This is a genomic window from Pseudomonas sp. RW409, from assembly GCF_003184125.1.
Classification (GTDB): Bacteria; Pseudomonadota; Gammaproteobacteria; order Pseudomonadales; family Pseudomonadaceae; genus Aquipseudomonas; species Aquipseudomonas chlororaphis_I.
The window spans coordinates 1-56846 of the sequence record NZ_QHHP01000033.1; the positions used below are offsets into that span (position 1 = coordinate 1).

Sequence of the window (56846 nt, forward strand, 5' to 3'; positions counted from 1 at the left end):
TATGGCATCAGCTGCAATGGCTGCGGCTTCATCAACACCCCGAAAGCCACCCTGACCACTGGCAAGCCGGTGATCGAAAACGGCCAGCTCAGCCGTTATCAGGTCGATCAGGGGCAGGTGACCATCGAGGGCGCGACGCTCAACGCCAGCAACGTCGACCGCTTCGAAATCATCACCCGCAGCGCCAAGATCAACGCCGAGATCCAGGCGAAAAACCTGAGCATCGTCACAGGGCGCAACGACGTCAACGCCCAGACACTGAACGCCACCGCCCGCGCCGACGACGGCAGCGCCAGGCCGGAACTGGCGATCGACTCTTCGGCCCTGGGCGGGATGTATGCCGGGGCGATCAAGCTGGTGGGAACTGAAGCGGGCGTGGGGGTAAAACTCGACGGCAAGCTGATCGCCAGTGGCGGCGATATCCAGCTCGATGCCAACGGTCACCTGAGCATGGTCCAGGCCTCGGCCAATACGGCGATCAAGGTCAAGGCGGCCAGTCTGGAGGCCCAAGGTCCGGTCCATGCCGGTAGCACGCTCGATGTGCGGACCCAGGGCGACCTGAATAACCGACAAAACCTGACTGCGCGCGACAGCATCAGCCTGAGCGCCGGCGGCCGCCTGAGCAACAGCGGCATCATCGAGGCCGGGGTCAATGCCGATAACAGTCGCAATGCCGGCGGTGATCTCACCGTCAATGCGCAGACCCTCAATAACAATGGCAACAGCCTGGTCGCCAGCCGCAATCTGACGGTGACCACGACGCAAGCCCTGAACAATCAGGGCGGCACCCTGAGTGCGAAACAAAGCGCGAACATCCGCGCGGGCACCCTGGATAACCAGAACAAGGGCCGAGTGCTGAGCAGCGGTAGCCTGAATCTCAATGCCAACCAGTTGCTCAATAGCCAGGGCGGGCTGGTGAGCAGCAATGGTGAACTGGTCGCCAACCTGGCCGGGCTGGGTAACGCGGGCGCTGAGATTTCCAGCCTCGCCGGGGTGACCTTGAATGTTGCCTCCCTGGATAACGTGGCCGGTCTGATCGCGGCCGGTAGCGCTCTGAATATCAATGCCAGCGGTGTCTTCAACAACCAGGGCGGTCGCTTGAGCGCTCAACAGGACCTGCAACTGGTAGCCGCCTCCCTGAACAACAGCCAACAAGGCTCGATCATCAGTCAGGGCGCCTTGGGCCTGACAACCCAGGGGGCACTGGACAATCATCAAGCGGGCAGGATCCAGAGCACCGGCAATGCGCTGATCAGCAGCGCCAGCCTGAACAACCAGGGCGGCAAACTGGCCGCTCGTGACATCAGCCTTCAAGTGGCGGACCTGGACAACCGCCAGGGGCAGGTGATCGGCGATGGGAGCCTGACGCTGAACAGTCAGGGCGCGATCAACAATGCCACCGGCTCGATGACTTCCAGCCAGTTGCTGAACGTGCAAGGCGCCAGCCTCGACAACACCCAGGGGACGCTGCTGAGCAGTGCCGGCCTGACGGCGAAGATTGCCGGGCAGTTGCTGAACCAGGCCGGTCTGTTGTCAGCGAATGCTTTGCTGACCCTCGACAGCGCCAGTCTCGACAACCAGCTCAAGGGACGGATCGTCAGCAAGGCCGACGCCAACCTGAATACGCTGGGTGTCCTGGATAACCGCGGCGGCAGTGTCAGCGCCGGCGGCGCCCTGGCGCTCAATGCCAACCGAGTGGATAACCGTCAGGGTGGTTCGCTGAGCGCTGCCCAGGGGGTGAGCCTGGGGATCGACAACCTCGACAACCAGGGCGGCAACGTCTCCAGCCAGGGTTACTTGAAGCTGACGGGGACGACGCTGAATAACAGCCATGACGGCAAACTGCTCGCCAATGGCGACATCGATCTGACCCTCGGCCAACTCGACAATCAACTCAACGGCCAGTTGTCCGGGCAGGCGGGTGTACAGGTCAAGGCTGCGCAGCTGAACAACGGCCAAGGTGGCAATCTCTACGCCAAAGGCAAGCTGGAGCTTGATCTGAGCGGGCAGTTGCTCAACGCCCAAGGCACGCTCAAGGGCGATGGCGCCATGCTGCTCAAGGCCGGCAGCCTGAACAACGACGCTGGCCAGCTCTCCAGCGTCAAGGGCTTGCAGCTCACCAGCCTGGGCACCCTGAGCAACCTGGGTGGCAGCCTGACCAGCGGCGACACCCTGGACCTGGTCAGCGGCCAACTGAACAACGGCGCCGCAGGCAGTATCTCCAGTGCCAAGGCCCTGACGGCAAGTGTCAGCGGCCTTGATCAACAAGGTGGCAAACTGTTTAGCAGCACCGGTCTGAGCCTCGACCTGAATAACGGTCAGCTCAATAACCAGGACGGTCTGATCAATGCCACTGGCCTGTTACTGCTGAAAAATCTCAAAGGGGTCAGCAACCAGGACGGTGAGATTTCCAGCGACCAGGGCTTCACGCTGGCCGCGCAAACGCTCGACAACACCGATGGCACGATTGGCAGCGAGCAGGCGCTGGTCTTGCGTGTCGAGCGCACCCTGAACAACCTCAGGGGGCTGGTGTCGGCCAATGGGCTCAAGGTTCATGCCGCCAGCATCGACAACACCGAAGGCACGATGGGCAGCGATTCGGACCTGAGCCTGAGCGTCGAGGAGGCGCTTACCAACCTCAACGGCACCTTGTCCAGCGCCGGCCTGTCGAGCCTTAAAGCGGCCAGTCTGAACAATACCGAAGGCCAGCTGACAGGGGATCTCGGGCTGAGCATCGATCTGAGCGGAGCACTGAATAACCAGGGCGGGATGCTCGGTTCCGGCAAGGCACTGACGCTGAATGCTGGCAGTCTCGACAACCGCGCTGAGGGCGTGTTGCTGGCGGTCGATGGTTCCCTGACGGGCACGGTCGTTGGCGCTTTCGATAACCGTGAACTGGGAAAAGTCAGAGCCGCCGGTGGCATCGAGTTGACCACCGGTAGCCTGGATAACCGTGGCGGTAGCCTGTCTGGCAAGGATCGGCTGACCCTGCGCAGCGACCTGGCGGATAACCGGGGAGGGCTGATCCAGGCCGATAAAGACCTGAAATTACTGGTCGGACAGCTGGATAACCGCGATAAGGGCGTGTTGAGCGGCAAGGCTGCCATTGACTATGAAGGCTCGCGGCTGGACAACAGTGGTGGCCTGCTCAGTGCGGTTGGTCCGGTGACGCTCAAGGCCCAGGACGTCACCAATACCAAAGGTCGGATTGCCAGTCAGGTCGACCTGACCGCTACTGTCGATACCCTGAACCAGCAGGGTGGTTCGTTGGTCGCAAAAGGCAGTCTGTTGCTGACGGGCAAGGCGCTTGATAACCGTAACGGCGGTCTGGTGGGCAGTACTAACGCACTGACCCTGAATGTCGATCAGGTCGATAACCGCGCCGGGGAAATCTCCAGTACCGAAAACAGCCTGAGCTACACCGGTCTGCGCCTGGACAACAGCGATGGCGGCAAGCTGCTGTCCGCAACCGACCTGCAGCTGACGGTCGCGCAGTTGATCAACCAGAGCAAGGGCCGACTGTTCGCCAAGGGCAGCGCAGGCCTGACGGGTACCCGGCTCGATAACAGCAGTGGCAGTTTTTCCGGCCTCAAGGGGCTGGACATTCGTCTCGATGGGGCTCTGCTCAATAACGCCGGGGTGCTCAGCAGCGAAGCGGGGTTGACCCTCAAGGTCGCCACTCTGGATAACACCCAAGGCAAGGTCGGCAGTGCCGGCGCCCTGTCGGTCACCAGCCTGGGTGCGTTGCTCAACCAGGGCGGCTCGGTCCTCGCCGACCAGGGGTTGACCCTGGCCAGTTCCAGTCTCGATAACAGTCAGAGCGGTGTGATCAACGGCAAGGGCGCGACCCATGTCACCACCGGCCTCTTGAACAACAGCCAGGGTGGCCACCTCACCAGCGACGATACGCTGGACCTCAGTGCAACCCAGGTCGACAACGGCGCCAGCGGCCGCATTGCCAGTGAAAAGGCCCTGACGGCCAACGTCACCGGCCTCGATCAACAAGGCGGCGAACTCTTCAGCAAAACCCAACTGAACCTGGACCTGAACCACGGTCGGCTCGACAACCGCAAGGGTCTGATCAATGGTCCCGTCCTGGTGCTCAACAACCTCAAGGACGTCGCCAACCAGAACGGCGAAATCTCCAGCGCCCAAGCCTTCATGCTCGCCGCGCAAGACCTCGACAACAGCGCTGGCAAGCTGCTGAGCAAGCAGGGCCTGACCTTGCGTATCGCTCAGGCCTTGAACAACCAGAACGGGTTGATTTCCGCGACATCCCTCAACAGCCGAAGCGCCAGCCTGGACAACAGCCATGGCCTGATCAGCAGCCGTGGCGAGGTCGACCTGGGCGTGACTCAAGCCTTCACCAATCAGAGCGGCACCCTGATCGGCGACGGGGCCGTGCTGCTGGCCGTCAACAGTCTCGACAACCGCGACGGTTCGGTCGCTGGCAAGGCCGACGTTACGGCCACCATCAACACCCTCGACAACCAGAACGGGCAATTCATCGCCAGCGGCGCCCTGGGCCTGACCGGCGCCGTACTCGACAACCGCCAGAGCGGCCTGGTCGGCGCTACAAAAGCGCTGAAACTCGAGGTGGGCAGTATCGACAACCGGGGTGGCGAGCTTTCCAGCAGCGCCGACATTGGCCTGACCGGCAAGCGCCTGGACAACAGCGACAGTGGCCAGATCATTGCGGCCATGGGCTTGACCATGACCCTGGATCAAGTGTTGAACCGCAATCAGGGCCTGATCAATGGCAAGGGCGGCCTGACCCTGGATGGCCAGACCCTGGACAACACGGCGGGTCAATTGCGCAGTGGGCAGGATGTGCGCTTGGGCCTGGGCGGCGACCTGACCAACAATCAGGGATTGATCAGCAGCGAAGGCCAACTCGACGTCACCAGCGCCAACCTGAGCAACACCGCTGGCAGCCTGTCGAGTGCCGGCGCGTTGAAGGTCAAGGCCAGCGCGGCGCTAGGCAACCAGGGTGGACAGCTGGTCAGTGACAGTAGCATCGAGCTGAGCAGCGCCAGTCTCGACAACCGTCAACAAGGCGTGATCAGCAGCAAAGGCTCGATGGGGGTGACCACCGGTGCTTTTGACAACAGCCAGAACGGTCGCCTGAACAGTGGCGACAGCCTGACCCTGACAGCGGGTCAGGTCACCAACCGCGACGGTGGCGTCATCGGCAGCACCAAGGCATTGACAGCCAACGTCACCGGCCTCGACCAGATGGGCGGCAAACTGTTCAGCAACACGAGCCTCACCCTGGACCTGAACCAAGGTCAGCTGAACAACCAGACGGGCCTGATCAATGCCCCGTCGCTGGAGCTGCGTAACCTCAAGGGCATTGACAACCAGGGCGGTGAAATCTCCAGTGCCCAGGCTTTCAGCCTCACCGCTGACAGCCTCGACAACAGCAACGGCAAACTTCTCAGCAACCAGGCCCTGACCCTGCGAGTCAACCAGGCCCTGACCAACCTCAAGGGCCAGATCGCCGCGGCTGCCCTCGATGTGCGGGCTGACAGCCTGGATAACGCTGAGGGTAGCGTTAGCAGCCGTAGCGATTTGACGCTGACTGTCGCGGGGCTGCTGAACAACCAGAATAAAGGCCTGATCAACGCGACACAGAACCTCACGCTCAGCAGTGCTGACCTGAATAACCAGGGCGGTACCCTGCTCGGTGGCGGTGCCGTGACCCTGAATGCGATGGCGCTGAACAACAGCGCCAACGGTCTGATCAACAGCCAGGGCAGTCTGGCCCTGACCGCCAGCAGCCTGAACTCCAGCAACGGCGGTGAGGTCTCGGCTAAAGGCGATATCACGCTGAACCTGGGGGCGCTGACCCAGAACGGCGGGCGCCTGCTGGGCGACAGTGGCGTGCGCCTCGACCTGGCCAACACGGACCTCGACAATCGCAATGGCCTGTTGATCGCCAAAGGTCCGCTGAGCATCAGTCGCCTGCGTGACCTGAACAATCAGAATGGGGAGATTTCCAGCAGCCAGAGCACTAACCTGGTTGGTCGCCTGCTGAACAATACCGGCGGCAAGCTGATCAGCAACAATCAACTGGGGCTGACCGGCGAGACCTTGCTCAACCAGGGCGGCCTGATCTCTGGCTGGCAGGGCCTGACAGTGAGTGGGGGCAGCCTCGACAACCGCAACAACGGCACGCTGTCCAGCCGCAGTGGCGACCTGAATGCAAACATCAGCGGTGCGTTGCTCAACAGCAGCGCCGGTGCACTGGTCAGCCAGAAAACGCTGAACGTCAATGCGGCCAGCCTGGATAACAGCGCCGGCATTCTGTCCAGCGGCGCCGGCCAGCAACTGACCGTTGGCGGCCTGCTGAACAATACCCAGGGTGGATCGATCGACAGCGGCGCCGCCCTGACGATGCAAGCCATGACCTTGAACAACGCCGGGACGATCAGCGCACAACAGGCCCTGGGTTTTACCGGCACGACCCTGGATAACACCGGCGGCAGCCTGGTCAGCAACGGCGCGGTGAATCTCGACCTGCTCGGCAGCCTGAGTAACACCAACGGCAAGCTCGCCAGTGGCGGGCCGCTGGTGATCAGCCGCAGCAGCCAGATCAACAACCAGGGCGGCCAACTGGTCAGCCAGGGGTTGATGAGCGTGCTCACTGGTGGCCTCGACAACCGCAATCGCGGCACCGTGGCGGCCAACGGCAATCTGCTCACCCAGGTATCGGGCGCCGTGCAAAACAATGGCGACGGCCTGATATACAGCCAGAACGGCACCTTGCAACTGAGCGCCGCAAGCCTGGGCAATGCCAAGGGCACCCTGCAAAGCCAGGGCGCGATGGACCTGGCCGTGACGGGGGATATCGACAACCAGAGCGGTCGTCTCCTGGCCCAGAACGGTGACCTCAAGGTCAGCGCCACCAACCTCGATAACCGCGGCGGTACCCTCGCCAGCCTCAAGGGCGCGCTGGAAGCCCGTATCGTCGGCGTGTTGAAAAACGGTTACGACCTGAACAATAACCGCCAGGGCGGCATCGCTCAGGCCCAGCGCCTGAACCTCAGCGTATTGGGCGGTATCGATAACTACGGCGGACGTATTTCCGCCCAGAACGGCGATGCACTGATCACCACCGCCAACTTCGACAACCGTAACGGCGGCCTGTATGCCAAAGGGCTGGTCAAAGTCAGCGGCAATAATTTCGATAACAGCGGTGACAACGACGGTCAGATCGCCGGTAACCGGATCGACCTCAGCCTCAATGGTCACTTGAACAACCGTATGGGCATCATCGAGAGCGACAGCACCCTCAGCGTGCGTGCCGCCAGTCTCGATAACCAGACCGGCCAGCTTCGGGCCCTGGGGGCCGGTGGCAAGACCGACTTCCAGATCGGCGGCTTGTTCGACAACCGCAACGGCAAACTGGAAAGCGCCAACAGTGACCTGACCGTGAATGCCGCGAGCTTCCAGAACCAGGGCGGCAGCTTGTTGCATGTGGGCAACGGCACCTTCGATATCTCCACGGCCAACGTCACCAATGCCGGTGGCAGCCTCGTCACCCGTGGCGGGCTGACGCTCGCTGCCGACAGCTGGACCAACAGCAGCGTGATCCAGGCCGGGCGCCTGACCGTCAACGTCAACAACCTGATCCAGACCGGCAGCGGGCAATTGCTGGCCACCACCAGCCTGGTGGGCAACGGCGGTAACTGGACCAACGATGGCCTGATTGCCAGCGACGGCACGGCCAGCCTGACGCTGGGCGGCAGTTATAGCGGTAATGGGCGCTACAGCAGCTTGGGCAGCCTGGGGCTGACGGCGGCTTCGATGAATCTGGGCAGTGCGGGTAGTGTGGCCGGTGGTGGGGACTCGACGATCCGAATCGGCGGACAACTGAGCAACGCCGGGCGGCTGACCTCCAATGCTGGTCTGACTGTCGAGGCCGGCAGCCTTGTTAACTCCGGGACCCTGGGGGCTGCGCAGAACCTCGATCTGAAAACCCCGTCGCTGCTCAATGATCACGGCCTGATTTTCAGCGGCGCGGATATGACGTTGGGCGTCGGCAATTTCACCAATCAGAACGGCGATCTGTACGGCCTCGGTAACGTGGCGATCGGTGGTTACGGAGGCGCCGCCCGGGCTGCGGGGATCTACAACGTCTCCGGTTCAATGGAGAGCGGGGGGGCATTCGCGCTTAACGCCGATGTGTTGCAGAACCGTACCGATGGCGCGGTGGCGTCGGGCAGTCGCAAGCTGGTATCGGGGTTTATCGCCAATATGTGCAATGACTGCAAAGGGAAGGTTTACACCTTCACGCTGGCGGCCCGTGAGGTCTACGAAAGTGTCGACACTGACACCAGTGCCTCGGCGCTACTGACAGCGGGCAGGGATTTCACTTTCCAGGGCGGTAGCTTTCTCAATAGCAAGAGCACGGTGAGCGCGGGCGGCAATATCAACATCACGGCCGGCAGCCTGCAGAACATCGGCGCGCAGAACGGGACCATCGAGCGCACGCGCCTGTACAAGGTCTACGACATGGGCTCGGGCGCTACCGGGCAGCTGTTCTCCGATGTCCTGACGCCTTACAACCAGCGCAACAACCCTGATTTCCCTTATGTGTATTACCTGGATCTGGACGACAACATCCACAAGGCCATACCCAAATCGGGTTATTACAGAGAGCCGGGGCGAGACGGTCAATCGTACAAGGTGGTGTCTCTCAAAGACGCCGATACGGGGGCAACCGTCGATACACGCAGCGCCTATAACATTGTATTTCCTGGCCTGAAATACGGCTTTGAGAACACGACGTTATCCCAGTACGACCCGAACAACCTGCTTGAACTGCCGAGCCAGTTCTCTCAGTTCACCAAGCTCAGCGACGTTGAAATCGCCAAAGACAGTAGTGGTGCCGTCAGTACCAGTGGCAGCCGCAATGCGGTGATCCAGGCCGGTGGCAATGTTTCGATCACCGCCACCCAGGATCTGCAGAACAGCGTCATCCACCAGGACTACAGCGCCGCCGGTGGTACGAACAAAGTCGCCGATACCAGGGCAAGCGGTACCGGCACCACTGTTGTCAGGCTCAACAGCCAGCTACCTCCGGACTTGGCACAGCAACAAGTCAACCCGCTGAGCCTGCCCGGCTTCACCTTGCCGACAGGGCAGAACGGCATGTTCCGCTTGAGTGGCCAAGGCGGCTCGGCCCAACAGGCGACCCAGGCCAACAGCGGGCCGCAAAGCTGGACCCTGGGCAGCGCCTCGGTCAGCAGCGCCCAGCGCCAACAGAACCTGCCGGATATCCAGGCGCGCAGTTTCCAGATCGATGATGTCGCCCAAGTGGCTTCCAGCGATCGGCAACTGACCCGGGTCACCCGTCAAGCCACCGACAGTAATCTGAGCGCCAGCGCGATCGATGTCAGCGCCCCTGCCGACAATAGCGGCACCCTGGTGTTGTCAGGTCATGAAGGCAATGCTGGCGCTATCACCCAGGTGGGAGCCGTGCATGTCGAGGGGGCCAGCCATAGCGCGGTCGCCACAGGGCCGGACCTGAGCGTGCCAACACTGCCGCTCAACCCGCGTGATCCGTTGACCAGCGTGACCTCGCCTGGTGTCGGGAACGTATCGACCGGCGCTGTCCCCGCGGTGGCCAATCCAGCAGTCGCCACTCCAGTGGCCAGCCAGGCCGTGGCCCGTGTCCAAGGCGTGCCGGACAGCTCGTTCAAGCCTAATCCGCAGAAGTACCTGATCGAAACCAACCCGGTACTCACCGACCTCAAGCAGTTCATGAGTTCGGATTACCTGCTGGCCGGCCTCGGTTACGACCCGGACATCAGCGCCAAGCGCCTGGGTGATGGCTTTTACGAACAGCGTCTGGTGCAACAAGCCATCACTGCGCGTACCGGCCAGGCATTTCTCGCTGGGCAGAACTCCAACGAGGCTCAGTTCAAGTACCTGATGAACAATGCCATCGCCAGCAAGGATCAACTCAACCTGTCGGTAGGCGTGACCCTCACGTCGCAACAGGTCGCGGCACTGACCCACGATATCGTCTGGCTCGAAGAGCACGAAGTGAACGGCGAGAAAGTGCTGGTGCCGGTGCTGTACATGGCCCAGGCCAACGATCGACTCGGCCCGACCGGTGCGCTGATTGCCGGTAATGACGTGAGCCTGATCGCTGGCCAGAACCTCGACAACGTCGGTACCTTGCGGGCCACCAACAACTTGTCGGCCACGGCAGGCAAGGACCTGGTCAACAGCGGGTTGATCCAGGCCGGCAATCGCCTGGACTTGCTGGCGGGCAACAACATCACCAACAAGGCGGGTGGCATCATCGCCGGTCGTGACGTGACGATGAACGCGATCAGCGGTGATGTGCTCAACGAGCGCAGTGTCACCTCGGTGGACAGCGTGGTACGGGGTTATTCGCACAAGGATTACGCAAACAGCGCCGCGCGTATCGAAGCCGCCAACGACATGGTCATTTCCGCCGGTCGTGACATCACCAATCCCGGCAGCGTTCTGCAAAGCGGCCGGGACATGAGCCTGAGTGCGGGGCGCGACGCCAATATCGTCTCCACCGAGCTCAACAGCAGCCTGGCGCTGGGCAAAAACCACTACAGCAGCGCTATCACCCAGATCGGCTCCGAGGTCAGCGCCGGTCGTGACCTGACGGTGAAGGCCGGTCGCGATATCAACGCCATCGCCAGCGAGATCGAAGCCAAACGCAATATCGCCATGGCGGCCACCGAGAACCTGACGCTGTCCTCGGCGGCGGACGAGCAGCACTCCTACGAAAAAACCAAGAAAGTCACCCGCCAGGAAGACCATGTCAGCCAGGTCGCCACGACCCTCAGCGCCGGTGGCGACGTGGACCTCAGCGCCGGCAAGGACATGGCGCTGATCTCCAGCCGTATCACCGCCGGCGATGAAGCCTATCTGGTGGCCGGCGACAACCTCGAACTGCTGGCGGCGCAAGACAGCGACTACTCGCTGTACGACAAGAAGAAAAAAGGCAGTTGGGGCAGCAAGCAGACCAAACGTGACGAAGTCACCAAGATCACCCACGTCGGCAGCGAGATCTCGACTGGAGGCGATCTGACGCTGGTCAGCGGCGGAGACCAGAAGTACCAGGCGGCGAAGCTGGAGAGTGGCAGCGACCTGACGCTGGCCAGCGGTGGGGAGATCACCTTCGAAGGGGTGAAGGACCTGCATCAGGAGAGTCATACGAAGAGCAGCAACAGCCTGTCGTGGAACAGTGCCAAGGGGAAAGGCAACACCGATGAAACCCTGCGACAGAGCGAGCTAGTGGCCCAGGGACAATTGGCGATCAAGGCAGTCGATGGCCTCAAGATCGATATCAAACACATTGACCAGAAGACGGTGAGCCAGACCATCGATGCGATGGTGCAGGCAGATCCACAGCTGGCATGGCTTAAAGACGCAGAAAAACGTGGTGATGTGGATTGGCGCCTGGTGAAGGAAACCCACGAGTCGTTCAAGTACAGCAACTCTGGTATGGGCGCCGGGGCAATGCTGGCGGTGATCATCATTGTTACGGTGCTGACGGCGGGGACTGCTACAGCTGCCACCGTCGGAGCTTCCGCAGGTGCCACGGCCTCCGGCGCGGCTGCCGCGGCTGGTGCATCAGCTACGACCGCTGCTTCTGTGGCAGCTGCCGCCTCGGCTGCAGCGAGCGCCAGCTTCTCGGCCGCCGTTGCGCAGACGGCGGCCAGCGCAATCAATAACAAAGGCAACCTAGGCGCTACTTTCAAGGATGCGGTCTCGTCGGACAGCCTCAAAGGGTATGTGTTGGCAGGTGTGACGGCGGGCATTGCCTCCCAGTTTGGCTTTAACCCCACCGAGTTGAAACTTGACCTGGCCAGCGCTCAAAGCGTGGCCATCAAGGTAGCTGCTGACTCGGTGGCCAAGACCGCGATCATGGGCGGCAGTTTGAAGGACAACTTGGTCGAGTCTGCGGTGGGGACGGGGATCAGCATCGGTGGGGCGATAGGGGCCAACAAGATTGGAGATGTCACGCTCTTTGACAACGGTAAGTTGACGAAAGTGGCCATGCACGCCGCGCTCGGTGGACTGATGGCCGAAGCGATGGGCGGGGACTTCCGTACTGGAGCCCTGGCCGCAGGCGCGAACGAAGCCGTAGTGGATTTTCTGGCTGACAAATTGTTGCCGGTCGGAGTCGACAAAAACAGTCTCGAGTACCAGCAAGGGGTCAGTAAGATGCTGGCGGCATCTCAACTGATCGGCGTGTTGACGGCGGCTGTTACGGGAGGCGATGCATCCGTCGCAGCTGCAGTAACAGCGAACGCAACGCAATATAACAATCTGAACCACAGCGATTCACGTGATTTCGTTGAGAGCATGAACAGTTGTAAAGGCGATGAAAGTTGCCAAATAAAAGCTTGGAAAGACCGAGGTTTCGGAGAGCTGAGTGACGAGCTTTTTGAGCAGGCGCTACAGACAGGTGGTGCTGTCTATGCCAAAGACCAGATGGGGCAGATCGCAGCAGGTCTGACAGTTCTTGATAAACTGAGCTGTTCGACCCAAGCCTGTGAAAACTATAAGTTCTTGCTGACTGATCGCGCCCTCAAAAGCATGGTCAAACTTGGTGATGTGGTCGGGCAGTGGGAACCAGTATTAGGTGCGATTGCAGGTATGGCGGGTGGCATAGCTGGTATGCGTGGGCCACGGCCTGCCGGGGCTGAGCCAGTAATTGGGTCTGCTCAGGTCAACAAGGCATATGCTTATTGGGCTCGACGAAAAGAAGGGCCTGTGCTTCCGGATGAGGCATGGCATAAAAATGTTCCAAGACAAACCACGCCAGGGACGAAAGCAGTCACTCAAGAGAAGTACAACCCTAAGACAGGAAAACTGGAAAACTCTATTATTGAATATGATGAGTATGGTCGTATGTCTAAAAGAACAGACTATTCGAACCATGGGTACGGAGATCCATCGAAACCTAATGAGTATCATTCTGATCCTCATACGCATATATATGAATATGGGCCAGGTTTTGGTGAAAAGGGTAGAGGGACGAGGGTGAATAGATGATTGGTAAAGATGAGCTTAACGAGCTGCTTATAGGGCATAACTGTGTGGAGTCTATGTGTATTGAGTCTGAAGATGGTATTGTAAAATATAATCTTCTGTTAACTCTGGCTGAGTCGGAAAGCTACGATTCAAAAAAAATTAAGGTTTGCTTTTACGATGTTAGCTCATTGAGTGTTAAAGAGTTTGGTGGGGGGTTAACGCAGTTTATGCATTTGAAAATTTCGAAAACTAACTCGGGGTTTGATAGGGCGAGGTACGAATTAAGTGAAATGGAAGATGAAAAAATATATTGCTTGTTTTTTGGGTTTGCTTTAATCGATGAGTAAGTGTTTGGGGCTTAGTGGAGGGGTCGGCTCTTGCTGTGGATGATCAAGCAGATAGAGGTATTAATTGGGAAGCTGTAGATACGCAGGATATTTTGCTGGGTTAGTTGGTGCAAAAGGAACAGCGTCTTCAAAGACGGCAGTTCAAGAGTAAATAGCCCCGGCACTGCCGGGGCTATTTGCTTCTCTCGCTGTCATCTCCCTAGTCTGCAGAATATTGCCAATGGGATGTCAAAGGAAAATCCTGCGTTGAATACCTGGACAGGTCAGCCTCGCTCCTACAGAAGCGAGGTTTGCCCGCGATTTTTTATGCCCGGCGCAAATCCCTGTAGCCGCTGCCGCAGGCTGCGAAAAGGCCCGCAGGGCCTTCCTGCGATCTCGAAAACACAACAGGGTGCCTGGGCGTGCAGCGTTGGCTGGACGGGCGTATCGCGGGCAATCGAGCGTCGACCGGCCGCTCCTACAGAAGCGAGGTTTGCCCGCGATTTTTTATGCCTGGCGCAAATCCCTGTAGCCGCTGCCGCAGGCTGCGTAAAGGCCCGCAGGGCCTTCCTGCGATCTCGAAAACACAACAGGGTGCCTGGGCGTGCAGCGTTGGCTGGACGAGCGTATCGCGGGCAAGCCTCGCTCCTACAAGGGACGTGTGTCTGTAGGAGCGAGGCTTGCCCGCGAAAGGGTTCAAACCTTCAACACTTTCCCGCTGGCCGCCACACCAATCAGCATCACCGCGATCAGTCCGAAGGCGATGCTCAGGCTGCTGCCGTGGGCGATAAAGCCGATCAGCGCCGGGCCGGCGAGGATGCCGGCGTAACCCAGGGTGGTGATGGCCGGCACGGCGATGGCTTCGGGCATCACGGTCTGTTTGCCCACCGCGGTGTACAGCACCGGCACGATGTTCGAGCAGCCGACCCCCACCAGCGCATAGCCCACCAGCGCCGCTTCCCAGGCCGGTGCCAGGGTCGCCAGCAGCAGGCCCGCGGCGGCCACCGAACCACCCATGACGATCACTCGCCTGGCCCCCAGCTTGTGCACGATGGCATCGCCAGTCAGGCGGCCGACGGTCATGGTCAGGGCGAAGGCCGCGTAACCCAGGCCGGCATAGGCGGCATCCACCTGGCGCTCGGCGCTGAGGAACACCGCGCTCCAGTCCAGCACCGCGCCTTCGGCGAGGAACACCACGAAGCACAGGCAGCCAATGAACAGCACCACACCGTGGGGCACGGCAAAGGCCGGGCCCGAACTCTGGCTGCCGTACGGCAACATGTGTGGTGCCGCCTTGAGCAGGGCGACGACCAGCAAGGCCACCACCACCAGGGTCGCACCCAGCGGCGACAGGCCCAGGCCGAGCATGGCGCTGACCCCGGCCGCGCCGACGATGCCGCCGAGGCTGAACAGACCATGGAAGCCCGACATCATCGGCCGGCCGCTGGCCCGTTCGACGATCACCGCCTGCAGGTTCACCGTGGAATCCACCGTGCCCAGCCCGGCGCCGAACATGAACAGCCCGGCGATCAGCAGCGGCACCGTGCTCACCGTGGCCAGCAGCGGCAGGGCCAGGCAGATCAGCAGGCTGCCGGCGGCCATCACCCGCCGGCAACCGAAGCGCCCGGCAAGCACCCCGGCGATCGGCATCGCCAGGATCGAGCCGACCCCCAGGCACAGCAGCAACAGGCCCAATGTGCCTTCATCGAGCCCGGCCCGGGCCTTGGCGTAGGGCACCAGCGGCGCCCAGGCGGCGATGCCGAAACCGGCGATGAAAAACGCGATGCGGGTGGCCATCTGTTCCAGGCGGCCGGGGCTGATCTGTTGCTGCGAGGTGTGGGTGTTGAGGGCTGTCATAAAAATCCTTGGCGGTCACCCCCGGCGCCTGTCAGCCAATGGACGCTTGGCGCCATTGCTGCTGTCGCTGGAGGACCGAGTCTGCCGTTTCACCGACCAGTTGTTGATACACCGCCGGCGACGTGGCGCCTTCGGTGTGGATAAGCAGGACGCGCGAACGGGCGTCGAGGTGCGCGACTTTGCGCCGCGCGCCATCCTTGCACATCAGGCCCGGTCCCGCGAGGCCCGCGGCGCCGGATTCGCCGGCCGGCAGGGGAATGTCCCGGGCGCTGCCGGTGGCCAGCTGGCGCATGGCGCCGGCGGCGAGCGCGTCGGGGAGTGTGACCAGGCAATCGTTCGAAGGTTGCAGGAAGCGTCAGGCCGGGCCCGCCATCGTCGAGTCCAGCGTGCCACTGGCCTGGCCCCAAATAATATTGCGTGGCTGGCGAATTTGTTTCGCATAATCGCCAGCCTTTGCACAATTTCATTTCATGATTGTCCGCCACCGATTGCCCACCACTGATAGCCCGCCCATGGATTGCCCGCATGACCATCAGCCTGGATGCCTACGACCTGAAACTGCTCGCCGAACTGCAACGCGATGCGCGCACCCCGCAAAGCGAGCTGGGGTTGCGAGTGAACCTGTCCACCGCGGCGGTCAACCGGCGTCTCAAGCGCCTGAGCGATGAAGGGGTGATCGAGCGCTACAGCGCGGTCATCGCCCCCGAGGCGTTGGGCTATGAGCTGAGCATCATTGTCGAGGTGGAGGTGGAGAGCGAACGCATCGATCAGCTCGATGCGCTCAAGCGCAGCTTCCAGGCCTGCCCGCAGGTGCAGCAGTGCTACTACGTGGCGGGCGAGTGCGATTTCGTGCTGATCTTCACCGTGCGCAACATGGCCCAGTACAACGAACTGACCCGCGAGCTGTTCTTCGAGAACAACAACGTCAAGCGCTTCAAGACCCTGGTAGCCATGAGCCGGGTCAAGGTCGGGCTGGATGTGCCGACCCAGCCTTGATGAGTGACTGACCCCGGTTTGTCGAAAACAAACGTTCTTCTGTAGGAGCGAGCGGGCGGCGATCCGACTTGCTCCTACAGAAGCCAGGGGTCTCTGGCTTGCTGGTAAAAACGACAACGCGGCACCCTTGGGCGCCGCGTTGTCGTGGGGCAGGCCGATCAACCCTGGCGGCGGGCATCCAGGCTGAAGCGACCGGCGCCGAAGGCCACCACTTGCAGCAGGCCGCCGGCCATGGCGATGTTCTTGAAGAAGTGGATGAACTGGTTCTGGTCGCCCAGGTTGTTGTGGAAGGCCAGGGCGGTGGCCACGCTGAACACGGCCAGGCCCAGGGCTACCAGGCGGGTGCGGTAGCCGGCGATCAGCAACAGGCCGCCACCCAGTTCCACGGCGATGGCGATGCCCAGGGCCAGTTGCGGGAAGGGCAGTCCGACCGATTGGATGTAACCGACCATGGCGGCCGGCGCGGCGATTTTCGAGAAGCCGGACAGGATGAAGATGGCGCTGAGCAGGACGCGCCCGATCAAGCTGATGCTGGCGTTGGTGTTCGAGGTGGCGGACAGGCTGTTGGTCAGTGTGGACATGCTGGATTCTCTCAGTGGGTTCGGCCTCACCACCTTGGTGGGCCGCGATGGAGAGAAGTTTGCCACTGGCTTTATGAACGCAATAGCCGAATAATTTCGAGTATCATGTTCTATTTTTTAGAACACAGCCTTTGCGAGAACAGCACCATGTCCAGCAACCCCGGCACGCCCACCCTCGATCAATTGCGCATCTTCCTGACCATCGTCGAAGTCGGCAGCTTTGCCGGGGCGGCGCGCAAGCTGCATCGCGCCACCTCGGTGATCAGCTATTCCATGGCCAACCTGGAGCTGCAACTGGGGGTCAGCCTGTTCGACCGCAAGACCACCCGCAAACCCCAGCTCACCGAGGCCGGGCGCACGGTGCTGGCCGAGGCGCGGAGCATCTACAACGGCATCGACGGCCTGCGGGCCAAGGTCAAGGGGCTGTTGCAGGGGCTGGAGGCGGAGGTCCACCTGGTGATCGACGTGATGTTCCCGGCGGCGCGCATCGTCGATGCACTGAAAAACTTCCGCCGCGAGTTCCCCACGGTGCAGTTGCACCTGCATATGGAGGCCCTGGGCGCGGTGGCCGAGATGGTGCTGGCGGGGCGCGCCACGGTGGGCGTCAGCGGCATGGTGCACCGCGATCTGGCCGGTATCGAGCGGGTGCAGGTGGGGTTCGTCCAACTGATTCCGGTGGCGGCTCCGGAGCATCCGTTGGCGCAGGCGTCGGTCAACCTGCCGGGGGCCGGCCGCGAGCATGTGCAGCTGGTGCTGTCGGACCGTTCCGAGCTGACGCGCAACCAGGACTTCGGCGTGGTCGGCACCCGCAGCTGGCGCCTGGCGGACCTGGGCTCCAAGCACATGCTGCTGCGCGAAGGCATCGGCTGGGGAAACATGCCGGCGCCGATGGTCGAGGAAGACCTGGCCAGCGGGCGCCTGGTGCAACTCAATCTGCCGGGGAACCAGGGCCTGCCTTACGGCTTCGACGCCATCTACCGCCTCGACACGCCACCGGGGCCGGCGGCGTCCTGGCTGATCGATTGGCTGGCGGCCCAGGTTCAGTCCGCCGGCTCGGGCGCGGCCTGATCGGCCTCCTGGAGTGGGCCGAAGGCCTGGGCCAGGAAGTCGACGAAGAAGCGGATCTTCTGCGACACATGGCGGTTGCTGGCATACACCGCATAGATGGTCCGGCGCGGCATGGAATGACTGGGCAGGACTCGCTGCAACTGGCCGCTGTCGAGTAGCGGCTGGGCGATGAACGAGGGCAGGGCGCCAATGCCCAGCCCGGCCTGGAGCATGTCGCTGAGCATCAGGCTGTTGTCCACGGCAAAACGCACCGGCAGTTCCAGGCGACTGCTGCCTTGCGGGCCTTCCAGCTGCCAGTGGCCGGGGTGCTCGGCCAGGCGATAGGCCAGGCAGCTGTGGTCGCGTAGTTCATCGACGGTCTGCGGGCTGCCATTGGCCTGCAGGTAGGCCGGGGCGGCGCAGATCACCTGCTCGATTTCCCCCAGGCGCCGGGCGATCAGTGACGAGTCGGTCAACTGCCGGCGAATCCGCAGCGACACGTCGAAACCTTCGCTCACCACATCCAGCAGGCGGTCGTCGAGGGTCAGGTCGATGCGAAATTGCGGATAGCGCCGCATGAAGTCGGCGAGGATCGGCGACAGCACCTTGAGGCCGAACGACAGCGGCGCGTTGACCCGCAGGCGGCCGCCGGGCTCGCGGGTGCCGGCGCGGGTCGCGCATTCCAGGGCTGCCAGTTCGTCGAGCAGGTGGCAGCACTCGCTGAAGTAGGCCTGGCCGGCGTCCGACAGGCTCATGCGGCGGGTGGTGCGCAGCAGCAACAGGCTGCCCAGGTGTTCTTCCAGCTGGCGCACCTGCTTGCTGACGGCGGCGGTGGATTGCCCCAGGTCGTTGGCCGCCAGGCTGAAGCTGGCGCGCTCCACCACTCGGCGAAAGGTGCGCATGGCTGCCAGCACATCCATATTGTTTCTCCTGGGTTGAATATGTCTTAACGAAACGGCTGATTATCGCCCAATTGTTAATCCATACCATGGACACTTCATTTCACAGGAGTGTCGTCATGACTGTTTCCCGTTTGTTGCGTGTCATCCCCGGCCTGGCCGCCTTGTCATTGTTCAGCGCCCTGTTCAGTGCACAGTGCAGCGCCGCGCCCCAGGCCGAGGTCGGCGTCAGCCCCTGGGGGCCGAAGGATGAGATCGGTCGCCTGAACCTGATCACCGAGCAGTCGCGGGCGGCGATCATGGCCCGGGTCAGCGGCAGCCAGGCCTACGACCTGGCGGTCGAATATTACGTCGGCATGCCCAGCTGGCAGGCGGCGGGCGATCCGCCTTACCAGATGTGGATGACCCACACCCCGCACGGCAATGTGATCGCCGACCCGATGCAGGTCGGCGAGCCGATGAACCGGCATGTCAGCTATACCGGCTCGGCGGTGTCGATGTACGCCCATATGGGCACCCATATCGATGCGCTCAACCACTTCGGCCTGGACGGCAAGATCTGGAACGGCTTTCGCGCCGACCAGCACCTGGGCGACCGTGGCTGGAACGTTACCGGTGCGGAAAAACTGCCGCCGATCGTCGCCCGTGGGGTGCTGATCGATGTCGCCGCGGCCAAGGGCGTGGACATGCTGGCGGACAATTACCGGGTGACCCGCGCCGACCTGCAACAGGCGCTGAAGGCGCAGAAGGTCAGCCTGGAAAAGGGCGACGTGGTGCTGATCCGCACCGGGCGCATGCGTGACTATGAAAAGGCCCAGGCCTATATGGCCAACCCGCCGGGCATGAGCCTGGACGCGGCGAAGTTCCTGGTGGAAGAGGGCGGCGCCATGGTGGTGGGCGCCGATAACCTGAGTTTCGAGACCTTCCCGTCGGAGGTGGAAGGCAACTACCTGCCGTTGCACACCTACCTGCTGGCGATGCAGGGTGCGCCGATCCTGGAGCTGGTCAACCTCGAAGGCCTGTCGCGGGACCGGGTGTACCAGTTCGCCTTTATCGGTGCGTCGTTGAAGTTCCGCGGCGCCGATGCCGCACCGATTCGGCCGATTGCCTTGCCGATTCGCTAGGCGCTTACCGCGTGACCTGTAGCCGCTGCCGCAGGATTCCGGCCGGGCCCGATGTTTGTGTAGCCGCTGCCGCAGGCTTCGATCGAGCGGTACGCTCGTAGGGATCTTGCGGGCGCTGGAGACCCTGCGGGTCTATCGCAGCCTCGCGGGGCTCGGCAGCGGCTACAGGGAACGGGGACACCCCTCGATATTCCGGCCGGGCCCGATGTTTGTGTAGCCGCTGCCGCAGGCTGCGATCGAGCGGCACGCTCGTGGGGATCTTGCGGGCGCCGAGACCCTGCGGGTCTATCGCAGCCTCGCGGGCTCGGCAGCGGCTACAGGGGGCTGTCGGCGTTAGTCTTGCTCGCATAACGCTCGCAGGGCCGGGTCGCGTAATTGCATCAGCTCGAACAGCCCCAGGGCCCGGAGCGCGGGCAGGGCGGCCAGCAGATCTTCCTCGGCTATGCGCCGCTGTTCTGCCAAGGTGCCCGGATCGGTCCACAGCCGGGCATTGATCAGGAAGGCCCCCACCGTGCCCTTGCGCACCCGGGTGCCGTTGAAATCGCCATGGTTGAGTTGATCGGGTAACAGGTCTTCGGCGCGCATGGAGCAATCCTCGTGTGAATGAGCGCTCAGTCTGCGGCCTGGGGATTGGCTAAACTGCCTGGTTCTTGCCGTTGAATGACGTGAAACAGCCAATGTCCCAACCTTTGGTTTCCCCCTTGCTCGCTCAAGCCCAGGGCGGCCCGCTGCTGTTCGCGGCGTGGCAGCACAACCCGATCGAACGGCAGACCGCCGCCCACAGCCATGCCCGCGGCCAACTGCTCGGCGCCCGCCGCGGCCTGCTGTCGGTGACGGCGGCCGACAGCCAGTGGGTGGTGCCGGCGACCCATGCGGTGTGGGTGCCGCCCCGCTGCGAACACGCCTTGCGTTCCCATGGCCCGTTCGACGGCTGGAGTGTCTATATCGAGCCTGACGCCTGCCACGAACTGCCGGCGCAACCACGGATCATTGCCACCTCCGGGCTGTTGCGGGAGGCGGTGATGCGCGCGGCGAGCTGGCCACAAGGCGCGCTGGATGAGCCGCAATCGCGCATCGCCCGGGTGATCCTCGATGAGCTGGGCAGCCTGCCGGTGGAACCCTTCGGCTTGCCATTGCCTGTGGACCCGCGATTGCGGCGGATCTGCCAGGCGCTGGCCGATGACCTGGCGGACAACCGCGGCCTGGAAGCCTGGGCCCGGTGGGCGGGGATCTCGCCGCGAACCCTGGCCCGGCGGTTTGTCGGCGAGACTGGCTTTGCCTTCAGCCAGTGGCGACAACGGGCGCGCTTGCTGCGGGCCCTGGAGCGCCTGGCGGCGGGCGACGCGGTAACCCGGGTGGCGCTGGACCTGGGCTATGACAATGTCAGCGCCTTTATCGCCATGTTCCGCCGTCAGTTCGGGGTGACGCCGGGGCGCTACTTCGCCCGGCACGAAAACGGCTGAGCACCGTGACCCCGGAAGGCGTGAGCCGGCTGGCGATGGCCTCCCGTCATCCCGTCGAAAACCGCTCCCGGCTGTTGCTCAGGTGGGTCCACATCGCCGCACGCGCCGCATCCGGGTCCTGGCGGCGGATGGCGGCGTAGACGGCTTCGTGTTCCTGGTTGGCCAGGGTCGCCAGTTGCGCCAGGTCGACATCGCCGCGCTCGGCGTCGCGCACCCGGGTCCGCGGGATCAGGGCGTTGCCCAGGGATTGCAGGATCTGCACGAAATAAGGGTTGCCGGTGGCTTCGGCGATCAGCAGGTGGAAGCGCTGGTCGGCCTCCACGCAACTGTCGTTGTTGGCCAGCAACTGCTGGTAGTCGTCCAGCGCCTGGCGCATCTGCGCCAGTTGCTCGGCGCTGCGCCGGCGGGCGGCGAGGGCCACCGCCTGGGTTTCCAGGCCCAGGCGCAGTTCGAGGATGTCGCGCACGCTCAGGGCGGTGTCGACGTTCAAGCGCAGGCCGTGGGTGTCCTGGCGTTCCAGCACGAAGCTGCCGACGCCGTGGTGGGTTTCCACCCAGCCGGCGGCCTGCAGCTTGGAGATGGCTTCGCGCACCACGGTGCGGCTGACGCCATGGGCGCGGACGATGGTGCTTTCCGACGGCAGCTTGTCACCGGGCTTGAGAATGCCGCGCATGATCTGCCGGGTCAGGTCGCTGACCAGCTCATGGGCCAGGTTGGTGGAAGGGCGACGGCGGCCCGGGGCGATATCGGATTCGGTGCTCATGGCAAGGTCGCGCAGGGAAAGCAAAAAGCTTATCACCGAAGTGGTCGGGCAGCGCTCAACTTGTCTGACATGTATGACAAGTTGTCGGATAAGTCGCTTCCGGATTCAGTGCGGGTTCTTTGTGTGAGTGCGGCCTGAAAAATATTCCAGCTAAAAGAATTTTTATTTATCCAATTAAAATCAATTAGTTGTGATTATTTTACAGCGCCTTTCTCGATCAAGACTGCCTTGCAGACCGGCCTCGGTAGTGAGTCTACGCTTGTGACGCTATTTTTCTACTTGTATGATGACTGTCAACTAGGGCGCTCGCCCAGTCACCCGCACACAACAACAAACAAGTGGGAGAGGCATCGTGAATACCACCCTTGATCCATCCGGGGACGATTCCCTGCTGGCCATCGCCGTGGCGAAGGTCAAGCGTCATGTGCTGCCGCTGTTCGTCATCATGTTCATCGTCAACTACATCGACCGGGTCAACATCGGCTTCGTCCGCACCCACCTGGAACATGACCTGGGCATCGGCGCCGCAGCCTACGGTTTTGGCGCCGGGCTGTTCTTCATCGGCTACGCGCTGTTCGAGGTGCCGTCCAACATGCTGTTGCAGCGGGTCGGCGCGCGGATCTGGCTGACCCGCATCATGTTCACCTGGGGGCTGGTGGCCACGGCCATGGCCTTCGTGCAGAACGAAACCCAGTTCTATGTGCTGCGCTTCCTGCTGGGGGTGGCCGAGGCCGGGTTCTTCCCCGGGGTGATCTATTACTTCACCCGTTGGCTGCCCGGTGTGGAGCGGGGCAAGGCGATCGCCATTTTCCTAAGCGGTTCGGCCGTGGCCTCGCTGGTCTCCGGCCCGCTGTCCGGAGCGCTGTTGCAGATCGAAGGCCTGGGCTGGCACGGCTGGCAGTGGATGTTCATCGTCGAGGGCATGGCCTCGGTGCTGCTCTGCGGTTTTGTCTGGTTCTGGCTCGACTCCACGCCCCGTGACGCCAAGTGGCTGAGCCCCGCCGAACAGGAGGCGCTGGTGCAGGCGATCGACAGCGAACAGCGCGAGCGCGAAGCGGCGATGCCGGTCAAGCCGTCGCTCTGGACCCTGCTCAAGGACCGGCAGATCCTGCTGTTCTGCCTGATCTACTTCTGCATCCAGCTGACCATCTACGCCGCGACCTTCTGGCTGCCGAGCATCATCAAGAAGATGGGCGACCTCAGCGACCTGCAGGTGGGTTTCTTCAACTCCATTCCCTGGCTGATCTCGATCATCGCCATGTACGCCTTCGCCGCGGCGTCCGGCAAATGGAAGTTCCAGCAGGCCTGGGTCGCCAGCGCCTTGCTGGTGGCGGCGGCCGGGATGTTCCTGTCCACCACCGGCGGGCCGGTGTTCGCCTTCGTCGCCGTGTGTTTCGCCGCCATCGGCTTCAAGTCGGCGTCCGCGCTGTTCTGGCCGATTCCCCAGGCCTACCTGGATGCGCGTATCGCCGCCGCGGTGATCGCCCTGATCAACTCCATCGGCAACCTCGGCGGCTTCGTCGCCCCGGCCACCTTCGGCCTGCTGGAGCAGCGCACCGGGTCGATCCAGGGCGGCCTGTACGGCCTGGCGGCGACCTCGATCATCGCCGCGATCATCGTGTTTTTCGCCCGCACCCGGCCCAAGGCCCCTACCACGCCGACACCCTTGGGCGCTGCCCGCCCGCTACTGGACAAATCCCACTGACTTTTGCCGACAGGAACCGACCCATGACGCTTGAATCCACCCACCATCATCCTGGCCAGACACCACTCATCACCCGACTGCAAGTGGTGCCGGTGGCCGGGCATGACAGCATGCTGCTCAACCTCAGCGGCGCCCACGGCCCGTTCTTCACCCGCAATATCGTGATCGTCAGCGACAGCGCCGGTAACACCGGGGTCGGTGAAGTGCCAGGGGGCGAGCGGATTCGCGCCACCCTCGAGGAGGCCCGCGAACTGCTGGTCGGCCAGCCCATCGGCCACTACCAGAAGCTGCTCAACCAGGTGCGCCAGCGCTTTGCCGAGCGCGATGCCGGCGGCCGCGGCCAGCAGACCTTCGACCTGCGCATCGCGATCCATGCGGTGACCGCGCTGGAAGCGGCGCTGCTCGATCTGCTCGGCCAGTTCCTCGGTGTGCCGGTGGCGGCGTTGCTCGGCGAAGGCCAGCAGCGCGAATCGGTGAAGATGCTCGGCTACCTGTTCTATATTGGCGACCGGCGCCAGACCGACCTGGCCTACCGCAACGAAGCCGAGGCCGACGATGCCTGGCTGCGCCTGCGCCATGAACCGGCGCTGAACGCCGAGAGTATCGTGCGCCTGGCCGAGGCGGCCAAGGCGCGGTATGGCTTCAACGACTTCAAGCTCAAGGGCGGCGTGCTGCGCGGCGAAGAGGAAATGGAGGCGGTCACCGCCCTGGCCGAATGTTTTCCCAAGGCGCGCATCACCCTCGATCCCAACGGTGCCTGGTCGCTGAAGCAGGCGATCGCCCTGTGCCGCGACCAGCACCAGGTGCTGGCCTATGCCGAAGATCCCTGCGGCGCGGAAAACGGTTACTCCGGGCGCGAGGTGATGGCCGAATTCCGTCGTGCCACCGGGTTGCCTACGGCGACCAACATGATCGCCACCGACTGGCGGGAAATGGGCCACGCGATCCAGCTGCAAGCGGTGGACATTCCCTTGGCCGATCCGCATTTCTGGACGATGCAGGGTTCGGTGCGGGTAGCGCAGATGTGCCATGAATGGGGCCTGACCTGGGGCTCGCATTCCAACAACCACTTCGATATTTCCCTGGCCATGTTCACCCATGTGGCGGCCGCGGCGCCGGGCGAGATCACCGCCATCGACACCCACTGGATCTGGCAGGACGGCCAGCACCTGACCCGCAATCCGCTGCAGATCGTCGAGGGCTGTGTGGCGGTGCCACAGACGCCTGGGCTGGGCGTCGAGCTGGACCTGGACGCGCTGGCCCGCGCCCACGAGCTGTACAACAGCCGCGGCCTGGGCGCCCGGGACGACAGCGTGGCCATGCAGTGCCTGATCCCGGGCTGGCGCTTCGACAACAAGCGGCCGTGCCTGGTGCGCTGAGCCAGGCGCCGACCCTGTTAGGAGGCTTGGCACAGGGCTTGGCCGGGCCGCTGCATTCACAGTAATGTCAGCGGCCCGTCTGCTTTTGGAACCTCGCAATGACCTCTTTCTACGATGCCCGCGGCAATCTTTACGGTGTGGTGGCGCCTGCCACGGTACGTGAGCTGGGGATTGCCTTGCCGGCCAGCGCGGCCGAGGCGGCGCTGGCCCGGGCCAGCTGGAGCGAACAGGTTATCGAGGCCCTGTGCGGCTGGGCGCCCGGCACCCGGCCGGCTGGGGCCAAGGCCCATCGCAGCGACGGCTTGCTGGTCGGGCCGTTCCAGGACGCGCCGCCGTTCGACCTGCTGATCGTCAACACCGACGGCACCCTGGCCGAGCGCAGCGGCAACGGCCTGACCATCTTTTCCCAGGCCTTGACCGAGCAAGGGCTGCTGCCGGCCCAGGGGCCTACGGAGTTGCGGGTGCATCACGACAAACCGGATGGGGTGTCGCCGGTGGCAACGGTGGTCGAGCCGGCACAGGTCGCCGGGGTGTCCGGCTTCTGGCTGGACCTCGGGCAACCGGCGTTCGGTGCACAAGCCGTGGGCGCGCAACACGGGGTCGAGAATGACGGTTCGAGCTGCGTCGAGCTGAGTCGGGTGCGCGGGCTGGCGCGGCTGCACCCGGAATGGAGCCGCAGCCAGTTCGTGCGCATCGGCAACCCCCATTGCGTGACCCTGGTCGGCGATGCCAACGCCTTGCCAAGCAACCGGCAGATGAATGAAGCGCCCCTGGCCGAGGCGCTGACGCGCATTGCCTACGCCATGCCCACCGGCAGCGGCGAGCCCTGCCCGGCGGGGGTGAACCTGCAATGGGCGTGGCTGGAAGGGCCGCAGCGCATCGCCGCCCGGGTGTTCGAGCGCGGCGAAGGCCCCACCGCATCCTCCGGCACCAGCGCCAGTGCCGTGGCCAGCGCGGCGTGGCGGGTCGGCTGGGTCAAGGCCGGCGAAGTCGCGGTGCTGATGCCTGGCGGCACCGCGCCACTGCGCCTGGAGGAGCGGGGTGGGGAGTTGGTGCGGGTGAGCCTGTTCGGTACGGCGGTGGGTATTGCTTAGATCGAGGTGTATTCAAGTACGCCATCGCGGGCAAGCCTCGCTCCTACAGAAGACCGCGATCTTGGTTTCGGAGTGAGGCTTGCTGCGATGACTTAGCCGTACAGGGATCGGGTTGGTCGCAACAGCACGACTGACGTGCGTCTGTAGGAGCGAGGCTTGCCCGCGATGACGTCAGCGGCCGTTACACAAGCCCCGCATCGCCCGGCAGCTCCACTTGGGCCATCTGCCGTTTCATCAGCACCTTGCCGTCGCGGATCGAGTACAGCGGCAGGCCCTGGCTGCGGATCATTTCATAATCGCTGTCGGCCGACAGGATCAGCAGGTTGGCCGGCCGGCCTTCCTCCAGGCCGTAACGCTCGCCCAGGGCCAGGGCCTTGGCGCTGTTGTCGGTGACCAGGTCGAGGGCGCTCTGCAGGTTGCGGTAGCCGAGCATGTGGCAGATGTGCAGGCCGGCTTCCAGCACCCGCAGGATGTTGCCGTTACCCAGGGGGTACCAGGGATCGACGATCGAGTCCTGGCCGAAACACACGTTCATCCCGGCTTCCAGCAGCTCGTTGACCCGGGTCACGCCGCGGCGTTTCGGGAAGCTGTCGAAGCGCCCCTGCAGGTGGATGCTTTCGGTGGGGCAGGAAACGAAGCTGATGCCCGAGTGGCCGAGCAGGCGGAACAGCTTGGCGCAGTAGGCGTTGTCGTAGGAGCCCATGGCGGTGGTGTGGCTGGCGGTCACCCGCGAACCCATGTCGCGGCTGCGGGCTTCTTCGGCCAGCACTTCGAGAAAGCGCGAATGCGGGTCGTCGGTTTCGTCGCAATGCACGTCCACCAGGCAGCCGGTACGTTCGGCCAGGTCCATGAGGAACTTCACCGAGCTCACGCCCTGGTCGCGGGTGTACTCGAAGTGCGGAATGCCGCCCACCACATCGGCGCCGAGGCGGATTGCCTCCTCCATCAGTTCGCGGCCGTTGCGGTAGCTTTCGATGCCTTCCTGGGGAAAGGCGACGATCTGCATGTCCACCAGGTGCGCGCTTTGCTCGCGTACTTCGAGCATGGCCTTGAGCGCGGTCAGTTCCGGGTCGGTGACGTCGACATGGGTGCGCACATGCTGGATGCCATGGGCGGCGAGGGCGCGGATGGTTTTGCGGGCGCGGGCCTTGGTGTCTTCCTGGGTGATGGTGACCTTGCGCTCGCCCCAGCATTCGATGCCTTCGAACAGGGTGCCGCTCATGTTCCAGCGCGGCTCGCCGGCGGTGAGGGTGGCGTCCAGGTGAATGTGCGGCTCGACGAAGGGCGGCACCACCAGGTTGCCGCCGGCGTCGAGGTCGTCGGGGCCCAGGGTCTGGGCTTCGGTCTGCCGGGCGATGCTGGCGATGCGACCGTTCTCCAGGTGCAGTTCGTGCAGGCCTTCGCGGTTGCGCAGGCGGGCGTTGATGATGAGCATCGGAGCGATTCCTTTTTCAATCCAGGCGGTCAGGGTACGGCGCTCGGGCCGGCGGCCGCAACGTCGCGTGGTCCGGGTTCATGCCTGGATGTCCGCCGCGGTGGTGGCGCGTGCGCCGAACAGGCTGCTCAGCAGCATGTAGCTCAGGGCGGCGGCCGCGATGCCCACCAGCGGCGCGACCCAGGGCGAGCCGAAGGCCGCCACGGTGCCGATGGCATAGGCGCCCAGGCCGGCCCAGTTGAACGCCGGCAACTTGCTGTCGGCCAGGCGCGGGTACTGGCCGCGGTAGCGATAGAAGAAGTCGGCCATGATTACTCCGCCAATCGGCGGGATCACCGTGCCCAGCAGAATCAGGTAGGGCACCAGCATGTCGTACATGCCCAGCAGCGCCAGCAGGGTGCCGATCACCGCGCCGACCAGGGTCACGGTCTTGCGTCGGCCAGTGCGCAGCAGGTTGCAGCCGGCGACGGCGAAGTTGTAGATGGTGTTGTCCTGGGTGCTCCAGATATTCAGCAGGAGCATGGCCATGGCGGCCATGGCGAACCCCTGCAACAGCAGCACTTCGACCACGTCCGGCTGCTGGTAGACGATGGCGCCGTAGGCCCCGATCAGCACCATCAGGCCGTTGCCGATAAAAAAGCCGATCAGGCTGGCCAGCACCGCGACCCTGGCCGAACGCGAAAAGCGCGTCCAGTTGGTGGCCTGGGTGGCGCCGCTGACGAAGGTGCCGAACACCAGGGTGATGGCCGTGGACAGGTCGAGGCTGGCGCTCGGCACCACGGCCAGCAACCCATCGAGGCCGCCGACCTTGACCGTGGCCACCCACATCGACAGCAACAACAGCAGGGCCATGGCCGGCACCGCGATATAAGAGAGGATTTCCAGCCCGCGGTAACCGACGTAGGCGGTGGCGCAGAACACCATACCGAACAGCACCATCAGCCCCAGCACGGTGCCCTGGCCCAGCTCGAAATACTTGCCCAGCACCACCGCGGCGGTGGCGGTGCCCCAGGCGTACCAGCCGATCTGGGTGAAACCGAGGATCAGGTCGCTGAGCTTGCTGCCCACCTCGCCGAAACAGAAGCGCCCCATCAGCACCGAGTTCAGGCCGCTCTTGAAGGCGATATAGCCCAGGCCCGCCGCGTACAGGCCCAGCAGCAGGTTGCCGAGGACGATCACCCCGAGCATCTGGCCAAAGCTGAAGGCCACGCCGAGCTTGCCACCGGCGAACATGGTGGCGGTGAAAAAGGTGAAGCCCAGCAGCACCATGGCCGTGGAGGCCAGGCCCTTGCGCGCGTGCATCGGGACTTCGCTGAGCGGGTAGTCGTTGCCTGGATCGTTCTGCGTCATCTGCCTTCCCCTGATTGGCCCAGGCCGGGCCTGGTGCGTAAGCGACGCAGGCCCATTGCAGTCGCCGTGCCAACGCCCTCGGCGTCAGGGGCGCCCAGCCGGCGTTGTGCAACCTGCAGGAGATTTATAGACAAGCAGCGGATTTTTGCTTTGTGGCGTGTCCGATTGGCCGGCTCAGGCGCGAAAGCGGTGCGCCGGTGAGACAAATTGGATCACTGGCCGCTCAGTCCTCGGGAGCCTCGAAAATACCCTCGATGGGCAGGCCGAAGGCCTTCGCAATCTTGAAGGCCAGGGGCAGGCTGGGGTCGTAGCGCCCGGTCTCGATGGCGTTCACCGTCTGCCGCGAAACCTCAAGGCGCGCGGCCAGTTCCGCCTGGGACCAGCCTTGCGCGGCGCGCAGTTCACGCAGGCGGTTGTTCACTGGTAACGCCTGTTGCCGAGAAGCGTGGCCACCAGCCATACCGAGCCCATGATCGGCCAGACGGCGAACATCGACAGTCGCGGCAGGCCCGCTATTTCCAGGAAGCCGTAGCTGAAGGTGATCAGCGCGGTACAGACAAAGGCGATGCCCAGGGCGTTGAGCTGGATGCGCTGGCTGAGTTCATCCAGGCGCCGCAGCTGGCGGATGACCACCAGCGCCATGGCGATCATCGGGATCACGGGAATCAGCGACACCGCGATGCGCCCGGCGCTGCTGTCCATGCCCGACATCAGGTAAGTGCTGAGCACCACGGCGACAAGGTACGCCAGCAGGGCGAGGGTGAATTCCACGAGGTAGCGTTTGCCGCACATGGCCGGCTCCTGAAGTAAAGGGTGCTTTACATTAGGCAGGCGCTCCAGGGGTGTCAAGGACGCTTTACATTGGCTCAATCGAACAGGGTCAGGCGGGTTTCGCCGCGATGGAAGGCAAAGGCCGCTTCGATATCGCCTTCCACGGTGCGGCCGCGGGACAATTCGGGCAGGGCGTCGAGGGCGAAGAACCCGGCGTCGCTGACTTCCGAGCCGGCCACCGGGGCGCTGCGCTCACTGCGTTCGCAGAGAAAATACAGCTTGTAGAAATCCCGGGTGTCGGGGGTGAAGGGGCCCTTGGCCTTGTGCCGGACGCTGTAGAGGGCGCGAGCCGAGACGCTGAGCCCGGCTTCTTCGTGGATCTCCTTGACGATGTTTTCGGCGGCCGACAGGCCGATATCGGCATAACCGCCGGGCAAGGCCCAGCGGCCGTCGGTCTGTTCGCGGACCAGGAGGATGCGCTCGTCTTCGATCAAGGCGCCACGCACATCCACCAGGGGTGTCGAGTAGCGTTTGGCGAAGTCCGACACCAGGCCGGCGATGCGTTCCAGGGGCACGTCGGCCAGTTGCGCGAGCATGTCGTGGGCGATATCGGCGACTTCCTGGTAACGCTCGCGATCGAAGGGGTCCTTGCAGAAATGCAGCCCGGTGGAGGCGAGGGCCTGCAAGCGTTTGGCGTGGGTGAGCCAGGTGTTTTCCATGGTGGATGTCCTCAAGTAATCGCTGGGGCTGAATCCGTCACTGTAGGAGCGAGCTTGCTCGCGATGAGGCCCCTGAGCATTGCATCGACCTTGAAGATTTATCGCGAGCAAGCTCGCTCCTACAGTGGGGGGGCCGGCCGTTGTCGTGCGAGGTAAGCGGCCAGGCGCGGTAGGGCTTCTTCGGCGCTGCGGCTATGGCCGGCCCAGGTACAGGCCAGCATCAGGTTGCGCGGCAGCTGGAAATCCTCCACCAGGAAACCTTCGGCGTCGCGGCCGTCGGCGTCATGGGGCACTTGTTCGCGCAGGGTCGCGGGTGCGTCGAACCAGGCCCACACCGGTTTGCCCAGGGCGATGGCCATGCCCACCTCGAAGGCGGTGCCGGAGTCCGGTTCCAGGCCGCGAAAGGCGTTGAGATTGGCCAGCACCGCGTCGCAGTCGCGGATCATCTGCAGGTTCTGCTGGCAGATCAGTTGGGCGGTCTGCTCCGGCGTCGGCTGGGCCGGCACCTGCTGATCGAAAGGGTAAAGGCCTTGCAGGCCCTGGGCCTGGCACAGGCGCTTGAGGTATTCGCCGCGGGCGATGGCATCGCGGCGAAATACATCGAAGCCGGCGAGGTAGATGCGTGGGCTCATGTCTCGCTCCCGGCCTGGGGTAGAAAACGCAGCAGCGCGGCGATGATGGCTTCCGGTGCGTCTTCCTGCAGCAGGTGGCCGGCGTTGGGCACGGCCTGGAACCGCGAGCCGGGGATCAGCTGGTGCAGTTGGCGACCGCGCTCGATGGGGATCCACTGATCGTCCTCGCCCCAGAGGATCTGGGTCGGGCAACGGATGCTCGGATAGAGCCCGGCCACTTCCGTGGTGTAGCGCTCGTCCATCTGCGCGATCTGCCGGTAGAAGGCGGCCTGGCCGCTGGCGCCGAGCCAGGGCTGGACGTAGGGTGCCAGCTCCTGGTCGGGGATCTCGCGCTGGATCGCCCCACGAATGTAGGCCGGCACAATGGCGCGCTGGATGTAGTCCGGCACGCCGCTGAAGGCCTGTTCGTGCTGGCGCACGTGCTGCACGAACGGCGAGCCCCAGGGCGACAGCGCCACCGGGTCGATCAGGGTCAGGCTGCGGTAGTCCTTGCCATTGAGCAGGTGGGCGCGCAGGGCGGTGGCGCCGCCGAAGTCGTGGGCCACCACGTCCGGGCGTTCCAGGCCCCAGTGCTCCAGCAGTTCGGCCAGCAGCTGGTTCTGCACGCCGAGGGACACATCCTGGCCGACGGCCTGTTCCGACTGGCCGTAGCCCAGCAGGTCGAAATAATGCACCCGGTGGCTGGCGCGCAAGTGCGGGGCGATGCGGTGCCAGACGTAGGAAGAGAAGGGCGTGCCGTGCACCAATACCAGGGGCGGGCCCTCACCGTGAATCGCGTAGCGAACGGTGTACCCATTGAAGCTGTAGGTTCGATCCAGCGGCCAATCGCTCATGCTGTGGTCCTCTGCGGGTGATCAGTCCAGCGCCTTGCTCATGTAGGCCCGGCGCAGCCCGCGCTCCTCGGCGCGGTGGCTCTTGGTGTAACCGCGACGCGTGTACAGGGCGATGTTTTCGCTCATGGCTTCGTGGGTGTAAAGCCGGATGCAGCTATGACCGACGGCGAGCGCCTGTCGTTCAGCGAAGTCCGGCCATTGCCGGCCTGGATCAGGCTCAGGTCGGCCACGGTGGCCGGGCGAATGGTCGAGGGCATGAGGGGGCGTTCTCCGCTCAAGGCGCGAGGGCCGAGCGGGCAGGCATAGGCATAAAAAAACCACCGCGGGCGGTGGTTTTTTTCAAGCGGGCGACGGTTTATTCGCCGCGATAGATGCAGCCGCTGGTGCAGGTCTCGTGGATGCGGATCGCACTCAGCTCCGGCAGCAGGGGTTTGAGCTCGTTCCAGATCCACTTGGCCAGCACTTCGCTGGTGGGGTTTTCCAGGCCGGGAATGTCGTTCAGGTAGTTGTGGTCCAGGCGCTCGTAGAGCGGCTTGAAGATCTCCTTGATTTCGGAGAAGTCACGAATCCAGCCGGTGTGCGGGTCGAGGTCGCCGCTCAGGTGGATGGCCACCTTGAACGAGTGGCCGTGCAGGCGCCCGCACTTGTGGCCGGCAGGCACGTGGGGCAGGCGGTGGGCGGATTCGAAGGTAAATTCTTTGAAGATTTCCACAGTGTCGGTCAGCTCGGTCAGGTGGCTATCGCCGCGGGCGATGTAAGGCAGGCAGCGAGTTTACCAGCTTGGTTGTGCGGGTGCGGGAAAACACTGACTAAAGGGTCAATAGCCGTTCGCCGAGACGACCACCTGCGGCCAGTTCGAGGAACTCGTCGCCCAGCCGCCGGCTTTCGTCCATCGCGCTGCGCCAGTATTTCTGGCGGCTGGCGTCGTCGCCCATGAAACGCTTGAAGTCGTTGCGGTCCGGCAGCTTGCCGTAGGGCAGGCGCGCCAGGTATTCCTTCGACGGCGCCAGCAGCAACACGTCCTGCAGACGGCCGGGGTTGCCGCGGCGCCAGGGCAGGGTCTTGTCGAACCAGCCGGGAATCACCCGGTCGGTGAAGTGCGGGTAGAGCACGATATCGTCGCCGCTGTAGGGCAGGTCGAGGTGGTAGTCCAGCAGGCCGCCGTCGCGGAAGGTGCCGGCCCCGGCGCCGGGCAGGTCGCGCACGCCTTGCATGACCATCGGGATCGAACCCGAGGCCAGCAGGGCCTGGCGCAGGTTGCCGGTGTCCAGTGGCACGAAGCGCGAGGGGAAGTCGTCGAGGGCCCGCAGCGGCGGCGCCAGGCGCGGGTCGTGCAGCACCAGGCGTTCGAAGTGCCGCGACAGGTGCGCGCGGCCACGCAGGTTGTCGGCGATCACCGAGGACAATCCCAGGCCCAGCCGCCCGCGATGGTCGTCGGCGAGCAGGCCGTGGCTTTTCACCACCATGATGTTCAGCCGGTAGTGCGGGTTGTCGAGAATGCTCGCGTCGCGGCCATCGAGCAGCTCGTGCAGCATGCGCTGCGAACTCTGGCTGATCTGCGCCATGGTCACGCCCTTGGCGAAACTCTGGGCGTTGTACAGCTGGCCCAGGCGGCGGATGCCTGCGGCGGCGTCCGGCAGGCAGGCGCTGGCGAAGCGCCAGGAACCCACCGAGGCACCGATCAGCGAACGCTCCCGTGGCGCCGCCGGCAGCCATTCGCCGAACAGCGCCAGGTCCAGCCCCTGGATGCCCAGGGCTTTTGGCCCGCCGGCGGCGCCGGGCAGGGTGCCGACTTCGGCCGCGCTCAGGCCGTTGGCGCGGATACGGGCCAGGGCGCGTGGGCCGGCCTTGAGGGTCAGGGCGGGAAACTTGATGTGGATGGCGGTCATACCGGCCTCAATCTCGAGCGACGGGTGAGTATAAAAGCTCGGGCCGGCGGCGCCGAATGAAACCTGCGCGCTGGCGATGATGGCCATTCAGTTTCAATTAAGTTCGACCCGCTATCGTGAGCCGCGTAGCAACACATAACGAGAAAGCCGGAGACACCCCATGAAAACCCTGACTGCCCTGTTCACCGCGACCCTCATCGGCATGACCGCCAGCCTGGCCCATGCTCGCGACCTGGGGCCCGACGAAGCCCTGAGACTGCGCGACGCTGGTACCATTGTGTCCTTTGAAAAACTCAATGCCACGGCATTGGCCAAGCACCCGGGCGCGACCATCACCGAAACCGAGCTGGAAGAGGAGTACGGCAAGTACATCTACCAGATCGAGATGCGCGACCCTCAAGGGGTTGAGTGGGACCTGGAATTGGACGCGGTGAGCGGCCAGGTGCTCAAGGATCATCAGGATACGTAATGAAGGTGAATCTACGCGCCGGCAGCAGGGTGGCCCTGGCGCTTCTGGCTTTTTGCTCGGTGGCGCTGGCCCGCGACCTGGACCAGGACGAAGCCCTGCGCCTGCGCCAGCAAGGGGTGATCCTGCCGCTGGAACAGTTGCTGCAACAGGCCCTGGACCGTTACCCAGGGGCCAAGCTGCTGGAAGCCGAGCTGGAAGAAAAACACGACGTCTACATCTATGAAGTCGAGCTGCTGACCGCCGAGGGCGTGGTCCGCGAGCTGGACCTCGAGGCCACCACCGGCCGCTTACTCAAAGACAAGGAAGATGACTGATGCGCCTGCTCCTGGTGGAAGACCACGTCTCCCTGGCCGACGAACTGCTGGCCGGGCTCAACCGCCAGGGCTACGCCGTGGACTGGCTGGCCGATGGCCGTGACGCGCTGTACCAGGGCGCCAGCGAGCCTTACGACCTGATCGTGCTCGACCTCGGCCTGCCGGGGGTTCCGGGCCTGGAGGTGCTGGAGAAATGGCGTGCCGGCGGCCTGGCGACCCCGGTGCTGATCCTCACCGCCCGCGGCTCCTGGGCCGAGCGCATCGAAGGCCTCAAGGCCGGTGCCGACGACTACCTGACCAAACCCTTCCACCCGGAAGAATTGCACCTGCGCATCCAGGCGTTGTTACGCCGTTCCCATGGCCAGGCCAACCAGCCGACGCTGCAGGCCGCCGGGCTGCACCTCGACGAAGGCCGCCAGTGCGTGGTGCGCGACGGCGTGGATATCCAGCTGACCGCCGCCGAGTTCCGCCTGCTGCGCTACTTCATGCTGCACCCGGAGCAGATCCTCTCGAAAAGCCACCTGGCTGAGCACCTCTACGACGGTGAGACCGAGCGCGATTCCAACGTGCTGGAAGTCCACGTCAACCACCTGCGGCGCAAGCTCGGGCGCAGCGTGATCGAAACCCGTCGCGGCCAGGGCTACCTGTTCGGCGGGAGCGCCCAGTGAGGTCGATCCAGCGCCGCCTGAGCCTGGGCCTGATCAGCGTGATGGTGATTGTCGGCCTGGTGCTGGCGCAGACCAGCCTGTGGCTGTTCGAGATGGGCTTGCAACGCTACCTGGAAGCCGGCCTGCGCAACGACAGCGAAAGCCTGCTGGTGGCGCTGGTGCGTGGCCCCCAGGGTTTGCAGCTGGACGAGCGGCGTCTGTCGCCGGCTTATCAGCGGCCGTTTTCCGGGCATTACTTCCGCATCGATTTCGATGACGTGCACTGGCGCTCCCGCTCGTTGTGGGACCAGGACCTGCCTGCACTTGCGCAGACCGGCCTGCACAGCAACCTGCAACTGGGACCGGAAGGCCAGCGCCTGCTGGTGCTGCGCACCGACTACCGGCGCCTCGGGCAGTCGATTTCCATCAGCGTCGCCCAGGATTACACCCCGGTGCGCGAGAGCTTCCTGCGCATGCAGCAGGTTGGCCTGGGCCTGGGCTTGGCCGGCCTGCTGCTGATCCTGATCCTGCAGCGGCTTACCGTGCGCCGCGCCTTGCGCCCGCTGGAACAGGCCCGCGAGCAGATCGCCCAGCTGCAACGCGGCCAGCGTTCGCAACTGGACGAACAGGTGCCGTTGGAGCTGGAGCCGCTGGTGGCGCAGATCAACCATTTGCTGGCCCATACCGAGGACAGCCTCAAGCGTTCGCGCAATGCCCTGGGCAACCTCGGGCATGCGCTGAAGACCCCGCTGGCGGTGCTGCTGAGCCTGGCTTCCAACCCCAAGCTGCAAGCGCACCCGGAGTTGCGCCAGTTGCTCGAGGAGCAGCTGGAGCAGGTGCAGCAGCGGCTCAATCGCGAGCTGAACCGCGCGCGCCTGGCCGGCGATGCCTTGCCCGGCGCGCTGTTCGATTGCGACGCCGAGCTGCCGGGACTGCTGGCGACCCTGAACATGATCCATGGCGAGCACCTGGACCTGAGCTATCAGGCGGCCCCCGGCCTGCAACTGCCCTGGGACCGGGAAGACCTGCTGGAACTGTTGGGCAACCTGCTGGACAACGCCTGCAAGTGGGCCGATGCCGAAGTGGCGCTGAGCGTCTGGCAGACCGCCCAGGGTTATGGCCTGGCGGTGGACGACGATGGGCCGGGGATTCCCGAGGAACAGCGCAGCCAGGTGTTCAGCCGTGGCACGCGCCTGGACGAACAGACCGATGGCCATGGCCTGGGCCTGGGCATCGTGCGTGACATCGTCGAGAGCTGGGGCGGGGTGCTGCGCTTGCTGGAAAGCCCGCAGGGCGGCCTGCGGGTGTTGATCGAGTTGCCTGGGCGCCAGTAGTGGTTGGGACCGAGCCTTGCGGTGACAGGCAGATCGCTATCGCGAGCAAGCTCGCTCCTACAGAGACGGCGCCGTCAGTGTAGGAGCGAGCTTGCTCGCGATGAGACTCTTCAGACCCGGAACTGATCCATCAGGCTCTGCTGTTGGTTGGCCAGGCTGTTCAGCGACTGGCTGACCCGCGCCGATTCGTTGGCCTGCTCCGACAGCGACTCGGTGACGTCGCGGATGGTCGCCACGTTGTTGTTGATCTCCTCGGCCACCGCGCTTTGCTCTTCGGCGGCGCTGGCGATCTGCAGGTTCATGTCGCTGATCACCGTCACCGCGTCGCCGATCTGCCGCAGGGCGGTGACCGCCTGGCCGACCTGTTCGACGCTGCCCTGGGCCTGGCGATGGCTGTTGCCCATCGAGCCGACCACGTCCTGGGTGCCGCTTTGCAGCTCCTCGATGACCTGGCGGGTTTCCTCCACCGACTCCTGGGTGCGACGGGCGAGGTTGCGCACTTCGTCGGCGACCACCGCGAAACCGCGCCCGGCCTCGCCGGCGCGGGCGGCCTCGATGGCAGCGTTGAGGGCCAGCAGGTTGGTCTGCTCGGCGATGGCGCGGATCACTTCCAGCACCGTACCGATCTTCTCGCTGTTGGCGGCCAGGCCTTCGACCTGGGTCATGGCGGTGCTCATGTCGGCCGCCAGGTGGTCGATGCTCGCGGTGGTGCGGTCGATCACGCTCAGGCCCTGGCGCGTGGCCTGGTCGGCATCGCGGGCGGCCTGCGCAGCCTGGGCCGCGCTGCGGGCGACGTCCTGGGCGGTGGCGCTCATCTCGTGGGAGGCGGTGGCCACCTGATCGACCTGGCGGTACTGCTGCTCCATGCCGGCGCTGGTCTGGGTGGCGATGGCCGAGGACTGGTCGGCGGTGCCGCGGGCGTCCTGCACCGAGCGTTTCACCTCGGCGATGATCGGTTGCAGCTTGTCGAGGAAGCGGTTGAACCAGCCGGCCAACTGGCCCAGTTCGTCCTGTTTGTCGTAGGCCAGGCGCCGGGTCAGGTCGCCTTCGCCGCTGGCGATGTCTTCCAGCATGTGTGCCACGCCGAGGATCGGCCGGGTCACGCTGCGCGCCATCAGCCACACCAGCAGCAGGCCGAGCACCGCGGCCAGCAGGCCCAGGCCCAGCTCGACCAGGGTGCCGGCCTTATTGCTCTGGTCCAGCTGGTTCTTCAGCGCTTCGGCCGGGCCCACCAGGACCCGCTCCGGCACTTGCAGCAGCACGCCCCAGGGCTTGCCGCCGGGAATCGGGGTGAAGGGCGCGAGCACTTTCAGTTCGCTGTCGTCGTTCAGGCTCTGGGTCTGGGTGCTGGCCGACAGCAGGCGGATCAGTTCGCCGCCGTTGGCCTGGTCCAGCTGGTCCAGGCGCTGGCTGAGCTTGCTGGCGTCGGCGCTGTAGCCGGCGAGCAGGCCGACCGGGCTGATGATGCTGACCGTGGTCTGGCCGTCGTAGAGTTCCTTGCTCGCTTGCTGGCTGACCGATTGCAGGCTGTTGAGGTTGATGTCCACCGACAGCGAGGCGATGACTTTGCCGTTCACCAGCAGCGGGAACACGATGCTGGTCATCAGCACGTTCTGGTCGTCGATCGCATAGAAGTAGGGCTCGATCACGCAGGGCTTGAGGGTGCTGCGCGGGCAGGTGAACCAGGCGTTGGCCGGCTGGCCGCTGGGGCCGGTGGTGGTGTCGCTCATGTCGCTTTCCGGCAGCGCCATGGAGGTCAGCTTGCCCGGGGTCGGCTGTGACCAGTAGAGGGCGAAACGGCCCTTGTCGTTGCTGCCCAGTTCGCCCTGGCCGCTGAAGAGTTCGTCCTTGCCGTCCAGGGCATTGGCCTCGAACACCAGCGACAGGCCGAGCAGGTCGGGGTTGGCCTGCAACGCCGACTTCACCTGGCGGGTCAGGTCCTCGCGCAGGTCGAAGGCATCGAGGAAGCGCTTCTCGGCCTGCTCGCGCAGGAACAGCACCTGGCGCGAGAAACCGTGGCCGTATTGATAGGCGTCCATGAACTGCTGGCGGATGCCCAGCGCCTGGACTTCGCCCTGGGCCTCGATGCGGGCCTGGGCGGCTTCGTTGAGCATCTCCATGCTCGAAGCCTTCACCAGTGCGGAGCTGTGCTCCATGCGGTACAGCGAAAGCCCTACCAGCAGGGTCACGATGCCGGCCAGGCAGAGTCCGGCGAGCAAGGTGATTTTCCACTGGATGGAAAGTTGTCTGAGCGACATGGAGATGTCCTTATTCGATATTTATTTGAGACTTTGCAACGTATCGGCCGCAGAACGGCCTTCTTTAAACGCTCGTTCGAATTTCCCCGGGGGGCTGGCTCGTTGCGGACTCGCCCCTAAGCCACCGTCTCCTGTAGCCGCTGCCGCAGGCTGCGCTCGACCACGAAGTGGGCGCTGCTTTTGAGGGCCTCGGAAGGTCCTTCGGACCTTATCGCAGGCTGCGCCAGCGGCTACAGGAAAGGCGTTGGCAGCGGACCGCCGGTTTTGACAAGCGTTGCCCGCTGCTGCAAAGTGCGCGCCCTCTAATAAGACCCTCCTTTTCCAATCCGGCGTCGGCAGCCATGCCCTCTGGCCGGACTCATTCCTTTTGCGGCGTTTTCCCGTCGCAGTGCCATGAGGTAACGATGATTAATGCAGTAATTGCCGCGGTTGGCGTCATGCTGGTCCTCAGCCTGTCCCGCGTGCATGTGGTGATCGCGCTGATCGTAGGCGCGCTGGTGGGAGGGTTGACCGGTGGCCTGGGCATCGAGGCGACCCTCAAGGCTTTCAACAACGGCCTCGGCGGCGGAGCGACTGTGGCCCTGTCCTACGCCTTGCTCGGCGCCTTTGCGGTGGCGATCGCCAAGTCCGGCCTGGCCCACGCCCTGGCGGACAAGATCCTGCTGTTGGTGGACCGCCAGGACGCCAATGGCGGCGGCAACGTCAAATGGCTGCTGATCGGCCTGTTGTGGGTGGTGGCGATCGCCTCGCAGAACATCCTGCCGATCCATATCGCCTTCATCCCGCTGCTGGTGCCGCCACTGTTGTATGTGCTGAGCAAACTGCAACTGGACCGACGGCTGATCGCCTGCGTCATCACCTTCGGCCTGATCACCCCGTACATGTTCCTGCCGGTGGGGTTCGGCAATATCTTCCTCAACGAGATCCTGCTGGCCAACGTCGCCCGCAGTGGCGTGGACATCAGCAATATCAATGTCACCCATGCCATGGGCATTCCGGCGCTGGGCATGGTCTTCGGCCTGCTGCTGGCCTTTGTCAGCTACCGCAAGAAGCGTGTGTATGACCTGGAACTGATCGAGAAAGTCGAGCAGGTGACGGTGCAATACAACCCGCGCACGCTGCTGGTGGCGGGCCTGGCGATTGTCGCGGCCTTTGTCATCCAGCTGTTGCTGGATTCGATGATTATCGGCGCGCTGTCCGGCTTCCTGATCTTCTCGGTGTCGGGCATCGTGCGCTGGCGCGAGACCGACGACCTGTTCACCGAAGGCATGAAGATGATGGCGATGATCGGCTTTATCATGATCGCCGCCGCCGGTTTCGCCGAGGTGATGAAGGCCACCGGTGAGGTGAAGAGCCTGGTGGAGTCTTCGGCCAGCTGGATTGGCCACAGCAAGGGTGTCGGCGCCTTGTTGATGTTGCTGGTGGGGCTGTTGGTGACCATGGGCATCGGCTCGTCGTTCTCCACCGTGCCGATCCTGGCGACCATCTTCGTGCCGCTGTGCGTGCAACTGGGCTTCAGCCCGCTGGCCATCGTCTGCATCGTCGGCACCGCCGGTGCCTTGGGCGACGCTGGCTCGCCGGCCTCGGACTCGACCCTGGGCCCGACCTCCGGCCTGAACATCGACGGCCAGCACCACCACATCTGGGACACCGTGGTCCCGACCTTCCTGCACTACAATCTGCCGCTGCTGGCGTTCGGCTGGGTCGCGGCGATGGTGCTCTGAGGCCGCGTGGTTTCAGCTGTACTGTGTTGTCCTTATCGCGAGCAAGCTTCGCTCCTACAGAAGCGTCGTATCTGTAGGAGCGAAGCTTGCTCGCGATAAATCTCAAGGGCGCTGCGTGGCCCCAGATTCCCTTCATCTTCCCGCGGGCTCAACTTTTGTGGTGGCGTGCCGTTAAGGCTGTATCACGCCAATAAAATCAAGAGTGAACCTCCTATGCGCTTAAGTCTGAAGGGCAAAGTCCTGTCCCTCGCGGTCCTCCCGGTGCTGTTGTTTGCGCTGGTGATCAGCCTGACCACGGTCGTCATGCTCAAGCAGCAGGCGCAGAACGAGGTGGACGAGACCCGGCAGCGCCTGCTCGGCGAGGCCAAGACCACGCTGCAAAGCTATGTGGAGGTGGCTCTGAGCACGGTCAAGCCGCTCTACGACGCGGCGGCGCCTGGCGATACCGCGGCCCGCGCCCAGGTGGTGAAGCTGCTGTCGAACATCACCTACGGCAAGGACGGTTACTTCTTCGGCTACGACTCCGAGACCGTGCGCCTGTTCAAGGGCAACAGCCCGGACGGCGTCGGCAAGAGCTTCAAGGACAACCGCGACCCCAACGGCGTGTACGTCAACCGCGAGCTGGTCAAGGTCGGCAAGGACGGCACGCACTATGTGCAGTACAGCTCGACCCAGCCGGGCAGCGACGTGCTGGTGCCGAAACTGGGTTACACCGAATACCTGCCCAAGTGGGACCTGATCGTCGGCTCCTCGGTGAACCTGGACGGCATCGACGCCCAGGTGGCCGAGGTCGAGGCCAGCGTCAACCAGCGCATGCGGGGCATGGTCCTGAGTATCATCGGTATCGCCGTGGTGGTGCTGCTGGTGATCGCCGCCATCGGCATGCTGGTGGCCAATACCATCCTGCGGCCGCTGAACCTGATGAAGCTCAACCTCGACGATATCGCCGCCGGCGAAGGCGACCTGACCCGCCGCCTGGCCATCACCAGCCAGGACGAGCTGGGCGACCTGGCCGGCTCTTTCAACCGTTTCGTCGACAAGATCCACGGCCTGGTGCGGCAGATCACCGAGATGACCGGCCAGCTCACCGGCCTGGTGACCCAGGTGTCCGAACAGGCCCAGCGCTCCGAGCAGGCCATGGAGCGCCAGCGCCACGAGACCGATCAGGTGGCCACGGCGATCAATGAAATGTCGTCGGCGGCCCAGGAAGTGGCACGCAGTGCCCAGGGCGCGGCCGTGGCGGCGCAGCAGACCGACGAGGAGGGCCAGGCGGCTAAACGCGTGGTGGACGGCAGCATCCAGCAGATTCATGCGCTGGTCAGCGATATCCGCAGCAGCGGCACCTCCCTGGATAGTCTGCAGAAAGACGTGGCGTCGATTGTCAGCGTGCTCGACGTGATCCGTTCCATCGCCGAACAGACCAACCTGCTGGCCCTCAACGCGGCCATCGAAGCGGCGCGGGCCGGTGAGGCCGGGCGTGGTTTCGCGGTGGTGGCCGACGAGGTCAGGGCACTGGCCAGCCGCACCCAGCAGAGCACCCAGGAAATCCAGGGCATGATCGACCGCCTGCAACAGGGCACGCGCACCGCCGTGGAGGCCATGCGCCGCTCCAGCGACGCCGGCGACGGCACCTCGCACCAGGCCAACGAAGCGGGGGCTTCGCTGGATGCCATGGCGCAACTGATCGGCACCATCAACTCGATGAATGCGCAGATCGCCAGCGCCGCGGAAGAACAGACCGCGGTGGCCGAAGAGATCAACCGCAGCGTGCACCAGATCGCAGTGGCGGTGGACAGCGTCGCCGACGAAACCCAGCTCGGCGCCCAGACCTCACGCAGCCTGGCCGACCTCGGCCAGCGCCTGGGCAAACTGGTGGGGCAGTTCCGTATCTAAGCGTTCAAGCGTATCGCGGGTAGCTCGTTATCCTCTGTAGGAGCGAGCGGGCAGCGATCCGACTTGCCCGCGATGGCGTCATCAGAGACGCCACCGCAATCAGGATTACACCGCGCTGTTCGGCGTCACGTCGCGCATCAACAGGGCAAAGCGCAGATCCACCGCGTCCGGGATCGGCAGGTACACCGTATGCCCGTCCCCCGGCGCGACCTCGATCGGCTCGCCATGGATGTTCTGCAACTGATGCAGGTCGAAGTGGAAGTTGCCCTTGGGGGTCATCAGCTCCATATGGTCGCCCAGGGCAAAGCGGTTCTTCACTTTCACTTCCGCCAGCCGGTCACGGCGCTCGCCGGTGAGTTCGCCGACGAACTGCTGGCGTTCCGATACCGAGCTGCCGTTCAGGTAGTTCTGGTATTCGTCGTGCACATGGCGGCGCAGGAAACCTTCGGTGTAGCCACGCTGGGCCAGGGACTCCAGGTCGTTCATCAGGCTGCGGTCGAACTCGCGGCCGGCTACCGCGTCGTCGATGGCCCGGCGATAGACCTGGGTGGTACGGGCGCAATAGAAGTGCGACTTGGTGCGGCCCTCGATCTTCAACGAGTGCACGCCCATGCGCGTCAGGCGCTCGACGTGCTGCACCGCACGCAGGTCCTTGGCGTTCATGATGTAGGTGCCGTGCTCGTCCTCGAAGGCCGGCATCGCTTCGTCCGGGCGATTGGCCTCGCGCAGCAGGAACACCTGCTCGGTCGGCGCCCCCAGGCCCAGGGTCGGCTCCGGCTGGAACTGCTGGACGATCTCGCCGAGGGTGTTCTCCGTCGCTTCTTCTGCCTGGTATTTCCAGCGGCAGGCATTGGTGCAGGTGCCCTGGTTGGCGTCGCGCTTGTTCATGTAGCCCGACAGCAGGCAGCGCCCGGAGTAGGCCATGCACAGGGCGCCATGGACGAATACCTCGAGCTCCATGGCCGGCACCTGCTGGCGGATTTCCTCGATCTCTTCCAGGGACAGTTCGCGGGACAGGATGATCCGGCTCAGGCCCTGTTGCTGCCAGAACTCGACGCTGGCCCAGTTCACCGTATTGGCCTGCACCGACAGGTGGATCGGCATCTGCGGGAAGTGCCGGCGCACCAGCATGATTAGCCCCGGGTCGGACATGATCAGCGCGTCCGGAGCCATTGCGATCACCGGCTCCAGGTCCTTGAGGAAGGTCTTGAGCTTGGCGTTGTGCGGGGCGATGTTGACCACCACGTAGAAGCGCTTGCCCTGGGCCTGGGCCTCGCGAATGCCGAGGGCCAGGTTGGCGTGGTCGAATTCGTTGTTGCGCACCCGCAGGCTGTAGCGCGGCTGGCCGGCGTATACCGCATCGGCGCCATAGGCGAAGGCGTAGCGCATGTTTTTCAGAGTGCCGGCGGGGGCGAGCAGTTCGGGGCGGGTCAGGGGCGTCATGGCGGTTTGTCGATGGCAAAAGGTCGCGAGGGTAAGGCCTGGGCCAACAGACTTCATTGATCTGGATCTATGCTCGACGAATAAAACAGGGCACTTGGCCGAACACCGGCGGACTAACGCTTTAGGGGCGCTTTGCGGTGTCCTGGACCTTATTGACGGGGAGCGGAGATGAACCAGCACCTCATGCAACACAAAAGCCTGTTGCTTCTGCTGACCCTGGTGACCGTCGCCTTCATCTGGATCCTGCTGCCCTTTTACGGCGCGGTGTTCTGGGCGGTGATTCTCGGCATCCTGTTCGACCCGCTGCATCGGCGCCTGCAAATCAAGTTCGGTTGGCCACGCAACCTGACGGCCTTTTGCACCCTGAGCATCTGCCTGGTGAGCGCCATTCTGCCGGTGGTCATCATCAGCACCCTGCTGGTGCAGGAGGGCGCCAACCTTTACCAGAGCATCGAAAGCGGCGAACTGGACATCGCCGGTCAGCTGGACCGGTTCAAGCACAGCCTGCCGCTGTACTTCCAGCAGCTGCTGGACCGCTTCGGCCTGGGTGAGCTGGAGAGCGTGCGCGAGAAGATCGTCAAGAGCGCGCTGCAAGGCAGTCAGTTCTTCGCCACCCAGGCTTTCAGCGTCGGCCAGGGCACCTTCAAGTTCGTGGTGAGCTTTTTCGTGATGCTGTACCTGTTGTTCTTCTTTTTGCGCGATGGCGCCGAACTGGTACGCAAGGTGCGCATCGCGGTGCCGTTGGCCGAGCACCAGAAGCGCCGGTTGCAGCTCAAGTTCAGTCGGGTGGTGCGGGCCACGGTGAAGGGCAACGTGCTGGTGGCGGTCAGCCAGGGGGTGCTGGGCGGGCTGATTTTCTGGTTTCTGGAGATTCCCAGCCCGCTGCTGTGGGCAGTGCTGATGGCCTTGCTGTCGTTGTTGCCGGCGGTGGGCGCGGCGATCGTCTGGGGCCCGGTGGCCCTGTACTTCCTGCTCAGCGGGGCGATCTGGCAAGGCGTGTTGCTGGGCTTGTACGGGGTGTTCGTGATCGGCCTGGTGGACAACGTGCTGCGCCCGATCCTGGTGGGCAAGGACACCAGGATGCCGGATTACCTGATTCTGATTTCGACCCTGGGGGGCCTGGCGATCTTCGGCCTGAACGGCTTTGTCATCGGGCCGTTGATCGCCGCGCTGTTCATCTCGAGCTGGGACCTGTTCGTCGATAGCCGGCCGCGGACACAGCTGCCGCTGCCTTAGGCATGCAGGACGCGCTGCTCGATCTTTTGCGACAGGGCCTGGGCGGCGGTCAGCGAAGTGAGTGGGCCGCTGACCGGCTCGCCGTCGCGCACCAGGTACCAACACGCCAGCAACCCCAGCTCCCTGAGCGAGGTGGGAACGGCGCTACCGATAACGGACATGATCTGAACCTTGGGCATAAGTACCTCCATCAATCAATGGGGCTACCTTACGGACCGAGAGGTTCGACGAAAAATCACCGCGCTCGATAGTGGACATCGATACCGGCGAAAAAAGCGCCAGCCCGATCAGTCGACGACCTGATCGAGCATGTAGACCACTTCCGGGTCGTGCAACAGGCCCTTGCGCACCAGGTGCTCGGCCAGCAAGGCCAGGAACTTGGCGCTGCGGTGGCCTTCCAGGTGCTTGAGTTCGGTCAGGGCGCTGTACACCTTGCTCGCGGTACCCAGGGTGGGGGAGTGATGGGGGTTTTGTGTCGGCATGGGCGTCGTCCTTGTTGTTATGGGGCCGTTTTGTGGACAGATCCGATCTTGCGGACCTGACATGACATAAATATGACAATTGTAGGCTTCAGCGTAGGGGCTGCCTTTGGCAACACTATTGCCGGATTGAATCGCAAAAGCTGTCCCGGCAGCGACCTCTGCAAGATTTATTCAGACATTTCAGGGTTGTTTCAAACGCAACAGGCCCCGCTGGTGAAGGCGGGGCCTGTGGGTGTGCGGTCGCCGGAATTACCAGCGGCCAGGGCCATAGTAGTAATGGCGTGGCGGGCCGTAGTAGCCGCGAGGCGGGCCGTAATACACCGGGGCCGGACGGTAATAGACCGGCGGGCCTTCCACGTACACCGGCTGTGGCTGGTAGTAGACCGGTGGCGGCGCGGCATACACCGGTTGCGGCTGAACATAGACCGGTTGTTGCACGTAGACCGGGCGACTGTGGCTGGCGATCACCGAACCCACCACCGCTGCGCCGACCACGGCACCGACTACCGCCGGGCCACCCCAACCACCGCCACCGTGGGCGGACGCTTGACCGGCGACAGCAAGTGCACCAATGAGCAAGGCTATCTTGGGGATTTTACGCATCATGGCTATTCCTCGGTTCCGACCCCAGCGCTCGGTCTGCAATAGACGCGAGGACTGTCGCGGGGATACTTCTAAGACAGCTTTTTTCTGAAAAACTGCACAGCCGCCGGGTAAATTTTGTGTAAGGTCTGTACCGGCTTCTTTACCCTCGTCCGTAGGCGACAGGCCCGTCTTTCAGGCGCTGTCGATATGATCGGGCAGAACCCGATGACTGGCTAATCCCGTCTATCCGAAAGTGCGTTCCAAGGAGATCAACATGCAGATGAACCCCAACAAAGACACCCAGTTGTGTATGTCGCTGTCAGGGCGTCCGGGGAATTTCGGCCTGCGCTTTCACAATCATTTGTATGAACAGCTGGGCCTGAACTTCTACTACAAGGCGTTCAGCAGCCAGGACCTGCCAGGCGCCGTCGGTGGGATCCGCGCCCTGGGCATTCGCGGCTGTGGCGTGTCCATGCCGTTCAAGGAGGCCTGCATTGCCCTGGTGGACGAACTGGACGCCTCGGCCAGCGCGATCCAGTCGATCAACACCATCGTCAACACCAACGGCCACCTCAAGGCCTACAACACCGATTACATCGCCGTCGCCCAGTTGCTCGACAGCCACCGGATCCCCAAGGACACCCGCTTTGCCCTGCGCGGCAGCGGCGGCATGGCCAAGGCGGTGGCCAGCGCCTTGCGCGATGGTGGCTACCACGATGGCGTGATAGTTGCCCGCAATGCCCAAGCCGGGCAGGCCCTCGCCGACTCCCTGGGCTATGCCTGGCAGGCTGAGCTGGGCGAGTTGCGCCCGCAGATGCTGATCAACGTCACCCCGATCGGTATGAGCGGCGGTCCCGAGGCCGACCAGCTGGCGTTCCCGGTCGAGGCGATCCAGGCCGCGCGCACCGTGTTCGACGTGGTGGCGGTGCCGGCGGAAACCCCGCTGATCCTGCGCGCCCGGGCCGAAGGCAAACAGGTGATCACCGGCCTGGAAGTGATCGCCATCCAGGCGCTGGAGCAGTTCGTGCTGTACACCGGCGTGCGCCCCAGCGCCGAGCAGTTCCAGCAGGCGGTGGCCTTCGCCCGGGCCTGATCGGTGGGTGGAGCAGGGCTGGTCGGTGGCGCGCGAAGCCCTGCCTATACTGGTCGCCAGCAAGCCAAGACTTGCCCCTGTTCCACGTCACCGTGATCGAGGACCGTTATGCCACCTGTCATTCTCAATCTGGATCAGGCGGACCTTCAGCCGCTGCCTGAAGCCCTGAGCCCCACCGGCGACACCGCCGGCCGTTATGTCCAGCGCATCGCCCGTATCGGCCAGCAACTGGGTGCCCGGAAGCTCGGCTACCGGCTGATTGCCCTGGGCCCGGGGATGCGCGCCAGCCCCTTCCATAACCATCGCGTCAACGAAGAGATGTTCTACATAGTCGCCGGCGAGGGCGAGATCCGTCTCGGCGCCGAGCGTTTTGCCATCCGCGCCGGCGATGTGATTGCCTGCCCGCCGGGCGACATGGACACCGCGCACCAGATCATCAACACCAGCCAGGGCGAGCTGCGCTATCTGGCGGTCAGCACCCAGGAGGCGCCGGATATCTGCGAATACCCGGATTCCGGCAAGTATGTGGTGATGAAGGACTTCAAGATCGACGATGAGGGCAACGCCTCGGGATTCGTCGCGGTGGCGCGGCATGCGGACGGGGTGGATTACTGGGACGGGGAGTAGGGGCTTTTGTAGTCTTTGAGACGTTGCGCCGACTGCGGCAGCGGCTACCAGGCGCTGCCGCAGGGGGCGGGGGCGATCAGCCTTCGAGTTTCGCCAGGCGCTCTTCGAGGGCGGCGATGCGCGCTTCCAGCTCTTCGATGCGTTCCGCCGATACGCCGCTGCCCGAACTGCGCTCCACCGGGTTCTGCCGGGCGGCGAGGATCGCCTCGATATCCGCCGGGTCTCCCAGGGCGTGCATGTAGCGATCTTCGCGCTGGCCGGCCTGGCGCGGAATCAGCAGCGCCAGGCCGCGTGCGATCAGGCGCTCCAGTTGATGCACCACCTGTTCGCTGTCTTCGAAATCATGCATGCGCCCGCTGCGGGTCAGCAGTTCGTTGACGGTCTGCGGGCCGCGCAAGAACAGCAGGCCGGCGAGTGCCACTTGCGCCGGCACCAGTTCCAGCGCCTTGTCCAGGCGATGCTCCCAGCGGTCGGCGCGGCTGCCCATTACCAGGCGGGCGAAGCCGCGGTTTTCCAGGGCGCGCAGGCTCTGGCCGACCTGGCCCTGGGTGAGGTTCATCACCGGTTCGCGGCTGGTTTTCTGGTTGCAGGCGATGACCAGGGCATTGAGGGTCAGCGGATAGGTTTCCGGGCTGGTTGCCTGCTTCTCGATCAGCGACCCGAGAATGCGCAGTTCGGTGCTGGTCAGTTGCAATTGCTCGCTGGAGGTTTCTTGCTCGATGCTCATCGCGCTTTCCCTATGCTGTCGAAGGCGACTAGCCTAATCCTTGCTGGATAAAAGACAAGCCGCCGGCGAGGCTCAGGCAGGTCTATAATCGCGCCACCTTTGTTTCCGCTTTTTTCCGTCAGCCTGTCGAGATCACCATGACCATTTCCCTGTACGCCGCCTCCGTTCCTGTCTTCAAGCAAATGCTCAACGCCCTGAGCGATGTCCTGAACAAGGCCGAAGCCCACGCCACGGCGAAGAACATCGACCCGAATGCCTTCCTGCAGGCCCGCCTGTACCCGGACATGTTCCCGCTGATCCGTCAGGTGCAGATCGCCGTCGATTTCGCCAAGGGCGTTTCGGCCCGCCTGGCCGAAGTCGAAGTGCCGAAGTACGACGACACTGAAACCACCTTTGCCGAGCTGCAGGCGCTGCTGGCCAAGGTCCTGGCCTTTATCGACGGCATCCAGCCGGTGCAGATCGATGGCAAGGAAGGCATCGAGATCGTCACCCGTCCGGGCACCCCGAAAGAGAAGCGCTTCAGCGGCCAGTCCTACCTGCTGACCTACGGTCTGCCGCAGTTCTTCTTCCACGTCACCACCACCTACGCGATCCTGCGTCACAACGGCGTGGAAATCGGCAAGCGCGACTACATGGGTGCTTTCTGAAATAGCGCCTTCTGATGTAGCCGGCTGCTAAGCCGATAAAAAAGCCCGGCAAGGTGCGAGCCTTGCCGGGCTTTTTAGTGCGCGCTGTGCATGCAGGCTCAGGCGGTCTGGCGGACCTTCTCTTCCTGGGCCATGCACGCGGCGGCGGTGAAGAGCACGTCGGTGGAGGAGTTCAGTGCGGTTTCCGCCGAGTCCTGCAGCACGCCGATGATGAAGCCGACGGCGACCACCTGCATGGCGATTTCGCTGGGGATGCCGAACAGGCTGCACGCCAGCGGAATCAACAGCAGCGAACCGCCGGCGACGCCGGAGGCACCGCAGGCACAGATGGCGGCGACCACGCTGAGCAGCACGGCGGTGGGCAGGTCGACGGCAATGCCCAGCGTATGCACGGCGGCCAGGGTCAGCACGGTGATGGTGATGGCGGCGCCGGCCATGTTGATGGTGGCCCCCAGCGGGATAGACACCGAGTAGGTGTCTTCATGCAGGCCCAGGCGCTTGCTCAGTTCCAGGTTGACCGGAATGTTGGCCGCCGAACTGCGGGTGAAGAACGCGGTGATGCCGCTTTCACGCAGGCACATGAGCACCAGCGGGAACGGGTTGCGGCGGATCTTCCAGAACACGATCAGCGGGTTCATCACCAGCGCGACGAACAGCATGCAGCCGATCAGCACCGCCAGCAGATGCATATAACCGAGCAGGGCGCCGAAGCCCGAGGTGGCCAGGGTCGAGGCCACCAGGCCGAAGATGCCCAGCGGGGCGAAGCGGATCACCACTCGCACGATCAGGGTCACGCCATTGGACAGGTCGTCCAGCACGGTGCGGGTGGTGTTGCCGGCATGGCGGATGGCCACGCCCATGCCGATGGCCCAGGCCAGGATGCCGATGAAGTTGGCGTTCATCAGCGCGCTGACTGGGTTGTCCACCACGCTCAGCAGCAGGCTTTGCAGGACTTCGCTGATGCCGCCGGGGGCGGAGATGGCGACGTCATGGGTGCTCAGCACCAGGGAGGAGGGGAACAGGCTGCTGGCGATCACCGCCACCACCGCCGCGGCGAAAGTGCCCAGCAGGTAGAGCCAGAGGATCGGGCGGATATGGGTTTCCTGGCCGTGCTTGTGGTTGGCGATGGAGGCCATCACCAGCACGAACACCAGGATCGGCGCGACGGCTTTCAGTGCCGAGATAAAGACCTTGCCGATAAAGGCGGTGGATTTCGCCAGTTCGGGGGCCAGCAACGCCAGGGCGATACCGGCGACCAGGCCAATGACGATCTGCGTGACCAGACTGGTGCGTTTGAGTTTTTCCAGGAGCGACGGGGGTGAAGCAGTCATAGCGGTATCTCTGATTTTTTTAATATGCCGTGCGTCGACGGGGGACGCCGTGCTGGTGAGTTGCTGGAGGTACGGGGGGTTGCGGCAGGGGGCGGACTTTATCACACGGGGTTCGCCCACGGATGTGACGATCTGCCACCCGAGCCTTCTAGAGTAGCCTGCGGTTTTTTCGCCGCTACCCCAGACATGCGCGGACACATTCTGTTAGGATTCGCCATCCTCTTTTCATCTCCAGTCAGCGGGCCCCCAGGCCATCGCTGATGTCGTCGTTTCCGGAGTTTTCCATGCTGTTGCCCATTCTGCTGTTGTCAGCCGCCGGTTTTACCGTGCTGACGACGGAGTTCATCATTGTCGGCCTGCTGCCTTCGATTGCCCGCGATCTTGCGGTCAGCGTGCCGCAGGCCGGTTTGCTGGTGACCTTGTTCGCCTTCACCGTGGCGGCATTCGGGCCGTTCCTGACGGCCTATTTCGCCCGTTTCCAGCGCAAGCGCCTGTTCATCTCGGTACTGGTGATGTTCGGCCTGGCCAACACCCTGGCGGCGCTGGCACCGAATATCTGGGTGATGGCGGTGGCGCGGCTGATCCCGGCGCTGGGCTTGCCGGTGTTCTGGGCTTTGGCCAGTGAAACCGCGGTGGATATCGTCGGCCCCGACTACGCCGGACGGGCCATCGCCAAGATCGGCTTCGGCATCGTCTGCGCCACGGTGTTCGGCATTCCGGTGGGTACGCTGATTTCCGATGCCTTCGGCTGGCGCAGCGCGTTCGGCATCCTGGCGCTGGTGGCGTTTGCCAAGGCGCTGCTGCTGTATGTCTACCTGCCGCAGACCCGCGTGCACAACGAGCAGGCCAGCCTGCGCTCGCAGTTCGGCATCCTGCGCAGCCCCTTGATGCAGGGGCATGTGCTGCTGTCGATCCTGGTGTTCAGTGGCATGTTCACCGCCTACACCTACCTGGCGGACATCCTCGAGCGCCTGGCCGGTTTCAACGGCACGCTGGTCGGCTGGTGCCTGATGGGCTTCGGCGCGGTAGGGCTGATCGGCAACTCGCTGGGCGGCCGGGCGGTGGACCGTCATCCGTTGCTGGCGTCCATGGGCTTCTGCGCCTTGATGATCGGCGGCATGGTGGCGTTGGTGCCGAGTATCCATTCGCCTGTGGGCCTGGCGGCGGCCATGGGTGTCTGGGGCGTGACCCAGGCGGCGCTGTTCCTGGTCAGCCATGTCCGTCTGATCAAGGCCGCGCCTCAGGCGCCGGCGTTTGCTGCGTCGTTGAATATCGCCGGGGCCAACCTGGGGATCGGCCTGGGCGCCATGGTCGGCGGCCGGGTCATCGATACCCTGGGGCTGGGTAGCCTGGGGTTTGCCGCCGCTGGTTTTATCCTGGTGTCGATCCTGCTGGCCCTGCTGTTGATGACCCTCAAGCCACAGGCCAGCTGCGCCTGATCCTCCTCAGGCGCCCATGGCGGTAAACAGCTCGCGGCGGGCACCTTCGGTGATCGCCACGATGCCGGGGTGCTTGACCTTGCGTTCGACCGAAATGGCGTAGAACGACTCGCTGACCGCGTCGGTCTGGCCGATCAGTTGTACGCCGTATTGGCGCCGCACTTCGTCGGCGATCACGCTGGGACTGATGAAGATCCCGCTGCCCGACTGACCGAATGCCTGCATCAAGGCGCTGTCGTCGAACTCACCGATGATCCTGGGTTGTATCTGCTGCTCGGCCAGCCAGCGCAGTAGGCGGCTGCGCACCACGGTTTCCTGCCCGGGAATCAGCAGCGGAGCGCCATGCAGGCTATGGGGGAAGTTCGTTCCATAGCGCTCGGCCAGTTCTTCGGTGGCGAAAAAGCTGATGCCGCACTCGCCGAGTTTCTGGCTGTAGCCCTTGATATCAAGATGCGAGGGCATGGGGCTGTCGGAGATCACCAGGTCCAGGCGCTGGATAGCCAGGTCGGCCAGCAGGCGTTCGAGCTTGTCCTCGCGGCAGGTGATGCGGATCGGTTCGCTCAGCTCCATGGTCGGGGCGATCAGGCGATAGACGATCGATTTGGGCACCACATCGGCCACGCCGACCCGGAACAGGATCTGCTGCTCGTTGGGCTGGGCCTGGAGCATGGCTTCCAGTTCGCCGCCCAGCTGGAACATCTGCTCGGCGTAGGGCAGGGTCTGGCGCCCGGCTTCGGTCAATTCCAGTTGCCGGCCGACCCGGCGAAACAACTCGATGCCATAGGTTTGTTCGAGCAGGGTGATCTGCCCGCTGATGGTTTGCGGGGTCAGGTTCAGTTGCTCGCAGGCCCGGACGATGCTGCCGGTCTTGGCGACGACCCAGAAGTAATGCAGTTGACGGTAATTGAGCATGGCTGGCTTTGATTCGTAAAAATCGAAGTATAGCCGTTAAAAATACGAATTTTCCTGAAGTGTTCGCTTCCATAGAATGCCTCGCTATTGACGGGCCATCGTCTCGGCCCGGTCCGTTCTAACGAGGAAAGCGCAATGACCTATAAATCCATCGCCGCATCGTTGCTGGCGTTGTCGTTGATCACCCTTGCCGGTTGCGAGCAGGCGGAAAAAAGCGCGCAGCAGCTGTTGGGCAAGGCCGCGGAAAACGCCAAGCAGGCGATCGACGACACGCACAAGGCCGCCGAACAGGCGATCAGCGACGCGACCCAAGGCTTGATCAGCAAGCAGGAAAAGCCGGCGGACGAGGCCAAAGAAGCCACCTCGTCGTCCCAGGAAATCTGATTCCCCCATACCCCCGACTCAGGACTGAGCCATGGAATATCTTTTACAACTCGCTGCCAGCCCCACCGCCTGGGTCGCCCTGGCAACCCTGGTGGTCATGGAAATCGTGCTCGGCATCGATAACCTGATCTTCATTTCGATCCTGACCAACAAGCTGCCCGAGCAACACCGGGCCAAGGCCCGGCGGATCGGTATCGGCATGGCCCTGATCCTGCGTCTGGCGTTGCTCAGCACCATCGCCTTTATCGTGCAACTGACCGAGCCGGTGATCGATGTCTTCGGCCAGGTCTTCTCCTGGAAGGACATGATCCTGATTGCCGGCGGCCTGTTCCTGCTGTGGAAGGCCACCACGGAGATCCATCACAGCATGGACCCGGAGCCGCAGGACAGCAAAAGCGAGACCGCTGGCGTGTCCCTGGGGTTCGCCGCGGCGATCGGCCAGATCCTGATGCTGGACATGGTGTTCTCCATCGACAGCATCATCACTGCCGTCGGCATGACCGAGCACTTGCCGATCATGATCATCGCGGTGGTGGTGTCGGTACTGGTGATGCTGCTGGCGGCCGAGCCTCTGGCCAAGTTCATCAATGACAACCCGACGGTGGTCATGCTGGCCCTGGGCTTCCTGATCATGATCGGCATGACGCTGATCGCCGAAGGTTTCGGTGCCCATGTACCAAAAGGTTATGTGTACGCGGCCATGGCTTTCTCGGCGGCCATCGAGGGGCTGAACATGCTGGCCCGTCGTGCCCGGCAGAAGCGCGTGACGGCGGAGGCGGAAGTCGAAGCCTGATTCGCGGCAACAATCGACGGCGGCCTGTGTTCAAGGACACAGGCCGCCGTTTTTATTGGATAGGAGAAAAGGCGCCAGTCAGTGCGCGGTGGCGTGATGCCGGGCCGGTTTTGCGGTTTTCGCGGCGGGAGTCGGCAAGCGCGGATGATGGTGCCGGCGAGCGATCCGCAGGACGCCCCATAGCATGGCAGCGGCGACGGCCAGCCAGCCGCCGATCAGCATCAGGATTGTCGTTGTCAGGCTCATACATGCCTCCTTTTTGCCCTGTCCGGGGCACACACTCGTTGCAATGGACAGTCTAGTCGCGGTTGTGTTTCAAGCCATTGACCAATAGTCGAGTGTCATCAAACGGTTTGCTCTATGAGGCGCAAATTACTGCGGCTTGACGCTATACCCTTGCCTCGTGGCGCCCTATGATCAGCGTTTCGGCCGGGGCTCCTGGCTTGGCGTCTGCACAAGAGAGTCATGATGGAACGGATGTTTCTGCGATTTCGAACACTGTTGTTGGCGGGCGCCTGCGCCCTGACGCTGGCCGGTTGCGCCAGCAGCGTGCAGCCGGAGATTCAGCGCCTGCCCGAGCGGGTGGAACTCAACGGCGTACCGTTTTTCCGCGGCGAAACCTATCAGAGCGGCCCGGGCACCCTGGCCAGCATGCTGTCCCAGCAAGGTATCGTGATCACCCCGGGCCTACTGGACAAGCCGTTGCACCTGCCAGGCGCCGAGGCGAAGTTGCAGCAGAACATGCTGACCCTGGCGCGTGAGTACGGGATGGTGGTCTATCCGCTGGACGACAATTTAGCGGCGCTGCTGACCCAGGTTGCCGCGGGATACCCGGTGATGGTGCGTTACACCGAAGGCTCGGCGTTCTGGGCCGAACCTCGCTATGCCGTGCTGGCGGGCTATAACCGGCACAAGCAGACGGTGTTGCTGCGAGCGGGAATGAATCGTCGTCTGTTGATGGACTTTGCCAAATTCGAATCGGCCTGGAGCAGTGCGGGGCACTGGGCGGTGCTGATTCAGGGGCCGACCCAGGTACCCGCCCAGGTCGATCGCCAGCGTTGGCTGAGGGCGGCCGATGAGTTGGCCCAGGCCGGGCAGGAGAACGCGGCAGCACGAGCGACCAAGGCGTTGAGCGCCAACTGAGGTTGCAGAAACGCTGACGGCGCCCAGGGGCGCCGTCTTTGAAAGGGCCGCGATCGACAGATCCGCGGCCTTTTTTGGGTCTGCCAGCTTCTATTCGGCAGTTTGGGCGACGCCGCTCTGACGGCTTTTCAGGTTTTTGCCGGCCTTGTAGCTCAAGGCGGCATTCGGTACCGAGCCGCTTTTACCGGTTTCCAGCCACTGGCGGATGCGGCTGGCATCGGCGAAGTGCGTGTATTTGCCGAAGGCGTCGAGAATCACCAGGGCGACCGGGCGGTTGCTCATGCTGGTCACCAGTACCAGGCAGTGGCCTGCTTCATCGGTAAAGCCGGTCTTGGTCAGCTTGATGTCCCAGTTGGCCCTGTTGACCAGGTGATCGGTGTTGCGAAAGCCCAGGGTGTAGTTGGGTTTGCGGAACGCCACGGTCTTTTCCTTGGTGGTGCTCAGCTCGCTCAGCAGCGGGTATTTGCGCGCCGCCAGCAACAGTTTGCTCAGGTCGCGGGCGGTGGACACGTTATGGACCGACAGGCCGGTCGGCTCGACATAGTGCGTGCTGGTCATGCCCAGTGCCTTGGCCTTGGCGTTCATGGCGGCAATAAAGGCTGCATACCCGCCCGGGTAGTGGTGGGCGAGGCTGGCGGCGGCACGGTTTTCCGACGACATCAGGGCGATCAGCAGCATCTCCTTGCGCGGCAGCTCGCTCTTGAGCTTGACCCGGGAAAACACACCTTTCATTTCCGGGGTGTTGCTGATGTCCACGGAGATGTATTCATCCAGCGGTTGTTTGGCGTCGAGTACGATCAGACCGGTCATCAGCTTGGTCACCGACGCGATGGGCACGACCACGTCGGGATTGCTGGAATAAATGACCTTGTTGGTCTGCAGGTCCAGCAGCAGGGCGCTGCCGGAGGCAATATGCAGTTGGGAGGGATCGCGCGGCGCTTCGGTGGTTTCGCGAGCGACGGCGCTCTGCGTGATAAAGGTGCCTGTAAGTGCAAAAAATAGGCTCAGGATAGAAAGACGGATTTTCACGCGGGCGGACTCATGAAGTGGATATGCCGTTCTGCAACGGGCTGCTTTCAGAAAAACGTTACATTTTATGAGTATGTGCCAGGAAAGAGCTACACGCCCGTAGGTAAAGGGCTCCAGGTAAATTAAATTTCATCCTGTACCAGATTTGTACCAGTTCGATCCTCTTCTTTCTGATGAGTAGATCGTCCGCTGCAAGCGGGGTATTCGGTCCAGGTTTTCGGCGAGCAGAAACAAAGAACCCCGCCAATGGCGGGGTTCTTTTTATCCGGGATGTTTCCCAGGGTCAGTCGTGCAGCGTTTCTGCCGCGTACAAGGTGTTTTCCAGCAGGCAGGCACGCGTCATCGGGCCGACGCCCCCCGGTACCGGGGTGATCCAGCCAGCGCGGGGCAGGGCGGTCTCGTAGACCACATCGCCCACCAGCTTGCCGTCTTCCTGGC

Annotated in this window: 48 protein-coding genes and 4 pseudogenes (1 of these 52 running past the window's edge); 24 read left to right on the forward strand and 28 right to left on the reverse strand. The window is 63.6% G+C overall.

Annotated features, from left to right (window positions below):
* The coding region (locus tag DK261_RS13080; RefSeq protein WP_110175831.1) for a hemagglutinin repeat-containing protein at positions 1 to 13056 on the forward strand (13056 nt) is incomplete at its 5' end.
* The gene (locus tag DK261_RS13085; RefSeq protein ID WP_016701976.1) at positions 13053 to 13382 is read left to right on the forward strand and encodes a hypothetical protein; all 330 of its coding nucleotides are present in this window, start codon (positions 13053 to 13055) and stop codon (positions 13380 to 13382) included. The genes DK261_RS13080 and DK261_RS13085, both read left to right, overlap by 4 nt.
* 675 nt (positions 13383 to 14057) lie before the next feature.
* On the opposite strand, the gene DK261_RS13090 is transcribed toward DK261_RS13085, so the two are convergent.
* Positions 14058 to 15218, reverse strand: coding sequence for an MFS transporter (locus DK261_RS13090; RefSeq protein WP_009049892.1), 1161 nt, complete (start codon positions 15216 to 15218; stop codon positions 14058 to 14060).
* Between the two features lie 31 nt (positions 15219 to 15249).
* Positions 15250 to 15510, reverse strand: coding sequence for a hypothetical protein (locus DK261_RS13095; protein ID WP_041989934.1), 261 nt, complete (start codon positions 15508 to 15510; stop codon positions 15250 to 15252).
* A gap of 233 nt (positions 15511 to 15743) precedes the next feature.
* On the opposite strand from DK261_RS13095, the gene DK261_RS13100 reads away from it, so the two are divergent.
* Positions 15744 to 16214: an Lrp/AsnC family transcriptional regulator gene (locus DK261_RS13100; protein WP_110175832.1), complete on the forward strand. Its 471-nt coding sequence runs from the start codon at positions 15744 to 15746 to the stop codon at positions 16212 to 16214.
* A gap of 158 nt (positions 16215 to 16372) precedes the next feature.
* On the opposite strand, the gene DK261_RS13105 is transcribed toward DK261_RS13100, so the two are convergent.
* The gene (locus tag DK261_RS13105; protein WP_009049889.1) at positions 16373 to 16795 is read right to left on the reverse strand and encodes a DoxX family protein; all 423 of its coding nucleotides are present in this window, start codon (positions 16793 to 16795) and stop codon (positions 16373 to 16375) included.
* Between the two features lie 147 nt (positions 16796 to 16942).
* Between DK261_RS13105 and DK261_RS13110 the strand changes: the two genes are divergently transcribed.
* Entirely contained in the window at positions 16943 to 17863 is a 921-nt protein-coding gene (locus DK261_RS13110) for a LysR family transcriptional regulator (RefSeq protein WP_110175987.1), read from the forward strand.
* Here the strand turns inward: DK261_RS13110 and DK261_RS13115 are convergent.
* Positions 17836 to 18762 (reverse strand): LysR family transcriptional regulator, encoded by a 927-nt coding sequence (locus tag DK261_RS13115; protein WP_110175833.1) that lies wholly within the window; start codon positions 18760 to 18762, stop codon positions 17836 to 17838. The two genes, DK261_RS13110 and DK261_RS13115, sit on opposite strands and share 28 nt — an antisense overlap.
* A 98-nt stretch (positions 18763 to 18860) precedes the next feature.
* Here DK261_RS13115 and DK261_RS13120 point away from each other — a divergent pair, with 98 nt between their 5' ends.
* A complete protein-coding gene (locus DK261_RS13120) occupies positions 18861 to 19865 on the forward strand; it encodes a cyclase family protein (RefSeq protein ID WP_009049886.1) in 1005 nt (334 codons plus the stop codon).
* A gap of 333 nt (positions 19866 to 20198) precedes the next feature.
* On the opposite strand, the gene DK261_RS13125 is transcribed toward DK261_RS13120, so the two are convergent.
* On the reverse strand, positions 20199 to 20450 hold the full coding sequence (locus tag DK261_RS13125; RefSeq protein WP_009049885.1) for a hypothetical protein: 252 nt from the start codon (positions 20448 to 20450) through the stop codon (positions 20199 to 20201).
* A gap of 92 nt (positions 20451 to 20542) precedes the next feature.
* On the opposite strand from DK261_RS13125, the gene DK261_RS13130 reads away from it, so the two are divergent.
* A complete protein-coding gene (locus DK261_RS13130) occupies positions 20543 to 21328 on the forward strand; it encodes a helix-turn-helix domain-containing protein (protein ID WP_103331407.1) in 786 nt (261 codons plus the stop codon).
* A gap of 46 nt (positions 21329 to 21374) precedes the next feature.
* On the opposite strand, the gene DK261_RS13135 is transcribed toward DK261_RS13130, so the two are convergent.
* On the reverse strand, positions 21375 to 22091 hold the full coding sequence (locus DK261_RS13135; protein WP_009049883.1) for a FadR/GntR family transcriptional regulator: 717 nt from the start codon (positions 22089 to 22091) through the stop codon (positions 21375 to 21377).
* 352 nt (positions 22092 to 22443) lie between these two features.
* Between DK261_RS13135 and DK261_RS13140 the strand changes: the two genes are divergently transcribed.
* The 3 genes from DK261_RS13140 to DK261_RS13150 all read left to right on the forward strand — a co-directional run bounded on the left by DK261_RS13140 (position 22444) and on the right by DK261_RS13150 (position 26269).
* Positions 22444 to 23796, forward strand: coding sequence for an MFS transporter (locus DK261_RS13140; RefSeq protein ID WP_009049882.1), 1353 nt, complete (start codon positions 22444 to 22446; stop codon positions 23794 to 23796).
* 23 nt (positions 23797 to 23819) lie between these two features.
* Positions 23820 to 25175 carry a glucarate dehydratase gene (gene gudD, locus DK261_RS13145; RefSeq protein ID WP_009049881.1) on the forward strand — a complete coding sequence of 452 codons (1356 nt, stop codon included), beginning with the start codon at positions 23820 to 23822 and terminating at the stop codon, positions 25173 to 25175.
* Positions 25176 to 25273: 98 nt separating this feature from the next.
* Positions 25274 to 26269 carry a diaminopimelate epimerase gene (locus tag DK261_RS13150; RefSeq protein ID WP_009049880.1) on the forward strand — a complete coding sequence of 332 codons (996 nt, stop codon included), beginning with the start codon at positions 25274 to 25276 and terminating at the stop codon, positions 26267 to 26269.
* Between the two features lie 181 nt (positions 26270 to 26450).
* Here DK261_RS13150 and codA read toward each other — a convergent pair whose 3' ends face one another.
* From codA to DK261_RS13200, 10 genes and pseudogenes are all read right to left on the reverse strand, one after another.
* On the reverse strand, positions 26451 to 27704 hold the full coding sequence (codA, locus tag DK261_RS13155) for a cytosine deaminase (protein ID WP_009049879.1): 1254 nt from the start codon (positions 27702 to 27704) through the stop codon (positions 26451 to 26453).
* Positions 27705 to 27782: 78 nt separating this feature from the next.
* Entirely contained in the window at positions 27783 to 29054 is a 1272-nt protein-coding gene (gene codB / locus DK261_RS13160) for a cytosine permease (protein ID WP_009049878.1), read from the reverse strand.
* 223 nt (positions 29055 to 29277) lie between these two features.
* Positions 29278 to 29475 (reverse strand): helix-turn-helix transcriptional regulator, encoded by a 198-nt coding sequence (locus tag DK261_RS13165; protein ID WP_009044678.1) that lies wholly within the window; start codon positions 29473 to 29475, stop codon positions 29278 to 29280.
* A complete protein-coding gene (locus DK261_RS13170; RefSeq protein ID WP_009049877.1) occupies positions 29472 to 29846 on the reverse strand; it encodes a hypothetical protein in 375 nt (124 codons plus the stop codon). The genes DK261_RS13165 and DK261_RS13170 overlap by 4 nt, the downstream gene beginning before the upstream one ends.
* A gap of 74 nt (positions 29847 to 29920) precedes the next feature.
* Entirely contained in the window at positions 29921 to 30544 is a 624-nt protein-coding gene (locus DK261_RS13175; RefSeq protein WP_009049876.1) for an NUDIX hydrolase, read from the reverse strand.
* Between the two features lie 119 nt (positions 30545 to 30663).
* Positions 30664 to 31176 (reverse strand): nucleoside 2-deoxyribosyltransferase, encoded by a 513-nt coding sequence (locus tag DK261_RS13180; protein ID WP_009049875.1) that lies wholly within the window; start codon positions 31174 to 31176, stop codon positions 30664 to 30666.
* Positions 31173 to 32009, reverse strand: a complete 837-nt coding sequence (locus DK261_RS13185; protein WP_009049874.1) for an alpha/beta fold hydrolase — start codon at positions 32007 to 32009, stop codon at positions 31173 to 31175. The genes DK261_RS13180 and DK261_RS13185 overlap by 4 nt, the downstream gene beginning before the upstream one ends.
* A 21-nt stretch (positions 32010 to 32030) precedes the next feature.
* A pseudogene (locus DK261_RS33545) lies at positions 32031 to 32216 on the reverse strand (GNAT family N-acetyltransferase); the annotation flags it as partial.
* Positions 32217 to 32364: 148 nt separating this feature from the next.
* Positions 32365 to 32721 (reverse strand): 6-carboxytetrahydropterin synthase QueD, encoded by a 357-nt coding sequence (queD, locus tag DK261_RS13195; RefSeq protein WP_007930577.1) that lies wholly within the window; start codon positions 32719 to 32721, stop codon positions 32365 to 32367.
* A gap of 97 nt (positions 32722 to 32818) precedes the next feature.
* Positions 32819 to 33898 carry a patatin-like phospholipase family protein gene (locus tag DK261_RS13200; RefSeq protein WP_110175988.1) on the reverse strand — a complete coding sequence of 360 codons (1080 nt, stop codon included), beginning with the start codon at positions 33896 to 33898 and terminating at the stop codon, positions 32819 to 32821.
* A gap of 160 nt (positions 33899 to 34058) precedes the next feature.
* On the opposite strand from DK261_RS13200, the gene DK261_RS13205 reads away from it, so the two are divergent.
* Genes DK261_RS13205 through DK261_RS13220 form a run of 4 tightly spaced genes read left to right on the forward strand, consistent with a single transcriptional unit; the run spans position 34059 to position 36662 of the window.
* Positions 34059 to 34367: a PepSY domain-containing protein gene (locus DK261_RS13205; RefSeq protein WP_007930566.1), complete on the forward strand. Its 309-nt coding sequence runs from the start codon at positions 34059 to 34061 to the stop codon at positions 34365 to 34367.
* Complete coding sequence (locus DK261_RS13210; protein ID WP_007930564.1) at positions 34367 to 34681, forward strand: PepSY domain-containing protein; 315 nt, start codon at positions 34367 to 34369, stop codon at positions 34679 to 34681. The genes DK261_RS13205 and DK261_RS13210 overlap by 1 nt, the downstream gene beginning before the upstream one ends.
* A complete protein-coding gene (locus DK261_RS13215) occupies positions 34681 to 35349 on the forward strand; it encodes a response regulator transcription factor (protein WP_009049871.1) in 669 nt (222 codons plus the stop codon). Before DK261_RS13210 ends, DK261_RS13215 begins: the two co-directional genes overlap by 1 nt.
* Positions 35346 to 36662 carry a sensor histidine kinase gene (locus DK261_RS13220; protein ID WP_028682973.1) on the forward strand — a complete coding sequence of 439 codons (1317 nt, stop codon included), beginning with the start codon at positions 35346 to 35348 and terminating at the stop codon, positions 36660 to 36662. The genes DK261_RS13215 and DK261_RS13220 overlap by 4 nt, the downstream gene beginning before the upstream one ends.
* Before the next feature lie 110 nt (positions 36663 to 36772).
* Here DK261_RS13220 and DK261_RS33870 read toward each other — a convergent pair whose 3' ends face one another.
* On the reverse strand, positions 36773 to 37528 hold the full coding sequence (locus tag DK261_RS33870) for a methyl-accepting chemotaxis protein (protein WP_371356819.1): 756 nt from the start codon (positions 37526 to 37528) through the stop codon (positions 36773 to 36775).
* 102 nt (positions 37529 to 37630) lie between these two features.
* Positions 37631 to 38920 (reverse strand): annotated as a pseudogene (locus DK261_RS33875) (HAMP domain-containing protein); the annotation flags it as partial.
* 407 nt (positions 38921 to 39327) lie between these two features.
* Here DK261_RS33875 and DK261_RS13230 point away from each other — a divergent pair.
* The 3 genes and pseudogenes from DK261_RS13230 to DK261_RS33885 all read left to right on the forward strand — a co-directional run.
* A complete protein-coding gene (locus tag DK261_RS13230) occupies positions 39328 to 40644 on the forward strand; it encodes a Na+/H+ antiporter family protein (RefSeq protein WP_162096424.1) in 1317 nt (438 codons plus the stop codon).
* A 303-nt stretch (positions 40645 to 40947) separates the two neighbouring features.
* Positions 40948 to 41631 (forward strand): annotated as a pseudogene (locus DK261_RS33880) (cache domain-containing protein); the annotation flags it as partial.
* Positions 41632 to 41943: 312 nt separating this feature from the next.
* Positions 41944 to 42537: pseudogene (locus DK261_RS33885) on the forward strand (methyl-accepting chemotaxis protein); the annotation flags it as partial.
* Positions 42538 to 42642: 105 nt separating this feature from the next.
* Here DK261_RS33885 and yegQ read toward each other — a convergent pair.
* Positions 42643 to 43980: a tRNA 5-hydroxyuridine modification protein YegQ gene (yegQ, locus tag DK261_RS13240; RefSeq protein ID WP_009049866.1), complete on the reverse strand. Its 1338-nt coding sequence runs from the start codon at positions 43978 to 43980 to the stop codon at positions 42643 to 42645.
* Positions 43981 to 44148: 168 nt separating this feature from the next.
* Between yegQ and DK261_RS13245 the strand changes: the two genes are divergently transcribed.
* Positions 44149 to 45216, forward strand: coding sequence for an AI-2E family transporter (locus DK261_RS13245; protein ID WP_110175835.1), 1068 nt, complete (start codon positions 44149 to 44151; stop codon positions 45214 to 45216).
* Here the strand turns inward: DK261_RS13245 and DK261_RS13250 are convergent.
* From DK261_RS13250 to DK261_RS13260, 3 genes are all read right to left on the reverse strand, one after another.
* Positions 45213 to 45395, reverse strand: a complete 183-nt coding sequence (locus DK261_RS13250) for a hypothetical protein (RefSeq protein WP_007927236.1) — start codon at positions 45393 to 45395, stop codon at positions 45213 to 45215. The two genes, DK261_RS13245 and DK261_RS13250, sit on opposite strands and share 4 nt — an antisense overlap.
* A 108-nt stretch (positions 45396 to 45503) precedes the next feature.
* Positions 45504 to 45698, reverse strand: coding sequence for a hypothetical protein (locus DK261_RS13255; RefSeq protein WP_007927235.1), 195 nt, complete (start codon positions 45696 to 45698; stop codon positions 45504 to 45506).
* 249 nt (positions 45699 to 45947) lie between these two features.
* Positions 45948 to 46304, reverse strand: coding sequence for a hypothetical protein (locus DK261_RS13260; protein WP_007927233.1), 357 nt, complete (start codon positions 46302 to 46304; stop codon positions 45948 to 45950).
* A 253-nt stretch (positions 46305 to 46557) separates the two neighbouring features.
* Here DK261_RS13260 and DK261_RS13265 point away from each other — a divergent pair, with 253 nt between their 5' ends.
* The gene (locus tag DK261_RS13265) at positions 46558 to 47376 is read left to right on the forward strand and encodes a shikimate 5-dehydrogenase (protein WP_038633703.1); all 819 of its coding nucleotides are present in this window, start codon (positions 46558 to 46560) and stop codon (positions 47374 to 47376) included.
* Positions 47377 to 47484: 108 nt separating this feature from the next.
* Positions 47485 to 48003, forward strand: coding sequence for a cupin domain-containing protein (locus DK261_RS13270; protein ID WP_110175836.1), 519 nt, complete (start codon positions 47485 to 47487; stop codon positions 48001 to 48003).
* Positions 48004 to 48079: 76 nt separating this feature from the next.
* Here DK261_RS13270 and DK261_RS13275 read toward each other — a convergent pair whose 3' ends face one another.
* A complete protein-coding gene (locus tag DK261_RS13275) occupies positions 48080 to 48730 on the reverse strand; it encodes a YceH family protein (RefSeq protein ID WP_009049862.1) in 651 nt (216 codons plus the stop codon).
* A gap of 137 nt (positions 48731 to 48867) precedes the next feature.
* Between DK261_RS13275 and DK261_RS13280 the strand changes: the two genes are divergently transcribed.
* On the forward strand, positions 48868 to 49377 hold the full coding sequence (locus DK261_RS13280; protein ID WP_110175837.1) for a DUF1993 family protein: 510 nt from the start codon (positions 48868 to 48870) through the stop codon (positions 49375 to 49377).
* Positions 49378 to 49475: 98 nt separating this feature from the next.
* On the opposite strand, the gene sstT is transcribed toward DK261_RS13280, so the two are convergent.
* Positions 49476 to 50708 carry a serine/threonine transporter SstT gene (sstT, locus tag DK261_RS13285; RefSeq protein WP_110175838.1) on the reverse strand — a complete coding sequence of 411 codons (1233 nt, stop codon included), beginning with the start codon at positions 50706 to 50708 and terminating at the stop codon, positions 49476 to 49478.
* Positions 50709 to 50992: 284 nt separating this feature from the next.
* On the opposite strand from sstT, the gene DK261_RS13290 reads away from it, so the two are divergent.
* Entirely contained in the window at positions 50993 to 52147 is a 1155-nt protein-coding gene (locus tag DK261_RS13290; RefSeq protein WP_038577697.1) for an MFS transporter, read from the forward strand.
* A 6-nt stretch (positions 52148 to 52153) separates the two neighbouring features.
* On the opposite strand, the gene nhaR is transcribed toward DK261_RS13290, so the two are convergent.
* The gene (gene nhaR, locus DK261_RS13295) at positions 52154 to 53059 is read right to left on the reverse strand and encodes a transcriptional activator NhaR (RefSeq protein ID WP_009049858.1); all 906 of its coding nucleotides are present in this window, start codon (positions 53057 to 53059) and stop codon (positions 52154 to 52156) included.
* A gap of 135 nt (positions 53060 to 53194) precedes the next feature.
* On the opposite strand from nhaR, the gene DK261_RS13300 reads away from it, so the two are divergent.
* Both DK261_RS13300 and DK261_RS13305 read left to right on the forward strand, forming a co-directional pair.
* On the forward strand, positions 53195 to 53443 hold the full coding sequence (locus DK261_RS13300) for a hypothetical protein (RefSeq protein ID WP_009044657.1): 249 nt from the start codon (positions 53195 to 53197) through the stop codon (positions 53441 to 53443).
* Positions 53444 to 53474: 31 nt separating this feature from the next.
* Positions 53475 to 54236 carry a TerC family protein gene (locus tag DK261_RS13305; RefSeq protein WP_038577699.1) on the forward strand — a complete coding sequence of 254 codons (762 nt, stop codon included), beginning with the start codon at positions 53475 to 53477 and terminating at the stop codon, positions 54234 to 54236.
* Between the two features lie 78 nt (positions 54237 to 54314).
* Here the strand turns inward: DK261_RS13305 and DK261_RS33195 are convergent, their stop codons facing one another.
* A complete protein-coding gene (locus DK261_RS33195) occupies positions 54315 to 54482 on the reverse strand; it encodes a hypothetical protein (RefSeq protein WP_009049855.1) in 168 nt (55 codons plus the stop codon).
* A 222-nt stretch (positions 54483 to 54704) separates the two neighbouring features.
* On the opposite strand from DK261_RS33195, the gene DK261_RS13310 reads away from it, so the two are divergent.
* Positions 54705 to 55379 (forward strand): PA2778 family cysteine peptidase, encoded by a 675-nt coding sequence (locus tag DK261_RS13310; protein WP_037005966.1) that lies wholly within the window; start codon positions 54705 to 54707, stop codon positions 55377 to 55379.
* A 90-nt stretch (positions 55380 to 55469) separates the two neighbouring features.
* Here DK261_RS13310 and pbpG read toward each other — a convergent pair whose 3' ends face one another.
* Together pbpG and folD are read right to left on the reverse strand one after the other, a co-directional pair.
* Positions 55470 to 56408, reverse strand: coding sequence for a D-alanyl-D-alanine endopeptidase (gene pbpG / locus DK261_RS13315; protein ID WP_009049853.1), 939 nt, complete (start codon positions 56406 to 56408; stop codon positions 55470 to 55472).
* A gap of 283 nt (positions 56409 to 56691) precedes the next feature.
* Positions 56692 to 56846 carry the final stretch of a bifunctional methylenetetrahydrofolate dehydrogenase/methenyltetrahydrofolate cyclohydrolase FolD gene (gene folD, locus DK261_RS13320; RefSeq protein WP_110175839.1) on the reverse strand. 700 nt of this gene lie beyond the right edge of the window, so 155 of the gene's 855 nt are visible here — the last part of the coding sequence; its start codon lies beyond the right edge, outside the window; the stop codon is at positions 56692 to 56694.

Bases quoted from the DNA above. Each gene is read 5' to 3' on its own strand.
- DK261_RS13085 (WP_016701976.1), top strand. From the start codon at position 13,053: ATGATTGGTAAAGATGAGCTTAACGAGCTGCTTATAGGGCATAACTGT.
- DK261_RS13090 (WP_009049892.1), bottom strand. From the start codon at position 15,218: ATGACAGCCCTCAACACCCACACCTCGCAGCAACAGATCAGCCCCGGC.
- DK261_RS13095 (WP_041989934.1), bottom strand. From the start codon at position 15,510: ATGCGCCAGCTGGCCACCGGCAGCGCCCGGGACATTCCCCTGCCGGCC.
- DK261_RS13100 (WP_110175832.1), top strand. From the start codon at position 15,744: ATGACCATCAGCCTGGATGCCTACGACCTGAAACTGCTCGCCGAACTG.
- DK261_RS13105 (WP_009049889.1), bottom strand. From the start codon at position 16,795: ATGTCCACACTGACCAACAGCCTGTCCGCCACCTCGAACACCAACGCC.
- DK261_RS13110 (WP_110175987.1), top strand. From the start codon at position 16,943: ATGTCCAGCAACCCCGGCACGCCCACCCTCGATCAATTGCGCATCTTC.
- DK261_RS13115 (WP_110175833.1), bottom strand. From the start codon at position 18,762: ATGGATGTGCTGGCAGCCATGCGCACCTTTCGCCGAGTGGTGGAGCGC.
- DK261_RS13120 (WP_009049886.1), top strand. From the start codon at position 18,861: ATGACTGTTTCCCGTTTGTTGCGTGTCATCCCCGGCCTGGCCGCCTTG.
- DK261_RS13125 (WP_009049885.1), bottom strand. From the start codon at position 20,450: ATGCGCGCCGAAGACCTGTTACCCGATCAACTCAACCATGGCGATTTC.
- DK261_RS13130 (WP_103331407.1), top strand. From the start codon at position 20,543: ATGTCCCAACCTTTGGTTTCCCCCTTGCTCGCTCAAGCCCAGGGCGGC.
- DK261_RS13135 (WP_009049883.1), bottom strand. From the start codon at position 22,091: ATGAGCACCGAATCCGATATCGCCCCGGGCCGCCGTCGCCCTTCCACC.
- gudD (WP_009049881.1), top strand. From the start codon at position 23,820: ATGACGCTTGAATCCACCCACCATCATCCTGGCCAGACACCACTCATC.
- DK261_RS13150 (WP_009049880.1), top strand. From the start codon at position 25,274: ATGACCTCTTTCTACGATGCCCGCGGCAATCTTTACGGTGTGGTGGCG.
- codA (WP_009049879.1), bottom strand. From the start codon at position 27,704: ATGCTCATCATCAACGCCCGCCTGCGCAACCGCGAAGGCCTGCACGAA.
- codB (WP_009049878.1), bottom strand. From the start codon at position 29,054: ATGACGCAGAACGATCCAGGCAACGACTACCCGCTCAGCGAAGTCCCG.
- DK261_RS13170 (WP_009049877.1), bottom strand. From the start codon at position 29,846: ATGTGCGGCAAACGCTACCTCGTGGAATTCACCCTCGCCCTGCTGGCG.
- DK261_RS13175 (WP_009049876.1), bottom strand. From the start codon at position 30,544: ATGGAAAACACCTGGCTCACCCACGCCAAACGCTTGCAGGCCCTCGCC.
- DK261_RS13180 (WP_009049875.1), bottom strand. From the start codon at position 31,176: ATGAGCCCACGCATCTACCTCGCCGGCTTCGATGTATTTCGCCGCGAT.
- DK261_RS13185 (WP_009049874.1), bottom strand. From the start codon at position 32,009: ATGAGCGATTGGCCGCTGGATCGAACCTACAGCTTCAATGGGTACACC.
- DK261_RS13200 (WP_110175988.1), bottom strand. From the start codon at position 33,898: ATGACCGCCATCCACATCAAGTTTCCCGCCCTGACCCTCAAGGCCGGC.
- DK261_RS13205 (WP_007930566.1), top strand. From the start codon at position 34,059: ATGAAAACCCTGACTGCCCTGTTCACCGCGACCCTCATCGGCATGACC.
- DK261_RS13210 (WP_007930564.1), top strand. From the start codon at position 34,367: ATGAAGGTGAATCTACGCGCCGGCAGCAGGGTGGCCCTGGCGCTTCTG.
- DK261_RS13215 (WP_009049871.1), top strand. From the start codon at position 34,681: ATGCGCCTGCTCCTGGTGGAAGACCACGTCTCCCTGGCCGACGAACTG.
- DK261_RS33870 (WP_371356819.1), bottom strand. From the start codon at position 37,528: ATGGAGCAGCAGTACCGCCAGGTCGATCAGGTGGCCACCGCCTCCCAC.
- yegQ (WP_009049866.1), bottom strand. From the start codon at position 43,980: ATGACGCCCCTGACCCGCCCCGAACTGCTCGCCCCCGCCGGCACTCTG.
- DK261_RS13245 (WP_110175835.1), top strand. From the start codon at position 44,149: ATGAACCAGCACCTCATGCAACACAAAAGCCTGTTGCTTCTGCTGACC.
- DK261_RS13250 (WP_007927236.1), bottom strand. From the start codon at position 45,395: ATGCCCAAGGTTCAGATCATGTCCGTTATCGGTAGCGCCGTTCCCACC.
- DK261_RS13255 (WP_007927235.1), bottom strand. From the start codon at position 45,698: ATGCCGACACAAAACCCCCATCACTCCCCCACCCTGGGTACCGCGAGC.
- DK261_RS13260 (WP_007927233.1), bottom strand. From the start codon at position 46,304: ATGATGCGTAAAATCCCCAAGATAGCCTTGCTCATTGGTGCACTTGCT.
- DK261_RS13265 (WP_038633703.1), top strand. From the start codon at position 46,558: ATGCAGATGAACCCCAACAAAGACACCCAGTTGTGTATGTCGCTGTCA.
- DK261_RS13270 (WP_110175836.1), top strand. From the start codon at position 47,485: ATGCCACCTGTCATTCTCAATCTGGATCAGGCGGACCTTCAGCCGCTG.
- DK261_RS13275 (WP_009049862.1), bottom strand. From the start codon at position 48,730: ATGAGCATCGAGCAAGAAACCTCCAGCGAGCAATTGCAACTGACCAGC.
- DK261_RS13280 (WP_110175837.1), top strand. From the start codon at position 48,868: ATGACCATTTCCCTGTACGCCGCCTCCGTTCCTGTCTTCAAGCAAATG.
- sstT (WP_110175838.1), bottom strand. From the start codon at position 50,708: ATGACTGCTTCACCCCCGTCGCTCCTGGAAAAACTCAAACGCACCAGT.
- DK261_RS13290 (WP_038577697.1), top strand. From the start codon at position 50,993: ATGCTGTTGCCCATTCTGCTGTTGTCAGCCGCCGGTTTTACCGTGCTG.
- nhaR (WP_009049858.1), bottom strand. From the start codon at position 53,059: ATGCTCAATTACCGTCAACTGCATTACTTCTGGGTCGTCGCCAAGACC.
- DK261_RS13300 (WP_009044657.1), top strand. From the start codon at position 53,195: ATGACCTATAAATCCATCGCCGCATCGTTGCTGGCGTTGTCGTTGATC.
- DK261_RS13305 (WP_038577699.1), top strand. From the start codon at position 53,475: ATGGAATATCTTTTACAACTCGCTGCCAGCCCCACCGCCTGGGTCGCC.
- DK261_RS33195 (WP_009049855.1), bottom strand. From the start codon at position 54,482: ATGAGCCTGACAACGACAATCCTGATGCTGATCGGCGGCTGGCTGGCC.
- DK261_RS13310 (WP_037005966.1), top strand. From the start codon at position 54,705: ATGGAACGGATGTTTCTGCGATTTCGAACACTGTTGTTGGCGGGCGCC.